The following is a 42,017-nucleotide window of genomic DNA, read 5'->3' as shown; positions in this document are numbered from 1 at the left end:
CATGGATGGTCCCGGTGATGTAGAAGCTGGCTTCTTGGCGCAGGCCCTTGGCTGCTTCAAAAACTTCCTCGCTAACGGCGTTCTTGCGGACAACGCCTTGGAAGAAGGCCGTGCCGTCTCTTAATTGCAGGAAGACGATCTTCCCGCTGGACCGCTTGTCGGTCAGCCAGACATGCATTCTGACTTCTTCGTCAACGTGCTTGGCTGATTCTCTGATTGAAATCAATTCTGTCATTCTTTTAATTCCACCTTATTTTTTATAACTCTATCCATGATAGCAGATTTTTGCCTAATCTTCTATAACTTATCGACCAGAGACAGGAGTTGGCCATCCTTGAACTTGTAGATGGCATAGCAGTAGCTGCCGTCTGCGTTGACTGCCGTGACTTCCCAGACGGCCTGCTTTTGATACCAGCCCAGGTTGACTTCCTTGATGGTCTTTTTTGGGTAAGACTTCTGAAAACTGGATTTAACCGTGCTTTCGCTGACGCCGTCACTAGCTGAATAATAGTAAGCCTTCCGGGAAGCTGGCAGATAGATAAAGTAAGCTGCCTTGCCCTTGCTGGTTTTTCCGCTGGCGGAATATGATTTGACGCCCCTGCTCAGGTGGTAGTACTTGTCGATCTGCTTCATGGAAGTCTGCTTGACCAGCTTGGCGACCTTCTCTTTCTGCTGACTGTACGGCTTAGCTGCCTTAGCAACAACCGCCACTGTTCCCGCGTAAAGCAAAAACAGGAAGAAGACCAGCCAGGCTAGATACTGCAAGACATTTTTGACTCTTTCGTTAAGCATTTTTCCTCTCGAACTTCAACTTCTTTTTTAACTCACTCGCTTTAACCTTTTGCACCGGAGCCGGCAGGCTGGACCTAAAGGCCGGGCCATAGCTCTTGGTCCAGATCCGGGGATCCAGGATCAAAAACTGCCCATGATCATCCTCGCCCCGGATCAAGCGGCCGCATCCCTGCCGCAGGCGGAGAATCGACCGGGGCAAGGAGTCCTCTTGAAAGACGTCCCAGCCTCTTTGGGCCAGGTAATGCTGCCTGAGGCTAACCTCCGGCAGATCCGGGGACTCAAATGGCAGGCGGGTCGCGATAACCAGGTCGATCCCGCAATTGTGGAAGTCCACCCCTTCCCAAAAGCTATCCGCTCCCAGCAAGATTGACCGTTCAGCGATGACAAAGCGGCGGGTGATCCGCTCATTTGACCCCGTCAAGCCCTGGGCCAGGAGCTCATAGTCCTTAACCCGGGGATCATTCAGCAGTTCAAAGTAGAGCTGCTTGATCAAGTCCAGGTTGGTAAACAGGCATAAGACGTGCTTTTGCCCGCTTAGATCCCTGGTCAAGATATTTTTCAATTCTTCCAAAAAACGCGGGCTGTCCGGTTCCGGCTGCCCCTCTTCCATGGCCAAAATCTCCAGATGGTCAGCCATCGGGAAGCTGGCCTTGCCCTTATAGCAGGAAACACCCAAATTCGGCAGGGCCAGGACCTGCTTGGCAAAATCAAAATTGCCGTCATTAGTTATTGTCGCACTGATCATGCTGATATGGTCAAAGCGGTCGTAAATTTTATGCAATTCTTCAGAACTGTCCAGACTGAGCCAGTGGAGGTTGCTGCTGAGGGCATCCTCAGGGTTGGTCACGTTGACCACGAAGCCCAGATGACCTAAGAGCGGCTGGTTCAAGAGGTCAGCCAGCTGGTAGCTCTTTTCCGTGTAGTATTCCAACAAGTCAACCTGGTCGTTCAATTCTTCCAGCAAAGATTCCTCATCCGTTAAAAAGCGGTCTTTTTCCTGCTCCAGCAAGTAGCGGATCTGGTTGGTATGGATCCGGACCTGTTCTAATTGCTGCTGGAACTGTCTAAGCAGGGGCTTAAACTGGGAGTTTTCCGGGAAAAGGTCCTGGCCCTGGATGGTCAGTTGCAGGCTCTTGTTGGGTAAAACGACCTGGCTAATTGCCTGCCCCTTGTGCTGGTAGAGGTACTTTTGCATCCGGTTCAAGCTGTGAATCAAGTCCAGGCTCTCCTGGTCCAAGAGGTCCAGCATGAATTGCAGCTGGACATTTTCCTCGCTTTGCCTGAGCAGGTTGTTGTCCGTAAAGTAGAGCAAGTTGCGCAGGTGACTGATGCTGCCCCAAATCGCTTCCAGACGCAGGGAGTCCGTCCGTGCTGTCTGCAGGTTTTCGCTGAAGCGATGGGCCTCATCAATTACCAGATAAGGGTTCTGCCCCCAGATAGAGTCCATGTAGTGGTTGACCAGGTAGGCGTGGTTGGTTACCAAAATATTGGCCTGCTCCTGCCGGCGGCGGGCCAGGTTCCAGAAGTCAACGCTGGCAAACTGACTGGCCACCCGGGCATCCCCGGGGTGCTTGAGCTGGTTAAAAATCGGCAGCTGCTGGCTAGTCAGCTGCAATTCGTCCAGGTCCCCGGTCGTCGTTTCCGTCAGCCAGACCAGGATCTGCATCTGCAAGAGCAAAGTCGCCTTGTTGGGCGAATTCTGGTAGAGACTCTGGGCAAAACCGTCTAAATCCAGGTAGTGGCTGCTGGACTTGACCATTTCCGCGTTTAATCCTAAGCCAGTAACCCGCAGGAGCTGGGGAATTTCCTGGTCCAGGAGCTGCTGCTGGAGGACCTTGGTCGGCGTGGCAATCACTAATTTTTTGCCAGAGTAGAGCTGGTAGGCATAGGCGAAAAGGTAGGCAAAAGTCTTCCCTGTCCCGTTTGGCGCTTCAGCCAGCATGACCCTTTGCCCGGCATCTTCGACAAAGTCGTGCAGGCGGTCGATTAGGTCCGCTTGGCCTTGCCGGTAATTGATCTTGCCTTTAAAAAGCTTGCGTTTGTCGGCGTCTTTAACTGGGAAATGTCCGTTTTCCCCAAGCTCAACCGCGGGAATCTCCTGCCTCTTTAAGACCAGGTTGCGGACCTGCATCTTGTCTTTGGGCAGCTTGCGCCTGCTTTGCCGGGACTGGTCAGCAATCACCTTGATCACGTCCCCCGTGTCCCGGATAAGGCCACTGGCCAAAGAGCCCAGGACATTCAAAGTTGCCTGGGGCAAGGAGGCCAGCTTGTCAATGATCTTTAAGAGCAAAACAGCTGTCCCATAGGCGTCAGAATCAGCCTTGTGGGGGTTGGCGTGCTTGATCTCCAGACTGGCCGTCAAGTCCCGCAACTTATAAGAAGGTAGGGTCGGAAAGGCAATCTTGGCCAGTTCAACCGTGTCAACCGCCTTGCAGGTCAAGGCCTCAAAGCCGGCATTGGTCAATTCGTAGTTCAAGAAAGGAAAGTCGAAATTGACGTTATGGGCCACGAAAACCGTATCCTGCAGGATCTCGCGGATCTTCGGGGCATAGTGCTTGAAATCAGCCTGGCCGGCCACCATCTTCTGGTCGATCCCGGTCAAATTGGTCACGGCCAGGGGAATTTCCCGGTGGGGGTTCATCATGAAGGAATAAGTTTTAACCACTTCACCATCTTTGACTATGGCGCAGCCAAACTGGATGATCCGGTCCCCCTCTTCCTTGCGCGTCCCGGTCGTTTCCAAGTCAACGACCGCGAAGCTTTCGCCGGCAAAAAAATCCGCCATTTTCCGCTCCTTTCACTCCTAAAAACTTCTAATCAACTTCAACAATTTCCCGGCAGCTCAAAAGTACCAGGTACTTTTTCAAAACGGGCAGCCGGCCAGATTCATTCAAGGCCCGCTCATAAAGGCGCAGCTGGCCCTGGTACTTCTCTTTCAGCTTCTGAATTGCTTCATCCTGCTTACGCGGGTTAACATGGTCCGTCTTGTAGTCAAATAAAATGATACCATTCTCTGCTTCATAATAGCCATCGATTGTCCCGTGAATCAAAATTTCTCCTGGAAAATCGCTGAAATCCTTAAATAAAGTCTTCGGCGACAGGATGGTGGCAAAATTTTCCTCCCGGTGGAGGCGGTCAGGCTGCTGGTAAAAGTCCTGGGCAAAGTCGCTCTTGACAAACCAGGACAAGGCTTCCCGGTCCAGCTTGCTGGCCAAGGTCTGGCTCAGCCGGCCCTTTTCCACCAGGCCGGTAATGCAGCTATCAATGGCATCCTTGTCGCCTTTGGCATAGTCATAATACTGCAAGACAAGGTGGCTGGCCGTCCCCAGTTCAGCTGAGCTGACCGTATTTTGGAAAAGAAAGTCGGGTTCAGTATCGATCGGCTGCAAATACCTGTTGGCTGACTGCAGTTCTGAAATGTGGGCGTCAGCCAGTTCGTCTTCGATCGGGTCACCAAAAGCCTTCTTGATTTCAGAAACCGCCTGGTAAGCCGTGGTCCGGCTGGCATCCAAGTAAGGGTAGCCGCCCTGGCTGAAGGCATAGAGCTTTTCTGCCTGCTTAAAGACGGCTGCTTCATCTTCCGTCAAGTCTGCCCCGCTGGCTGCCACGGCCTCATTGACCGGCAACTGAGCCTGGTCTTTCTTGGGGTCAAAGTGGACAAAGACCAGACTGCCTTCTTGACCTATCGCCAGGTCGCTGACGGCTTTTTCACCCAGCCGCTTCTGCTGCTTGGCGCGGGCTAAAGCCGGGGCCAAAAAGTCCAGGGGCTTGGCTACCTTCATCTTGTCCAAAAGAGGCAGGCGGCCAACGGAAATTTCCTTGGCCCACTTCTCTTCCAGGTCCGCCAGGTCGGTTCTAGCTGGCAGCTTGATATTGGCCGCCAAAATCAGCTTCTGCTTGGCCCGGGTCAAAGCCACGTAAAGCAGGCGGGCTTCTTCTTCCAGCAGCTTCTGCTTTTTGGCAATCTTCAGCCAGGCATTAACCAAAGTATCTGCCCGGTATTCCGCTTCATCAAAGGGATAGGCAAAGGACAAGCCCAGGCCGCTGCCATCTAAGACATAGCTGCCGGAAATGTCTTGCTGGTAATTGTAGCGGTGCTCCAGACCCAAGACAAAGACGACCGGGAATTCCAGCCCCTTTGAGGCATGGATGGTCATCAGCTTGACTGAGTTGCCGGCATTTTCGCTCAGGATCGGCTGGGCCAGGTCCTTCTGGTTCTTCCGCATTCTGGCAATAAAGTTGATGAACTGGTAAAGGTCCTTGAAGCCCGAACTTTCGTAGGCGCTGGCTCTTTCGTACAAGGCTGTCAAGTTGAGCCGGCGCTGCTGGCCGTTGGTCATGGCCGTCACGATTTCCAAAAAGCTGGTCCGCTCGTAAATGGTCCAGAGAAGTTCTGAAATCCGGTGGCTCAAGGAAAAGTCGCGAAGGTCCTGCAATTGGGCCAAAAAGTCCCGGCAGCGGGCAGCCAAATCTGTATCTTTTTTAGCATAAGTTCTTAAAGCCGCGTAGAAGCTGGTGCTCTTGTTAACCAGACGGATTTCCGCCAAATCTGAACTGGAGAAGTTGAAGATAGGAGACCGCAGAACCGCCACCAGGGGGATATCCTGGTCCGGATTGTCGATGATCTTCAAATAGGACATGATAACCGTCAACTCAAAGGTCTGGAAGTAGTTCTGGACATCCATGACAAAGAGCGGGATCCCGTAGCGGTCAAATTCCTGCTTGATGTCCAGGTTGCTGGTCTTGGACCGGGTCAGGATGGCAATATCGCCATAGCTGACCGGCCGGGTCTGCCCAGTCTTTGGGTCAAAAATTGGCGTCTGGTCGGCAAGCAATTTTTGGATCCGGCTGATGACCATGGCTAAATCGCCCTGGTTCAACTCCCCGTCATCTTCTGTTGCCGATGAATCTTCCTGGTAGAGGACTTCTGTTTCAGTCGGCAGGGCCGCCTCTGGGTCATAGCCGGCCGCGAATTTCAGCTGCCCTTCTTTTTGGTAATCAATCCCGCCGAAGTCCTTGGTTAGGAGGCTGTCAAAGATCAAGTTGACGGCCTGGGTGACCGGCTGGCTGGAGCGGAAGTTTTCGGCAAAAATAATCCGCTGCTTGCCCGCCGAATTTTCCTGGCCATATTCGTCATACTTGGCGATAAACAGGCTGGGTTCCGCCTGGCGGAAGCCGTAGATTGACTGCTTGACGTCCCCAACCATGAAGAGGTTGTTCTTCCCGGCTTTTTTCAGCCGCTGGATCAAGCCGTCCTGCAGGGCGTTGGTGTCCTGGTATTCATCGACCATGATTTCCTTGAAGCGGCTTTGGTAGTAGGCCCGGGCCAGGTCAGAATTTGAACTGTCTTGGGTCAGAATTTCATAGGCCAACTGCTCCATGTCGCTAAAGTCCAGGACCCGGTCAGCCCGCTTCAATTCGTTAAAGCGGTCGATAAAGGCAAGTTCGACTTCCGCTGCCGCTGAGGCAATCTCTGCCCCCTTGGCTAAAAGGGCCTGCTGGTCAGCATTGCTGCTTGCGTAAAAACTGGTATAGACATTGAAGACCAGCTGCTTGCCAGCTTCTTTAACCCCCTTTGCCTCCTCGACAAAATCGGCGATCTCCTTGTTAGTCCGCAGGGTCCCGTCAAACTGGCAAGCCGCCAGCAGCTCTCTTTGCCGGTCAAAGGGATCATCTGTGGCCAGGCTCTCCCGGTAGCTGGCCAGACTGGTGGCAAAAGCCGTAAAAGCTGGCTGGTACTTGGCAAACTTTTTATGGTCAAAGTCGGCTTCGGCCATCAAAGCCGTCAGCTTGTCCGCCAGATTAGAAAATTCTTCCTCCAGGTAAGGCTTGACTTTCTCCTGCCAGAGGGTGCTGTCAACGACGTCGCTGGTCTCCAGCTGGTAAGAGGCAGCCAGCTTTTGCAGCCAAGCCCGGTAGTTGGGCCGGGCCATGGCAAATTGGTATAAATCCAAAAGCAAGTCTCTGGCTGAATTGGCGTTGCTGTCTCCGGTAAAGGCATCATAGAGGGCCAGGAAACGGTCTTTTTTCACTTGATCCGTATTTTGCAGGTAGCCGTTTTCGACATCTCTGAGGGCTCTTTCCTTTAAAAGCTCAATCTGGGTGGCGTCAGTCAAAATACTGAAATCCGGGTCGATATCGATCGCGAAGTAAAAGCGGCGGATGACATCCAAACAGAAGGAGTCGATCGTGGAAATAATCGCGGTATCGATCTCAGCCAGCTGCCGGCGCAAAAAGTCGGCCTGGCTGCCGTCTGTTTCTTCTTGCAGCCGCTCTTGCAGGCGCTGCTTGATCCGCTGCTTCATTTCACTGGCCGCCGCCCGGGTAAAGGTGATGACCAGGAGCTGGTTAACCTCCAAGTGGTCGTCCATGATTTCCCGAATGACTCTTTCAACCAAAACGCTGGTTTTGCCTGAGCCGGCAGAGGCTGAAACCAAAAGGTCCTGCCCCCGGCTTTCAATGGCTCTGGCCTGGTCTGGTGTATATTTTACAGCCATGCTATTTCCTTTCTATGTACCATTCCTTATCCCCTCTGCCGCAGCCGCTTTTCTACCAAGGCCAGCAGATCTACCTTTTTAAGGCTTGGCAGGTCCCGGTAAAAGTTAGTTGGCAGCTGCTGGTCAAAGTAGAAGATATCCTTGTAGTCGCTATAAGCCAGGCCGGTATTGTTGCCTTGCCGGAAAGGATTCAAGGCAATCTGCCCGCTCAAAATCTCGCTGGCCGCGTCCTCAATCAAGGCTTCGACGTATTCCAGCAGCTCCCACATTTCATCTTGGCTGAAAAAGTTGTCTTTTTTGCCAAAGCCTCCGCTCTTGTTCAGCTTGAGGCCCCGGTAGACCGGACTGGATGACTTTTTCTCCAGGACTTTGTCGACTTCTTGGTACCAGGCTGGCTCACTGACAAAGACCCCGGACAATTTCAACTTGTCTTCCCCGCCCAAAAGGTTCTCTTTCAGCTGCAGCTTGCTGTCAAATAAGGCCCCTGTTGATGACGAATTGATAGAATTCAGCTTCCGGGTGACATATTGGTAAAAAGCCCCCAGGAGGTCAAACTGCCGCCCGTCGGCCAAGAGCTCCCGGTTCTTTTCCAGAACGTCCAGGTAGGCGATCATCTGCAGGTCCACCCCGCTGGCAAAGCGGGCCAGGTTGAAGCTGTGGTCAGAAGACTTGTAGTCAATCAGCTGACCTAAAACGTGCTGGTCCCCGTTAAAGAGGTCGACCCGGTCGATCTTGCCCCGGAGGCTGATCTTCCGCTGGCCGGCAAACTTCTTCAAAGGCAAGACCAGGCCAGCCAGCTTTTCAGTTGGGCCAAAGGCCAACTCCCCGTAAGTGGCCCGCATCTTGCTTTCCTGCCTCTTGCGCCGGTAGCTTTGGGCCACCTTGCTGGTCGTCTTGTCAAAGGCCTTGAAGAGATATTCATTGAAAGGATCACGCAAGAACTGCTGGTAGAGGGGTTCTTGCAGGATCTCGCTTCTGACCTGCTTGAGCAAAAGTTCCAGGTCCAGCTCGCTGAGCTTGTCAATTTCGATATTTTTCTTCTGCATTTCCTTGAGCAAGAGCTCAAAGGTCCGGTGGAAATAGTTGCCGGACTGGATGGCGTTCAGCTCGTTTTCTGCCCGGGGCCGCAGGCGCAGACCATAGTTAAGGAAATATTCAAAGGAATTCTGGTAGTAGCTTTCCAGCTGGGAGACTGAAGACAACAGGTCTTTGCCGTACAGACGCTCAGCCAGGTCTTCTGAGATGTCTTGCGGATTGTTGTCGTAAGCCATCCCTTCCGCGATTTCTTCTGCCTTTTCTCCCTCATACTGCCGGCTGAGTTTGACCAGCTTGGCCACCAGCGGGCTTTGGGCAGAATTTTCCTCAGCGTAGGCCAGGTAGCCTAAGCTGGCCCTTGGACTGGTCAAGAAAAGCAAAAGCTGGCGGGCAAATTCTGTCCGGTCTTTTTCAGCGTTATCCGGTAGGTCCCTTTGCCGGTATTCCCGGCCGTCGACTATCTTCAGCAGGCGCTTGTAGTAAATGGAAGGATCCAGCAGGTCGTTATTGGAATTGATTACCGGATAGGAAATGTAGACCCGGTCAGAGGCCAGGGCCAGGGCATTGCCGAATTGGTACTCCTGGTCCAGGTTACGCAGCTGCTGGCTGTCTTCCAGGTAGGCCTCCTGGTCAAAAAAGTCTGCCAGGCTTGTCAGGTTTTCCGTGGTCAAAAAGTTAGGCTGATCGCTGATTTGCGGCAGGCTGCCATTAGCGGCCCCGATAATGAAGACCTGCTTGTAGCTGCTGGTCTGCACCATCCCGTATTCTGATAAAGTAACCGCGTCCAGACTGGCTGGAATCGTCGCGAAATTGGCCTGGGAAAAGGCCGCCGTCAGCATTTTAAAGAAGTCAGCCCAGGCAAAGTTTTCCGGGTTGACCAAAAGGTAGTCTTTAAGTAGAGACAAAAGCAGATTCCAGCACTGCTCCGGCTGCTGGGCCTGCTGCAGGTCTCCCTCCTCGCTGGACTTTAAGCGCCAGGCTTCCAGGCGGGCACTGACCCCGTTTTTGACCAAGAAGTCAAAGAAGAGCTTAACAGCGGTCATGCTGTCTTTTTCAGCCTTGAGCTGACTAGAGAGCCGGGAGATCTTGCTGACAAAAAAGTCCCGCAGCTTGTCCAAACGGTCCAGCCGCTTTTGGTACTGTTCTTGGTCCAGGGCGATGACCTGGGCTTTGGTAAAGTCCTTAAGGGGCTTTTGCCAAAGGCTGTACTTGATTCCGTGGGCCAGGGCAAAGTTTTCCAGCTGGTCGACGTCACGTAAATACGCGGCTTCCCCGGCTTCTGCATCCCCATCTAAATACCAGTCAGGAATCAAGAGGCGGGTCTTCATGATGCCCAAAAGAGCCGGCGTGTCTCCTGCCTGCTGGAGAAGCTTGCCCAAATTCTCCAGTAAAATCACCAGGGGGTGGTACTTCATTTGCTGCTGCAGATCGTCAAAGAAGGGAATCTGGTTTTGCCGCAAGATCGGGGCCAGGTAAGTTTCATACTCCTGCAAATTCGGGGCCAGGACCAAAAAGTCCCGGTACTGGCAGCCCTTTAAAGCTACCTGGTCATAGATGGTCCGGGCCACGAAATATGCTTCAGCGTAGCGGGAATCTGCCTTAACCAGCTGGAGGTTGTTTAAATCCGGCTGGCCCTGGCCCTGCCAGGCACGGTTCAAGTCTCTGGCCGGACTGGCTGGACTGGCGATTTTTTCTCTCTCCCAGGCAAAGTCATGGGCAGAGAAATAGCCGGTCAAGTCCTTGATCGTCTTCTGAACCACGTAGTCGTATTCACCTGCCACGGGTTCAAGCAGACTGCCGTCAGCCGTCTTGAAGGCAAAAGTCATGTCACTGGCAAAAGCCGCCAGCAGCTGCATGGTCATTTTTTCCTGAATGGAAAAATGGGAGAAATCAGTCACGTAGAAGCTGGCCTGGCTGACCAGGTCCGGCCGGCTGGCCAAAAGCTGATTCAGCTGGATGTTTAATTCATCCTTGGTGGCAAAGTGCTTTTCACTAACGATTTCTAAAAAGTCCTGGTAGATCAAGTCCAGGTCGTGCAGCTTGTCCCTGGTCTCATTATCCAGGTCCAAGGCCACTGCCGGATCAGCTGCCCGCTCTAAAAGATTGCCCAGGTCTAGCTGGCCAGTATGAACCTGCAGGATCGTGCTGTAGACCTGCTTAATCATGCCGGAATTGGCGTGGGAATTTTTGAAAAGCAGGAGATCATCTCTGCGCTTGTCGATGATCTGCTCCAAAATCATGGTCGCGGCAGCGTCATCCAGGCTTTCAGGCATAAGCAGGTCGGCCTTTTTAAAGAAAAACCAGGCCAGACGGGAAAAGGACAGGACGTGCAGGTTCTTGACGCTGGTCTCTTCCCGCCCTTGAAGTTGGGCGACTTTGCCTATTGCGGCAACTTCTGTGTTAAACTTGATATGGTTTGGAACAATAATAAAGGTATCTTTGCCGGGCTGGGCCAGATAATTGCGGGCAGCCCGGCCGATGATCTCAGTTTGCAGGGGATCGGACTGTCTGCCGGTTATAATTTTGATCATTGCTTCCACTCCTTTGTTGACTAATCGGTCAATCTAAATTTTATCAATCTCTTTCCTTTTTGGAAACTGATTGCCATTGATTCTAAGCAAACGTTAACCGAACTAATAAATTGATTTTTTGAGGTGATTCTTTTTGCAGACTTCATGTACTGCTCATGGAAAAGTAATTTTGATCGGCGAGCATTCCGTTGTTTACGGCTATGACGCCCTGGCCCTGCCAATTCAGGCCCTGCACATCAAGACAACCGTCAGTGATTATGCCGGTCCGGTCTGGATGGACACCAAGCTCTACCAGGGCCCTTTTTTTGACGCGCCGGCTGACTATAACGGCCTTAAGTATGTCGTCAAGGAGCTTTTGGCCAGAAGCGGGAAAAGTCCCCAGATCAAGCTTACCTATACCGGGGAAATTCCCATGGAGCGCGGACTTGGCTCCTCAGCTACCGTCGCTTACGGTACTACCGTGGCCTTAAGCCAATACCTGGGCTTGCAGTTAAGTGCAAGTGAAGTTATGGCCATCACCAACCAGGCAGAAACGATCAACCACGGCAAGGCTTCCGGCCTGGACGCGGCCACGGTCAATTCCGATTACCTGGTCTTTTTTAATAAGCAAAAGGGCGTAAAAAAGCTCTCCTCAAAATTAGGCGCCAGACTTTTGATCATGGACACGGGCGATTTGGGCAATACCAGAGAAGCCGTTACTATGGTCGCCAAGCTTTTAAATGAGTCACCTGACGCGCAAGTTAGAATGCACAAGCTGGGACAACTGGCTGACGAAGTCAAAGCTGCCTGGCTCGAGCAAGACCCGGAGAGCGTTGGTAAATTCTTCAACCAGGCCCAGGAGCTTTTAGCTTCCTTTAACTTGTCGACAAGCAAGATCGACCGGATCTGCCAGATTGCTGATAAAGGCGGGGCTTTAGGCTGCAAGTTGTCCGGCGGCGGCCTGGGCGGAATCATCATCGCCCTTTGCAAGGATGCCGCTTCCTGCGAAGAGATTGCCCAGGCCTGCCAGGCAGAAATCAGTAACTACTGGATTGAAGAGATTTAATTTTTGCCCAAAAATTATTAAAAAACAGAATTACACAGTAAAGGAATGTGAAACAGATGAGTAAAACTGCCCGCGCCCATACCAATATTGCCTTGATCAAGTACTGGGGCAAGAAGGATGCCAAATTGCGCCTGCCGCTCATGTCCAGCCTGTCCATGACCTTGGATGCCTTCTACAGCGACACCAAAATCTCAGACAGTGAGCAAATGTCTTTTAAATTAAACGGCCAAGCCATTTCCGGTCCGGCTGCTGACCGCGTTTTCGCCTACCTCTGGGCCATGCAGGACCGCTTCGGGCTTAAAGGAAATTTGGCGGTTGAATCGGTCAACCAGGTGCCAACCGCGGCTGGCCTGGCCTCTTCCAGTTCAGCCTTCGCCGCCATGGCAGCGGCTTTTGCCGACCACTACCAGTTAGGCGTTGACCGGCGGGAATTGTCCAGAATGGCCCGGATGGGATCGGGCTCAGCTTCAAGATCTGTTTTCGGCGGTTTTTCCGTCTGGAAAAAAGGCGATAGCGACCAGACTTCTTACGCCTACCCGCTGGACGAAAAGCCGGACATGGACCTGCGTCTTTTGGCCGTTGAAATCAACGACCAGGAAAAGAAGATTTCTTCAACCAAGGGGATGGAAATGAGCAAGAGCTCCCCCTTCTACCAGGTCTGGCTGGACAGAAATGACAGTGAGATCAAGGAGATGGAAGAAGCGATTAAGCAGGCTGACTTTAGCAAATTGGGTTCTCTGGCTGAATTAAATGCCAGTGAGATGCATACTTTAACCTTCACCGCTGTCCCCGGCTTTACCTATTTTGAGCCGAATACCATCAAGGCCATCAAGCTGGTCCAGGATCTGCGCCAGCAAGGGCTGGAGTGCTACTACACCATTGACGCCGGCCCGAACGTCAAGGTCCTCTGCCAGGGGAAAAATTCTAAAGATATTATTAATTGCTTTGAGTCCTCCTTTGATCGTGTTAAGATTATTGAGGCAGGTTTTGGTCCAGGAGTCACTCTGTTGGACTAAAGCTTATTTAATTGGCTATAATGTCTGAGGACGTAATATAAAAAGAAAAAATTAAAAGAATAAGAGGAAGAGTTTTTTTGATTACTGAAAAAGCACCAGGCAAGCTTTACATTGCCGGGGAATACGCTGTTTTGGAACAAGATTGTCCAGCCATTCTGGTCGCCCTTGACCAATACGTCAGGGTGTCAATCAAGCCAAGCAGCAGCGATACTGGTTTGATTCACTCCAAGCAATACTCCCAAGATTCCATTCACTGGGTCAGACGGGGGTCAAAGATGGTGATCGACAACCGGGACAATCCTTTTGAATACATCCTGTCCGCAATTTCTTTCACTGAAAGATACTGCCTGGAACAGAAGGTCAAGATGGACGTTTACGACTTGTTTGTCAATTCTGACCTGGATTCAGCAGATGGCAAGAAGTACGGCCTGGGTTCTTCAGCCGCGGTCACGGTCGCGACGGTCAAGGCAATCCTGCGCTTTTATGGTGTCCAGGCAAGCAAGGACCTGATTTACAAGCTCTCCACAATTTCTCACTACTCAGTCCAAGGCAACGGCAGCGCCGGCGATATCGCGGCCAGCGTCTACGGCGGCTGGATCGCCTACCAGACCTTCAATAAGCTCTGGCTGAAAGAAGAACTGGCAAGTAAGTCCCTGTCAGCAGTGGTCGGTGAAGCCTGGCCAGGTTTGAAGATCCAGCAGCTGGTTCCGCCGAAGGGCATGGAGCTCCTGATTGGCTGGAGCCAGCAGCCGGCTTCAACTTCCCGCCTTGTTGACAAGACTAACGCCAATAAGAACAACCTGCGGACTGAATATGCCAAGTTTTTGGCAGACTCACGCAAGTGCGTTTTGCAGATGATCCGCGGTTTTGAAGAAGCCAACATCGCTTTGATTCAAAAGCAGATCGGCATCAACCGCCGCTTGCTGCAGCATTTTGCCGCTATCAACAATATTGCTATCGAAATTCCCCGCTTGACTGAGCTGATCGAAATTGCCAACAAGTTTGGCGGCGCGGCCAAGACCAGCGGCGCGGGCAACGGCGACTGCGGTATCGTCATCGTCAACAAGGACACCGATATTGACCGCCTCCGCAAGGAATGGGTCAAGAACAACATCCTGCCCCTGGAATTTCACATTCACCAATCTGAATTAACCTACTAAGAGCATTGCGATGTCACAAAGATCTATAAGAAAAGAAGAACATCTGGCTTTGACACAGATGTTTTTTAATGCCCAAAAAGCGAATTCCTTTGACCAGATTCACCTGCTCCGCCCGGCCCTGCCAGAAAGCCAAGTTGACCTAGACACGGTCAAGACGACCTGGTTTGGCAAAGAGCTGGCCGCCCCCTTTTTCATCAACGCGATGACTGGCGGGTCGGAAAAATCCAGGCAGATCAACCGGCAGCTGGGTGAAATTGCCAATAAGCAGCAAATTGCCCTGGCCTTGGGTTCAGCCAGCATCTTGACCAAGGAAGAGGACCAGCTGGAGTCTTTTTACGTAGCTAGAGAAGCCAATCCAGACGGCCTCTTGTTTGCTAATGTTAATCCTTTGACTCCAGCTAAGGCGGCTGCCAAGATCGTCAAGGATCTACAAGCAGATGCCCTGCAGATCCACCTTAACGTGGCCCAGGAGATCCCCATGCCTGAAGGCGACCGGGACTTTGTCTGGCTGGACCGGATGCTGGAGATTAAAGAAGCAGCTGGCGTGCCAGTCATCGTCAAGGAAGTCGGCAGCGGCCTGGATCCAGTCTGCCTGCAAAAGCTGCAGGCAGCTGGCTTTAGCTGGTTCGATATCGGGGGAGCTGGCGGCACCAATTTCGCCCAAATCGAAAACTCCCGCAACCCCCACCCTATGGCGTATTTGAACGACTGCGGCCTGCCAACGGCCCTGGCTGCCCTTTTAGCGGCGCCTTTGACCAAGCAGCTAATCGTCTCTGGCGGGGTCAGAAATCCGCTGGACGTCTTCAAGGGCCTGGCCCTGGGCGGAAAATTTGTAGGCGTGGCCAATCACTTCCTCCACACCCTTTTAAATGAGGGCCTGGATGGCCTGGATGAAGAAATCGGCCGCTGGAAGGAAGAACTGGCCTACCTTTTTGCCTTATATGGGCAAGTCTGTCTGCCAGTCAAGCAGCCATATTACTTAGACTTGGAACTGAAGAATCAGTTTGATCAGCTTAAGCAATATGCTGGCAAATAAAGCAAGCGAGTAAAAAATAAAATCAAAAAAATAACTGTTGACAAAATTTCCTGCCGGATTTATTTGTTAACAGTATTTTTTTGGCGCGGCGTAGCCGCGCTTTTTCTTTTTAATAAAAATTGTAGTAACAAGTAGGATGCTTAAAAAGTAGCAAAAAAAGAATCCAGCTTGCCTGGATTCTTTTCCTTTGTTATTTAGCTGATTAAGCTTCAAATGCCCGGGTCAATGGTGGAACGATTTGCTTCTTCCGGGAAACAACGCCTGGCAGGTGGGCTTCTGAGTCAACCAGTTCCTTGCCGAAGGCCTTGCCAAAGACAGACTTGCTTTCGTCGTCCCCGATGAAGAGAACTTCTGAGTCAGAGTCCAAAACGTTGGTAATTACCAACATGAACAAGTCGTAGCCGTTAGCCTTAGCATCCTTTTCCATGGCTGCCAGGAAGGCGTCCTTACGTTCAAGCGCTTCTGGCACGTCAACAACATTGACTTGGGCGATCCGGGCAGTCTTTGAACCCAGTTCGAAGCTCTTGGCGTCCAGGTCAATCAATTCTTCAACTGACTTAGCAGCGATGTTGGTGCCGGCCTTAAGCAGTTCCAAACCGTATTCCTTGTAGTCAACGCCGGCAATCTTAGCCAGGTCTTCAACTGCTTCCTTGTCGATATCAGTAGTAGTTGGTGACTTCAAAAGCAAGGTGTCAGAAATGATGGCACTGAGCATGATACCAGCAATGTTAGCTGGAATTTCCATGTTTTGTTCCTTGAACATTTCCCACAAAACAGTGGAAGTGCAGCCTACTGGTTCAGCCCGGTAGAACAAGGGGTCGATCGTCGCGAAGTTGCTGATCCGGTGGTGGTCAATAACGTGGGTAACCTTGACTTGGTCCCGGTCTTCAACGCTTTGTTGCGGTTCGTTGTGGTCAACCAGCATGATGGCCTTGACTTCATTTGCGACAGTCTTAACCACGCGTGGTGCTTCAAAGCCGAACTTCTTCAAGGCAAAAGAAGTTTCGTCGTTGGCTTCACCCAAAGCAACGGCTTCAGTGTTGTAGCCATGTTGGTTTTGGAAGTATGAGTAGGCAATCGCCGTGCCGATTGCGTCAGTATCTGGGTTTCTGTGACCAAAAATCAGTTCTTTTTCCATCTTGGAATTTTCCCTTCTAGATTTAGCTAAAATTATTCTCTCTAATTAAGTCTACTAGAAAATCAGCGCTTTGTTCAATCTTTTCGCGATCTTTTTGATTTTTTTAGAACAAGCGGCCGACATCCCTGGCCTGGTCCGGCAAAGGCCGGCCCATGAGCAGCTCTTTGGCTTCCCCATCTGTCCTTACATCGATGACGAAGGAACCATTGCTCTGCCGGTCGCCGACTGGGTAGTCGCTGGTCCGGATAACCTGCTTACGCAGGCTGGAAGTGATCAAGATCATCTCATGGTTTTGCCCGTAAGCCTTCAAGGCCACGATCCGGTGTGGCTTGGTCTTCAAGTTCCGCAAAACCAATACTCCCCGCTTGGCCCGGCTGGTCTTGCCGATCAATTTCAGCGGCATCTGCTTGAAGGCCCCTCTTTGGGTTACCAGACCCAGCTTGAGCAGGTCTTCATATTGCGGGTCAGTCACCAGGCAGGCAACGACATAGTCGTCTTCTTTCAAGTTGATTGACTTGACCCCAGCTGCCCGAGCCCCGACTTGCGGAACTTCAGCAATGTCATATTTAAGGGCAAAGGCCTGGTTGGTAAAGAGGGTAATTTCCCGTTTTTCACCAGCCTTGACCAGGTCCACGGTGATGACGCGGGAGTCCTTCCCCTTCATCTTCATGGCCATGATTGCCCGGGACTTGTAAGTTCTGGTTGGCTGCAGGTCGGCCAAGGCCACCTGCTTGATAAAGCCGTCATTTGTGGCCAGCAGGAAGGACAAATCTGGATCATCCAAATTATCTAGGGCAAAGACCTGGATAATGCTTTCGTCAGCTGCCAGGCCCAGTTCCTGGGACAGGTGCTGGCCAACATCCTTCCACTTGCTTTCAACCAGCTCGTGTACCGGCCGGTAGATCAAGTTGCCGTGGTTGGTGAAGAGGTAAAGGTTGGTCAAAGTCGACAGAGTCCCTTCATAAACCACCCGGTCAGTTTCCGGCAGGCCATTGTCACCGGCTTCTGTTGACTGGAAGGACCGCATTGATGACCGCTTGATGTAGCCGTCGCGGCTGATCAAGACCCGGACGGATTCTTCCGTGATCAAGGCCTTTTCATCAACTTCGACTCTAGCCGTTTCATCGCTGATTTCACTCAGCCGGTCTGAGCCAAATTCCTTCTTGACGGCCCGTAGTTCCTTGATAATTTCCTTTTGTAAAACTTTCGGATCCGCCAATATCTTCTCGTAAGCCGCGATCTTGCCCTTCAGTTCCTCTTCTTCAGCCTGCAGGGCCAAAACGTCAGTATTGGTCAAGCGGTAAAGCTGCAAGGAGACGATGGCTTCAGCCTGCCGGTCAGTGAAGGCAAATTCGGCTACCAGGTTCTTCTTGGCATCAGACTTGTTCTTGGAAGCCCGGATAACCTTGATCACCCGGTCCAAGATGCTCATAGCCTTGATCAAGCCCTGGATGATTTCTAGCCGGTCTGAGGCCTTCTTCAAGTCGAACTGGGTCCGCTTGGTGACGACTTCTTCTTCGTGCTCCAGGTAAGCAGCTAAAATCCGCTTAAGGCCCACTTGAACCGGAGTCATGTGGTCAATGGCCACCATGTTGAAATTGTAGGAAACCTGCAGGTCAGTATTCTTTAAAAGGTAGTTGAGGATGTTCTGGGCGTCAGCGTCCTTCTTAAGTTCGATGACGATGGAGAGACCATGGCGGTCAGTTTCATCTCTGACTTCACTGATCCCATCCAGTTCCCGGCTGACCCGGATTTCGTCGATCTTCTTGACCAGCTGGGCCTTGTTGACCAGGTAAGGTATTTCTGTCACCACGATCTGCTGGCGGTGACCCCGGATCTCTTCAATTTGGGTCTTGGCCCGGACTTGAATCCGGCCCTTACCGGTCTTGTAGGCATCCCGCAAGCCCTTTTTGCCCATGACGATCCCGCCAGTTGGGAAGTCTGGCCCTTTAACAAAAGTCATCAGGTCTTCCAGGCTGGCGTCCGGGTGCTTAAGCAGGTGGATAGTGGCGTCCAAAATCTCGCCCAGGTTGTGAGGCGGAATTTCCGTAGCATAACCAGAGGAAATCCCAGTTGACCCATTGACCAGAAGATTAGGGAAGCGGGCCGGCAAAACCGTCGGTTCATAAGCGGTGTCGTCGAAGTTGAGCACCATTGGCACGGTTTCCTTGTCAATGTCTTCCAACAGGACATTGGAAATCTTGGCCAGGCGGGATTCCGTATAACGCATGGCAGCAGGACTGTCACCGTCCATGGACCCGTTGTTGCCGTGCATTTCGATCAATGGCTCTCTCATCTTCCAGTCTTGAGACAGGAAAACCAGGGCCCCGTAAATAGAGCTGTCGCCGTGCGGGTGGTAATTACCCATGATGTTACCGACGGCCTTGGCTGCCTTCTTAAAAGGCTTGTCAGCCGTGTTGCCGTCCCGGTACATGGCGTAAAGAATCCGCCTTTGCACGGGTTTGAGCCCGTCGCGGATGTCCGGCAGGGCCCGTTCTTGAATAATATATTTGGAATAGCGGCCAAAGCGTTCGCCCATGACCTGTTCCAAAGGCATTTCACGAATCCGCTCGTGAGTTTCTGGCATATACTGCTTCCTTCCTAATCATTTACCTTGTCTAAGATCGACTCTTCATCGCCAAGGCGGAACTTGACGTTTTCCTCAATCCACTTTCTTCTGGCGGAAGCCTGGTCCCCCATCAAGGTGGTCACCCGGCGTTCAGCCAACTGGGCATCGTCGATTCTGACCCGGATCAGCATCCGGCTTTCCGGATTCATAGTCGTCTCCCAGAGCTGGTCTGCGTTCATTTCCCCCAGCCCCTTGAAGCGCTGCAGGGCGTATCCCTTGCCGATCTTCTTCTCATCCTCGTCACGCTCTTCATCGGTCCAGGCGTAAAGGTTGGTCTGCTTCTTGCTGATTCTGTAAAGCGGCGGCAGGGCGATGTAAACCTTGCCTGCTTCGATCATCGGCCGCATGTAGCGGTAGAAGAAGGTCAAAAGCAGGATCTGGATGTGGGCTCCGTCGTCGTCGGCGTCAGTCATGATGATGATCTTGTCGTAGTTGGAGTCTTCGATCTTGAATTCTGTCCCGACTCCAGCCCCGATCGTGTGGATCATCGTGTTGATTTCTTCGTTCTTAAAAATATCCGCCAGCTTGGCCCGCTGGGTGTTCAAGACCTTCCCCCGCAAAGGCAGGATGGCCTGGAAGCGGCGGTCCCGGCCTTGCTTGGCACTGCCGCCGGCTGAGTCACCTTCGACTAAGAAAAGCTCGTTTTTCTTGGGGTTTCTGGACTGGGCCGGGGTTAATTTCCCGGACAGGACTTCTTTCTTGTGCCGCTTCTTCCCATTTCTGGACTCATCTCTGGCCTTCTTGGCGGCTTCTCTGGCATCCCGGGCCCTTTGGGCCTTCTTGACCAGGTCCTGGGCCCATTCCCCGTTTTCCAGCAGGTAGTAAGACAATTTCTCGTACACGATGCTGTCGACCGCGCTTCTGGCCTGGGGGGTCCCCAGCTTGCCCTTGGTCTGCCCTTCAAATTCCAGCATTTCTTCCGGGATCTTGACGCTTAAAACGGCACTGAGCCCTTCCCGGTAGTCGGACCCTTCCAGGTTCTTGTCCTTCTTGCCCAAAAGCCCCTGCTTCTTGGCATAGTCATTAAAGGCCCGGGTAAAGCCGCTTCTGGCCCCGACCTCATGGGAGCCGCCGTCAGCAGTCCGGACATTATTGACGAAGGAAACAAAGTTCTCTGAGTATGAATCGCTGTACTGGCCAGCAAATTCGATTTCCATCCCGTCCTGGCTGCCCTCAAAGTAAAAGACCTTGCCGATCGTCCCCTTGCCTTCGTTGAGGTAGGCAACGAAACTTTCAATCCCGTCGTCATACTGGAAGACGTCGTGGTGGTTTGGCGTCCGTTCGTCCGTTAAAGTAAACTTGACTCCTTTAAGCAGGAAGGCCGATTCCCGGATTCTTTCCTGAATGGTCTCGTAGTTGTACTTAGTCGTTGAAAAAATCATCGGGTCTGGCTTGAAAGTGATCGTGGTCCCGGTCTTTTCCTTGGTCGCCCCCAGGCAGCGGAGGGTGCCGATTGGGTGACCGCCATTTTGGAATTCTTCCTCGTAGGCCTTGCCATCACGCACCACGTGCACCTTCATGTAGCTGGACAGGGCGTTGACCACGGAAGAGCCGACCCCGTGCAGACCGCCAGAAGTCTTGTAGTTCTGCTCCGTGAACTTGCCGCCGGCATGCAGGACAGTAAGGATGACTTCAATGGTTGGCCGGCCTGAGGCATGCATCCCTGTCGGCATCCCCCGGCCGAAGTCCTGCACAGTCACGGAATTGTCCTCGTGGATAGTCACGTTGATTTCCTGGCCAAAACCAGCCATGGCTTCGTCGACGGAGTTGTCGACGATTTCATAGACCAACTGGTTCAAGCCGTGGATGTCGGTTGACCCGATATACATCCCCGGCCGCTTGCGGACTGCCTCCAGCCCGTGCAGAATTTGAATTGAAGAATCATCATAGGTGTTCTTTGGCAAAATAAAACATCTCCAAGCTTTAGATTATAAACTTCGTATCAATTCAATCCGTTATTTGTTAAAATAGCAGGTACAAGATAAACGGAGTTGATTTGATGTTTGCAATAAAATTTGCATTACTTTTAATTTTAGCATACTTAATTGGTTCTTTTCCGACCGGTGTTTTAGTTGGCAAGCTCTTCTACCACAAGGATATCCGGGATTACGGGTCGCACAATATCGGGACCACCAATACCTTTCGGGTCCTGGGCCCCAAGGCCGGCACCCTGGTCTTCCTGGTTGACTTCTTCAAGGGGACCCTGGCCACCTCCCTGCCGCGGATTTTCCACTTGGGTGACCACCACTTGTGCCTGATTTTCGGGGCAGCGGCTATTTTCGGCCACGCCTTCTCAATCTTCCTCAAGTTCAAGGGCGGCAAGGCCGTGGCCACTACGGCGGGCTTTCTTCTGGGCTATAATGTCCAGTTCTTCGGCCTCTGCGCCTGCTTCTTCATCCCCCTGCTCTTAATCACCAGCATGGTGTCCTTGAGCAGCTTGATTTCAGTCATCTTGATTTTTATTTCCAGCTTCTTCTTCCATGACACTTTCCTAACCATCATGTCAGGGATCCTGGTTGTCCTCATCTGGTGGAGCCACCGGGCCAACATCAAGCGGATTATCGCTGGAAATGAGAACTTGGTCCCCTTCGGCCTTTACTATCATATTAAGCAAAAGCAAGACAAGGACAAAAAGGAGCAGTAATTTTTGAACCAATCCTATTATACGGAACACATGTTCAAAATGCAAAGGGCTATTTTTTAAATATTGCTAAAGCAAAAGCCATGATTCTCGAGAATCATGGCTTTTTCAGATATTGGCAGAAATGTGCTGTACTTGGCCATAAACCAAATTCAGTCGGCTAAGAAAGCTGGAAACCCTTGTCATATTGCGGATTATTACGAGAAACGAAAACGGTCTTCTGAGACTGTAAGTCACAAGAAGGCCGCTATCGCATCGATCCATAAATTATTGAGGATGGCCTCACTCTGGCAAAGCGGGCCAGTTGCCGCTGCAAACGCATGCTCCGGTGAAACATTTCTTCATTGAGTTCTTCTTCTGCCATCCTGCTTGTCCTTTCTGCAAAAAATAATCAAGAAATTAATATTCGGCACCTAACTATCAAGTATATCTGGATCATTCATAATCTAAAGCAAAACAGCCGCCAAAAGGCAGCTGTCGCTAATTAATCAAACAATTTTCGCAGAATTTGCATTACTCCTTCATCGTTGTTGCTTGGAGCAATGTGGTCAGCAATCTTCTTAAGGTCCGGGTGGCCGTTGACCATGGCGTAACTGGTCCCGGCCGCTTCTAACATGGTCAGGTCATTTAAGTAGTCGCCAAAAGCCAGGGTCTCTTCCTTCTTGATTCCCTTTAAGTCGGCAATCTTCTTCATCGCTGCCCCCTTATTGGCGTCCTTGTTAACGATGTCGATCCATTCCGGACCAGCTAAGACCGCGCTCAAGTTGCCCGGCATTTCCGGCAATTGCCGGTAGATGCTTTCAGCTTCTCCGCCTTCAATATAAGCAGTGAATTTGATGATTTCATCGCTATTTACTTCTGCTTCAAGGTCGTCGACATAGCGGCGCTTAATGTAGTAAGTGTCCAGCTGCTTTAAAAAGTTCCGGTCACCTTTAGGGTCGTGGCAGATTGCCTGGCTGGCCCCACAGAGAATTGGATTGGCCAGGGGCTCATCTTTAAAGAGATCCAGGCAGAATTTTGCTTCTTCCGCTGTAATGCCGGCCTTGGCCAAGACTTGCCCCTGCTGGTAGATCAAGCCACCATTGTCGCCGATAAAGATCAAGCGGTCTTTGATCTCCTTGAAAAGCTCTTCATTGGTGTAATATGGCCGGCCGCTGGCGATCACCATCTGCTGGTCCGGGTGGCTCAAGACCCAGGGAGCAAATGAAGCTGGCACCTCTTTAGCGTCATTGACCAAGGTGCCATCCATGTCAGTCGCGATTAATTTGATTTTTTTCTTTTCTTCCATCTTTTTCTCCAAACTCATTTTTGCTAGCTTCTTAGACCATTATTTCATTTTTTGTAAGAGATTTCAAAGCTTTCTGCATAAAAAAAGCAGGCAAATGCCTGCTTTGCTTCACACTTCTTAACCGTAGATCTGGTTGACCGCCTGCCGGTAGAGGTCGACTGACAGACCAGCCGGATCCGCATTTTTCAAGCGGAGATATTCCTCACGCAAGTCTTCCCACTGGTCCCAGTCCTTAATCGTTTCTTCCTGGATGGTCAAAAAGCGGGTATTGAAGGCTGCACTCCACTTGCCCCCGTCAGTTTTGACCAGGCGGTATTCATCCCCGTCTTCTTCCTTGATGATGGTCAAGTCTAACTTAAAGTTGACCTTGCCGCTCTTCTTAGCCCGGTGCAGGAAGGTTAAAGCCTGGCTGTTTTCCCGGCCGCCTTCAAACTTGCTGGCCAAACCAGTCTTTAAGCCTTCACTGATTTTGTTAAGCAGGGCTGCCGGATCTTCTTCAACCGTCTTAACCAGCTTTAACTGGTAGTCCAGGTCCACCACCCCGTCGTTTTGGGTCACGAAGTTGCCGGCTGTCCCGACCGTGCTTTCTAGTTCCAGGCTGATGCCCTTTTGCCGCAAGTCCGCCAAAGCGGAGTTGACCGCGTCAACCGTCAAGTAGCGGTAGATCTTGATTTGTTCTTTCGGGATATAGCTGTACATAATGCCTCATTTCTGCTCTTTGCCAATAATCCGGTCCTTGCCCTGCTTTTTAGCCTGGTAAAGATAGTTGTCAGCCTGCTGGATCAGCTGCCGCAGCTCTTCTTCATCGGCAACCGTGCCGGTGGCATAGCCGATGCTCAAGGTGGCTGGCTCTTTTAATTGCTGATTTAGTTTAGCATATTCGCTTTGAAAAATCTGCAGTTTTTTGGCAAAATCGCTATCTTCCAGGCCAGAAGCAATAATCAGAATTCCATCGCCGCCATAGCGGTAGCTGCGTAAGTGCTCACTCATCCAGTCTTTTTGCAGGTAGCGGCCCAATCTGGTCTAGACTAAGTCCCCGTACGCATATCCGTAATTATCGTTAAAACGCTTGAAATTGTCTAAATCGATCATGGCTGCGCCAACTTCTTGATTAAGGTAATTGGGGAAGCACTCCCGCAGGGCCAGACGGTTGTAAATACCAGTCAGCTCGTCTGTCCGGCTGCTGACAAAAAGGGGCCCGGTGGCCCGGTGCAAGATACTGCTTTTTTTCATTGGCCAAGTGCCAGCTGAGGCCATGAACTTTTTTCCTTTTTCCTGTTTCCTTTCTCTTTCATCATCACATCATATTTTTATTCCAACACTGTCTAAGAAATTATATGCTGGTTTTCATCCAACTTAACTGGCTTGCTGAATAAAAAGACCTGCAGCAAGTCGCAGCCAGCTTCTTGCAGGAAGTCTCTCTGTTCTTCGGTTTCAACCCCTTCTGCCAAGACCGTCAGCCCCAGTTTATGGGCTACTTTAGCGATTTCCGGAATCAAAAGCTGGTTTAAAGGCCCGTCATCCAGGTGGCGGACAAAGACCATGTCAATTTTGACCAGGTCAAAGTTATAGTCGTTTAAAGCGTTGAGAGAGGAATAGCCGCTGCCTGGTCACCCAGCTTCTACAAAAACAGGTCGCCCGGGACAAAACCGTGATCATGATCACCCACGACATGGACTGGCTGGCCGAAAATTGCCAGGAGATTTATGCCATGAGCCAGGGCCAGCTAGTCTACCACGGCCCGGTTCACCAGCTCTTTAGTGACCAGGAGCTTTTAGACCGCCTGGGCCTTTTGCCGGCCAAGAGCTGGCAGCTCAGCCAGCTGCTCGGGCTAAAGCCGGAAATCCTTACGTTAAAATAAACCGATGCAGCGGCAAAAATATCGTAAATATTTTGTATGCGCTTCATCTTGTTCTCATCAGTCACGCTAGCTTTTTAGCCCGCTACTATAACTTTTAGTTTACTTTGCCTGCTTTTTTACCTAAAAGTCCTCTTAAAGGCAGGTAAAAGCTAGCTTAGTTTTATACGAAAGCGTTTGCAAAACTATCCCAGTTTTCTTACAATTAATGTGTAAGAAATGCAAAAGCAAGCAAGGAGGATGATTTTGATGCTTTTTCATCACAGTGGGAGCAAGAAACGCAAGCATGAATTCCCGACCGCTTATTCGGTCATCATTATCGTTTTGGTGCTCGTCCAGCTTTTAACCTTTTTCATCCCGGCCGGCAACTATGCCACGGTCTCTTATGACCAGTCGGCCAAGGATTTTACCATCACCATGCCGTCCGGCAAGGTCAAACATGAACCAGCAACCCAGAAGACCCTTGACCGCTACAAGGTCAAGATCGATGCCAAGAAATTAATTGACGGCACTATCTACAAACCAGTGGCTATTCCAGATTCTTACCAAAGAGTTAATGTCAAGAAGTCTAATTTCCGGGAAGCTGTCGTCCAGTTTTTGACTTCCCAGGTGCAAGGGATCGCCGATTCAATCGACATTATCACCTTTATCTTGATCCTCGGGGGGATCATCGGGGTTGTTTACGCCAACGGGGCCATCAACTCGGGGATGCAGGCCCTGTCTGAACATATCAAGGGCAAGCAGATTCTCTTGATCGTCATCGTTATGGGCCTGATCGCCCTGGGCGGGACCACTTTTGGCCTGGCTGAAGAAACCATGGCCTTCTACCCGATGCTGATCCCGGTCTTCTTGGAGGCCGGCTATGACACGATGACCGTGGTCGCCACCATCTTCCTGGGCACGTCTTTGGGGACTTTGGGTTCAACCATTAATCCCTTCTCAACGGTTATTGCTTCAAACACGGCCGGGGTCAACTTCGCCCGGGCCGAATCATCATGCTCCTGGTTTCCTTAGGTGCCGGGATGCTCTACACCATCATCTATGCTGAAAAAGTCCGCAAGGATCCAAGCAAGTCCTTGGTCTACGACCAATATGAGGAAAACAAGAAGAAGTATCTTGCTTTTGACTCACAGGCTGACAAGGGCGACTTCACCTGGCGGCAAAAACTGACTCTGCTCACCTTCGTGGCTGGCTTTTTGGTCATGATCTGGGGCGTCCAGAGCCAGGGCTGGTACTTCACGGAAATCGCAGTTGTCTTCCTGGCCGTATCCTACCTCCTCTTCCTGGTTTCCGGCTTGAGTGAACACCGCTTTATGGAAAGTTTCGTCAATGGCGCGGCTGACCTTTTAGGGGTTGCCTTGACGGTCGGCCTGGCCCGGGCGGTCTCCATCGTGATGGATGAAAGCCACACCAGCGACACGATCATGTACTTCTTCAGTAAGCAGATCACCGGCATGAACAAGCTGGCTTTCGCCTGGGTCCTCTTCTTGATCTACATCGTCCTCGGCTTCTTTATCCAGTCATCATCTGGTCTGGCCGTCCTGTCCATGCCGATCATGGCGCCGCTGGCCAATATCGTCGGCGTCGACCGGGCCAGCGTGATCGATGCCTACAACTGGGGGCAGGGCTACATCAGCTTAATCGCCCCAGTCGGATTGATTTTGATGTCCCTGGCCATGGTCAACATCAGTTTTGACCGCTGGTTTAAGTTCATCTGGAAGCAGCTGGTCATCCAGTTTGTGATCTGTCTGATCTTCCTGGGAATCGGCCTCCTGGTCTACTAAACACATTTATCGCTCCGTAAAGAAGCAAGGTAAAGGAAATTCCCTTTACCTTGCTTTTTTACTTAATATTTGTCTTTTCCCACTTTTATCGTTTCACGCTGTCACGTTTTTTTGGACTTTCTTTTTTAAAGTCCATAAAGAGCTTGATATGACTAGCTTTTCCATTAAATTTTACTGTTTAACAGCCTTGGTGCACAAATGAATTTTGCCTAGCTTTTAAGAGAAAAAGCTTGTTATTACGCGATTCCGCCTCTGCTCCTTGTAACCGGTTAAAGGGCAATTTTAGTTTCACAAGGCAATGACAAAGAGAATTTTTGCTGGTAAAATCGCCCTAAAAGCGTAGAAAATTCGAGGTAAATTATGGAAATTCTTGATATTGTGGATAAAGAGGGCCGGCCAACCGGGCAGACCATTGAGCGCAGTGAAGCCCACCGGATTGGAGCCTGGCACCGCTGCGCCTCAGTTTGGATCATCCGGCAAAAAGCCGGCAAGTGGCAGGTCCTCCTGCAGAAAAGATCAGCCAATAAGGACTCCTATCCTGGCTGCTTTGACAGCTCTTCAGCTGGCCATATTGATGCCGGAGACGAGCCCCTGGAAACGATCATCAGAGAGCTTGAAGAAGAACTGGGTATCAAAAGCCAGGCGGCCGACTTTACCTTTATCGGCACCTTCCACAACTGCTATGATGAAGTCTTCCACCAAGCTGAATTCAAAAACCGGGAAGTCTCCTTTGTTCACGTTTACTCTAAACCCGTTGATGAAAATAAATTAGTCTTGCAGGAAGAAGAAATTTCAGCTGCTTCTTGGTTTGACCTTGATGAAGTCTGGGAGAAAGCGCTGGCCAAAGACCCGGCCTTCTGCACCCCGGTGGGCGGATTAAAGCTTTTGCGGGAATACCTGCAAAAATTATAGACGATAGAAAAGAAGAAAGAAAAAAAGAAGAAGAAAAACTAGCTGATTTTTCAGCTAGTTTTTCCTTGCTATCTTAGTTTATTCCATCCGCCAAATGCTGATGCCAACCTTTTTCCCGCTGGCCTTGTCCAGGGTCTTGGCCCAGAGCTGCAGGGTCGTTTGGTCAGCGTACCAGACGGTGTGGCTGCCATATTTAAAGTAAAGAGCGCCACTCTTTTTGTCACGGACGGCCATGGCCTTGTATTTCTTCTTAATTTTCAGAGCTTCGAGGCCCGTCACGGAAGTCACATCATCCCCGTTAAAGTCAAAGCCTCCGTTTGATAAGGCATAAGATACATTGCCTAAGCTGGAGAAGTCCTTGACCGTCTTCTTCAAGAACTTGTAGTCAGCTTTGGGGCCAGGATTCGTCCCATAGCCATAAAGGTTATAGCACATCACGACATATTCCGGTCCCTTAGGGAAGTTGATTTTGCTTACTGGCGTTGACGGCTCAAGCACGATTCGTAAATCCAGACCTGCCTTCTTAGTGCGGGCGTAGAGGGCTTTTTCAAAGACTAAAAACTTCTTCCAAAGGCTGAGATTGTCCCGGATCTGCTCATAGTCGATTTCCACCCCGGTAAAATTATACTTCTTGGCCAGAGCTGCGACTTCCTTAGCATGCTTGTCCGCGTTTGCCTTGCTGGACAGGAGGGTCTCCAAAAGGTCGGTGCTCTTGTCTGACGTCCGGGTGTCGTTGACCACGGTCATGTAGCGCTTGATCTTGCTGGTCTTGGCCGTAGTCCGCATTTCCTTGTCCAGCTTCTTGCTGCCGTCAGCTAAAAAAAGCTCGTAGTTCTTGTTTTCATCGTAAAAAGCCGCGAAAGTCCCGACCGCGTCGATATTCTGGCTTTCTTTTTGAATGGTCAGCCAGGGCTTGTCCACGTCCCAGTAGACCGTCCAGGCAAACAAATCCCGGCCCTGGTTGAGTTGAGAAAAATCCCCGGTCGCCTTCTGGCTGGTCTTGGTTTCAGTTTTCGACTCAGTCTGCTTGGCCTTTTGCCCCTGGCTGCATCCCCCGACTAACAGGCCCAGGGCTACAATACTCAAAAATTTGCTTATTTTCCTCATGACTGCTCCATTCTTATCGTACAATAAAGGTGATACAAGGAGGACTGACACTTTATGCAAGAACCTAAAATTTCACTTGACCAGAGCAAAACTCTGGCTGCTACCAAATACGTCAAGCTCTATGACCTGGCTTATGAAAACGGGGTCCACTACTATGATGCTTCAAGGCGGGACAAAGACCAGCTCTTTGCCTTCAAGCAGGACCCAGAGCTTGGAAGCGCCCTGCCCGACGCCGCCTGCGCGTACATAATCATTAAAGAAACCGGCCAGGAAGACAAGCTCCTGCTCTTTTATGAGTACCGGTATCCAGCTGGCAGCTACCTGCTCGGCGTGCCGGCTGGCTTAATTGACCCGGCCGACTTGGCCAGCCCGGATCCAATTAAAACGGCCATGATCCGTGAAATCAAGGAAGAAACTGGCTTAAGCATCGGCGAAAAAGACACGGTTGAAGTTATCAACCCCCTGGTCTTCACGGCATCAGGCTTTAGCGATGAGAGCAACGCCATCGTCAAGGCCGTCATCCATGTCGACGACTTATCTGCTCTTAACCACAATGGAGCTGAAGGCACCGAAGTCTTTGGCGACTTCAAATTAGTTGACAAGGAAGAGGCCCGCCGCCTGCTCAAAAAAGGCAGAGACGACTATTGCCACTATCTGCCCCTGGTTGCCTGGGCAGCCCTGTGCTACTTTGTCAGTGACCTCTGGAAATAATTGTAGCAATCCTTTGTTACATAGATATTACAAGACAAAAGCCGCAGCAGAAAATGCCGTGGCTTTTTAGCGCAGTTGTATTTTTGAAGAAGAGTTTATCAATAAGTAAGCTATGCCTTCAGCCCCAAGTATGCCGTGGCGATGATCCCCAACACAATAAAAGCAATAATGCTCCAGTAGGTCAATTTGGGCTTGTCCGGCTTGCAAAAGACGTAGCGTGCCATTCTTTTCCGCCCCCTTTAGTTAACAGATTAAACTAAGGAAGTAAAATCGAGTAAAAGGCTATCATTAATTTTACGTAAATTTTAGAGCGGGATGGCTATTTTTGCAAACTGACTCTTTCTTTGGCGACCGCATTAATAAAGGCCTGGTCGTGGTCAACCAGGAGCATAGCCGGCTGCTCTTTTTTCAGCAGCTTGATCAGCTGGTCCTGGTTGAAAAGGTCCAGGTAGTTGGCCGGTTCATCCCAAAGGTAGAGGCTGGCTTCCTCAGTCAGCGACTTGGCCAGGGCCACCCGCTTCTTTTGCCCCTGGCTCATCTCCTCGATCTTTTGCTTAAAGGCTGCTCGCTCCAGGCCTAATTTTTTCAGCTGATTTAAAAAGCTCTCATAGTTCAAGCCATGTTCTTTGGCAAAAGCATCCAGCCGCCCCCGGTAAGCCGACAAATCTTGAGGCAGGTAGCTGATTTTAAGCTCTGTCTGCAAGTCCCAGTCCCCCTGGCAGGTAAAATTGTTATTGCCCAAGAGCCAGGCCAAAAAGCTGCTCTTGCCGCTGCCATTTGGCCCGGTCAAAGCCACAATGCCGCGGCTGGCGATTGCTAAATTTAGCCCTTGAAACAAGGTCCTGCCGGCAATCTCTAAGCTGAGATTCCGGCCGGTAAAAAGGGTCTGGTGGTAATCGGCTTTAAAATTCAAGTTTAATGCCGGAGCCTCTTCAATATTGGACAAAAGGCCCTGCTTGGCTGCCTCTTCTTTTTCCTGCTGGCGGGCCACATTTTTGGATCGCTTCATTACTTTAGCCGCCCGTTTGCTCAAAAAGCCCTTGTCCCTCAGTTCCGCCTTCCGGTCTGGCTTGATTTTCCCCTTAGCATGGACACTGCTCTCTGCCTTCTGGGCATTAGCTGCCAGCTGCTTTTGACTTTTTTCCAGGCTCTTGATCTCCCGGCGCAGCTGCTGGTCTTTCTCTTGATTAGTTTGGTCTCGCTGCTTTTTGGTCGCCTGATAACCGGTAAAATCATCCCGGTATAGGTGAATTTCCCCGTTCTCCAAGGCCAAGACATGATCGCTGACTTCTTCTAAAAAAGTCCGGTCGTGGCTGACCACGATGTAGCCGGACTTGGATTTTTTCAGATACTCAGCTACTTCCTGGCGGCTGGCGCCGTCTAGGTGGTTGGTCGGTTCATCCAGCAAGGGAAAGACGCCATCTTGGCTGAAGGCCAGGGCCAAGAGCAGCTTGCTCTGCTCTCCCCCGCTGAGCTGGCCAAAGGGCTGGTAGAGCAAGTCCGGACTCAAGTTCAACCGGTTCATTTCTTTTTCCAGGCGCCAGAGTTCAAAAGTTGCTTCATCCTGCAGGCTGAAGTAAGCCGCCTCATCTTTTGGCAAAAAGCGGGGGTAGTAGGTAAAAGTCAAAGGAGACTTGACTGCTCGCTGGTCTCCTAGTTGCCCGGACAAAAGGCGGAGAAAGGTCGTCTTGCCCCGGCCATTTCGGCCAACCAGGGCCAGCTTCCAGCTGGAATCCAGGTCCAAAGAGAGGTCGGTAAAAATTGCTTCTGCCTGGCTGGGGTAAGTGTAGGAAAGATGCGTAATCTGAATTGCTGTCATAATTTATACCTCGAAAAGAAAAAAGAGAGTCTGCACCCCTGCAATGGACAGACTCTCCGCGGCAAAAGCAGCGTCAATCTTGCAAAAGTGCATAGTAACCCCCTTGACCGCGCGGCAAATAAAGCTGCTTGAATCATGATGGTTGCCTATGAAAAATGCAAGATTACAGACGCACCGCTTTCGCCTCCCTTTTCGCTCAATTATTTGCCTTGTATACTAGCATAATTTCCAGAAGAAGAGCAAGCACTTTTTTCTAGAAGTTTTGCTAATATTCTAATTCTAAGGTTTCTTATTTCATTTTTTATTCGTTTTATTATGTTTCTCTCTATTAAAATTTAAGTAATTTTTCTTTCCTTTTTTCGGAAAAGTTCTACAATGACCTTAACAGGAGGTATTTAAATCATGTGTACAGCAATTACTTTTGCAACTGGCAACCACTACTTTGGCCGTAATTTGGATCTGGACTTTTCTTACAATGAAACAGTCACTATCACTCCAAGAAACCATGTTTTCCCAATGCGGAAAGTGCCGGACTTAAACAGTCACTACGCCATCATCGGCATAGCAACGGTTGTCGGCGATTATCCGCTTTACTATGATGCCGTTAACGAAAAGGGCCTGGGTATGGCCGGTTTGAACTTCCCGGGCAATGCCCACTACTTCCCAGACCAGGAAGGCAAGGACAACATCACTTCCTTTGAATTTATCCCATACATCCTGGGAACTTGCAAGAGCGTGGTTGAAGCCAAGGAAGCCTTGAAGAACATCAGCATCTCAGCTGAAGACTTTTCAAAGGACTTCCCAAATAGCACCCTGCACTGGATGATTGCCGACAAAGACTCCAGCATCGTGGTTGAATCAATGGAAGACGGTCTGCACGTTTACGACAACCCAGTCGGCGTCATGACCAACAACCCGCCATTCCCGATTATGAAGTTTGCTTTGAACGACTACTACGCCCTGTCAGCTCACCGCTTGGACCACAAGTTTGCTGACGGTGTTGAATTGACTGAATATTCCCGCGGCATGAGCAGCTTAGGCCTGCCAGGCGACTTGTCCAGCAAGTCCCGCTTCGTCCGCTGCGTCTTCACCAAGTACAACAGCCTCTGCGACAAGGATGAAGCCAGCTCAGTCAACCAGTTCTTCAAGATCCTGGGCTCAGTTGAACAAGTCAAGGGCCTGTGTGAAGTTACCCCGGGTGAATACGAGTATACCATCTACTCATCCTGCATGAACCAGGAAAAGGGGATCTACTACTACACCACTTACGGCAACCCGGAGGTTCACGCCGTTGACATGCACAAGATTGACCTGGACGGCAAGGAACTGACCAGCTACAAGCTGCAAAAGGACCTGCAATTCCACTTCGACAACTAGTGCAAAAAACAGAAATTAGCCAATATACAGCAAAACCAGTCCACTGTTTAAAGTGAACTGGTTTTCATTTGTCATTTTTACTTTATTTGCTATTATCATCTGCTCCTGCTGGCAGGGCCGGGAAAATAACCGTGAAGGTTGACCCCTTGCCTAATTCGCTTTCCAGGCGGATAGTCCCGTGGCACTGCTGAACAGCATGCTTGACAATGGACAGGCCCAGGCCAGTGCCTCCTGTCTTGCGGCTGTGGCTCTTGTCCACCCGGTAGAAGCGTTCAAAAATCCGGTTCTGGTCTTCCTGGGGAATCCCGATGCCAGTATCCGCCACCTGCAGGATCGCCTGGCCCCGATGCTCTTTGACCGTAATCTTGGTCTTACCCTTTTCCTTGTTGTAACGTATGCTGTTATCAATCAAGTTGTAGGTAATTTCGTAAACCAGGCGGAAGTTGGCCAGGATCATGGTGTCTGATAAATTAGTTTCCAGCTTGATTCCATGCCGGTCAGCCGAACTCTGCAGAGCTTCCAAAGCCTCGGTCACCGGACTCTTCAAGTTCAGCTTGATTTCTTCAAAGCGCTGTTTTTCATCCAGGTGGGACAAACGGATGATGTCGTCAATCAAGGTCAAAAGCTGGGCAGAAGATTCGCGGATCTTATTGTAAAAGCTGTCCCGGTCCTCTTCTTTAACCAGGTGGTTTTCCAAAAGTTCAGCTGACCCCATGATGGACTGCAAGGGCGTCTTAAGCTCATGCGACACATTGGCCGTGAATTCCCGCCGGACCTGCTCTTCATGGTATTCTTCCGTCACGTCAACCACCAGGATCGAAGTCCCCTTCAGAATCTTGCGGCTGGTAATCGGGCTGGCACTGATTTGAATATTGCGGCCGTTTCTTTCCACAATCCCCTCAGCATGGGCCAAGCGGCTGTTCTTATCGATGATTTCCTTAACGTCATCTGGCAAGGGGGCAGTATCATGCAAGCCTAAAAGTGAAACTACAGCCGGGTTAGACAAAAGAATCCGGTCATCCAGATCAATCAAGATCAAGCCTTCTTGCATGGCATCTGTTACCGTCTTTAATTCCTTTTCCCGGTGGTGCAGCTGCTCCATTTGGTCAGCGATCTGCTTGTTCTGGCTGTCCAGTCTGGTCAAAAGCGGCTTGATTTCGTCATAGGCATTGCTTTCCAGGGGTTTGTCCAAGTCCATTTCATTCAGCGGCTTGACGATCGTTTGCGAGATTGTCTTGGCCAGGAACCAGGACACCAGGACCGATAAAAGCATGATTAACAAAAGCGGCGACAAAAGTCTGACCAGCATCCGCCAAAAGGAGTTCCTGGTGATCGCGATGCGGATGACCCCGCCGTCATTGAGCCGCTCGGCATAATACATGGTTACGGTCGACAAGGTCGTGCTGTAGCGCTCGCTGGTCCCTGTCCCCTTTTTCATGGCTTTGGCGACTTCCTCGCGGCGGGAGTGGTTGCCCATCTTTTTGGGATTCTCTTCATTGTCGTAGAGAACCTTGCCCTTGGAATTGATCCAAGTAATCCGGTAGTTCTCCCCTTTTAAGTTCTTGAGGTACTTCTTGCCGCTGGTATTTACCCCGCTGGCTGCCAGGTCAGCCTGGGAAGCCAGGGCGGACATTTCTGTATGGTCGAAGTCAATGCTCAAGACAACCGCGCTTAAGAGTACGGCAAAGAAGAGAACCAAAGAAGTCAGTAAAAAACTTGCCCGAAATATCTTCTTAAACATTAGTCTGCTTCATGGTAGCGATAACCGACCCCGCGCACCGTTTCGATATGCTTACCAGCCTCACCCAACTTCTGTCTCAAGGTTCTCACGTGAACGTCTACCGTGCGCGTTTCCCCGTAAAAACCAGTCTCCCAGATCTGATCCATGATTTCTTCCCGGGAAAAGACAGTTCCCGGATGAGTAATCAAGAGCTTCAGGAGTCCGTATTCTTTCAAAGTCAAATCGACTTGATGGCCGTTTTCGAAAACTTCATGCCGCTTCAAGAGGATCTTGATCCCATCTTTCTCGATCTTGTCCTCCTTCTTGCGGTTGGTCCGCCGCAAAACAGCCTTGACCCGGGAAACCATTTCCATCATCCCAAATGGCTTGGTTAAGTAGTCATCCGCCCCGGAATCCAGGTTCTTGACCTTGTCATATTCTGCCGTCTTAGCACTGGCGATAATCACCGGCAAGTCCTCGGTCGCGGAAGTAGACCTAAGCCGGTGGAGAATTTCGCTGCCGTCTTCATCAGGCAGCATCAAGTCCAAAATCACTAAATCCGGCCGGCTATTGTCCAGGGCTTTGAAAAAAGATTGTCCGTCTTCAAAGCCGCGGACCTTGAAGTTCATCGATTCCAGCGTGTACATTTCGATTTCGCGGATGCTTTCGTCGTCTTCCACGCACCAAATTTCAGTCATAAAAAATCCCCTTAACCTTTCTTAAACTTAATTATAGTTTACGACCATAATCATTCACAAGAGTGGTAAGGGGAATTTTATGGACTTATCTGCCAGTCTTGCCGGTAGTTACAAATAAGGACCATTTAGCAATATTGACGGCGTGATCACCGATTTTTTCAAAGTACTTCGCGACCATCATCAAATTGATCAAATATTCCAGATTACCATCCTTGTTAAAGTTATCGATCAAAAATGCCTTCGCTTTGTCAAAGCCTTCGTCGACCTGGTCATCGCGGCCGATTACGGCCTTGGCCAGTTCCACATTCTGGTTGGCCAAAGCCGTTACCGCGTCGTTGACCATGCCAGTAGCAATTTGGGACATGCTCTTCAAGTTCAGCATGTCATTTGCGACTGAGAGGTGTTCGTTAAGGACCAGGTCGGCAATGTCCGCGCCAATTTCACCGATTCTTTCAAGGTCGTAGACCGCCTTCAAAGATGCACTGATTATCCGCAGGTCAGTGGCAACCGGCTGCTGCTCCATCAAAAGGCGCAGGCAGGTTTCTTCAATGTCACGCTCAGCCTTGTGAATCCGGTGGTGCAGGTTAATCGTGTCCTCTGCTTCATGGTAGTTGCCCGTAAACAGGGTGTCGGTTGATTCGGAAATGCTTTCCTTGCACAGCTGGCCGATTTCTTCCATTGCTTCATGCAAGTGATCCAGTTCCTTGTCAAATCTTCTTCTCATTTTTGGCCTCCTCTAGCCTTAACCGAACCGGCCGGTGATGTATTTTTCAGTTCTTTCATCCTTCGGCATGGAGAAGAGCTGGTCAGTTTCACCGAATTCAACCAGGTCACCCAAGAGGAAGAAGCCAGTCTTGTCAGAAATCCGCACGGCTTGCTGCATGTTGTGCGTAACGATGACGATCGTGTAGTTCTTCTTCAGTTCCAAGGCCAATTCTTCAATTTTAGAAGTTGAAATCGGGTCCAGGGCACTGGTCGGTTCGTCCATCAACAATACTTCCGGCTTGACAGCCAGGGCCCGGGCGATGCAGAGCCTTTGCTGCTGACCGCCGGACAGGCCCAGGGCTGATTTCTTCAGCCGGTCCTTCAAATCGTCCCAGATAGCTGCCTGCTTGAGGGAAGTTTCCACGATTTCGTCCAGTTCCTTCTTGTCAGTAATCCCGTGAATCCGCGGGCCGTAGGCAACATTGTCGTAAACGCTCATCGGAAACGGGTTTGGCCTTTGAAAGACCATACCGACTCTTTGCCGCAGAACGGTCACATCCAGGTCACCGTTATAGATGTCAGTACCGTCCAGCTTGATCGAGCCATCAATCCGGCAGCCTTCAACCAGGTCGTTCATTCTGTTAAGTGACCGCAAAAGGGTTGATTTCCCGCAGCCTGACGGGCCGATGAAGGCAGTGATTTCGTTCTTTTGGATGTGCATATTGATGTCATGCAAGGCATGAAAATCACTGTAGTACAGGTTCAGCTTTTCAATTGTAATTTTGTCTTCCATCATTAATTTCCTCCGTTATTGCGCTTGCGCATTCTGTCAGAGATACGGCGCGTAATCAAAGTGAAGAGCAGGGCCAAAACGACCAGGACTGCTGAAGTAAAGTTGGCGATCTGAGTGGCTGACGGGTTCAAGACCCCTTCAGTTCTCATGACCCAGATGTGCAGAGACAGGGTTTCACCGCTTCGGAACGGGTTCAGCGGTGAAGTTGGCGAGGTAACCTTCCAGAAGTTCTGCCAGTTGATGTAAGTTGACTGGCCGGAAGTGTACAAAAGCGCAGCGGCTTCACCAAAACCGCGCCCGGCAGCCATGATTACCCCAGTCAAGATCTGCGGCATGGCCGCCGGAATCAAGACCTTGCGGATGGTTTCTGACTTGGTCGCGCCCAGGCCCAGGGAACCTTCCTTGTATTCCACCGGCAAGGCCCGGATGGCGTTGTTGGTTTCAGTAGTGATCAGAGGAATAGAAAGAATTGAAATCGTCAAGGCACCGGCCAGGATATTCCAGGACATCCCGGTCCACATGATGAAGGCCAAGTAGCCAAACAAGCCGATAACGATAGATGGCAGGGATGACAAGGATTCGATACTGATTTCAAAGATTGTCAGGAACTTGCCTTCCTTGGCGTATTCAGCCAGGTAAACCCCGGCCCCGATGCCGATTGGCACTGAGACCAGCAGTGAGAGGAAAACTAAGTAAATAGTGTTGAAAAACTGGTTGAAAATCCCGTTGCCGGCTGCTCTCAAGAAGTCCCACTGGAAGCCTTTCAAGCCGTCAAAGATGATGGTCAGCATTAAGTAGAGCAGGAAGGCCAGCATAATCCAGCCGATGGCGTAGAAGATTCCCGTCATCAGCCGGTCTTTTCTTTTAGCACGGCTCATATTTATTTTTCCTTCTTTCCATTGCCAAGCTTGTGAATCAAGACGATCAAAACGATTGAGATGATGAAGAGTAAGAGTGCCATTGACCACAAAGCCAGGTTGTATTCCCCGCCCTGGGCCGTGTTACCCATGTCAGCAGCAATTGCGCTGGTCAGGTTGCTGGTTGGTGACAAGAGACTGGTCGCGAAGGACCGAGTCTTACCGATAACCATGGCTACGGCTAAAGCTTCACCGATGGCCCGGGCCAGACCCAAGACCACCCCGGTCAAGATACCGCCGGAAGCGGCTGGCAAAACAACCTTGCCGATGACTTGCCAGCGGGTCGCCCCTAAACCGTAAGCCCCTTCTCTGTAGCTATTCGGGACTGACTTGATGGCGTCGGCAGCGACAGTAGTGATCGTTGGGAAAATCATGATGGCCAGAACGATTGATGCGGCCAGGACTGAGAAACCGCCCATCTTTGGATGGAAGGTGTTTCTGATTATAGGAACCAGCTTGGTCAAGCCAAACCAGCCGTAAACAACGGATGGTATGCTGACGTAGATTTCAGTTGCCGGCCGGAAGAACTTTTCACCGATTTTTGGTGAAATTTCCGTCATGAAAACGGCTGAGCCGATCGCGAACGGCAGGCAGATGAGCAAACCCAGTAAGCAGGTTTCCAGGGAACCAACGATGTAAATGGCAGCCCCGACTTTTCCCCCGAACATGCCGGTCTTGTCAAGCGGTGCCCAGTCACTGGTAAACAGGAACTCCCAAACGCTGTGGTGCGCCTTAAGGAAGGTCTGGCTGCCTTGGTAGAGCAGGAAGGCCCCCATCAAAAGGGTCAAAGCAACGATCAAGAGGCCGCAGACGATGTAGACCGCGCGCCAGCGCTTGTCTTTGGCAATTGCTTTTTGAACTACTTTGTCCATAATGCCTTATTTCTCCTTATTACTTAGTATGGGTGGCTTTAGCGGCAGTCGTCAGCTTGGAGGCTACGCCGTAGCCCATGGCTTCGATCTTCTTGCCGTATTCCTCGCTGAGCATCTGCTGCAAGAACGCCTTGGCCGCACCCTTTGGCTGGCCTTTAGTGTACATGTGCTCATAGTTCCAAACCGTAAACTTGCCATTATAGACATTCTTCAAGGTTGGCTTAACACCGTTGATTGACACGATGCCGACTTGCGGGTCACCAGTCAAGTAGGACAGGGAAACGTAGCCGATTGAGCCGGAAACACTTTGGATCATTTGGATCAAAGTACCTGAGTCGTCAGTTTCCAAAGACTGGTTGGACTGGCTGGCATGCTTCTTTAAAGCGTATTGCTCAAAAGTTGCCCGGGTACCTGATGAAGATGGTCTGGAAACCAGGACGATCTGGCAGTCATTGCCACCGACTTGCTTCCAGTTGGTTACCTTACCAGTGAAGACCTTGATCAACTGTTCAGTGGTCAGGCTCTTGACCCCAGCATCCTTGTTGATGATCGGAGCGATGGCGGTAATTGCCACTTGGTGGTCAACCAGCTTGCTGGCTGACTTCTTGTCCAGCTTTTCTTCCGCAAGCAAGTCTGAGTTCCCGATGTCGATGGTGCCGTCAGAAACCTGCTGCAGGCCTTGGCCTGACCCACCCCCATTAGTGTTGATGACACTGTCCGGGTTCTTGTCCATGAAAGTCTTGGCCGCGGTCTGCGCTAAAGGCAGAAGGGCAGATGACCCGGCGATGTTAACTGTCCCGGAAACTCCCTTGGTATCGGCTTCGGAGCTGCCGATGACACAGCCGGTGACGATTGCCAGCAAAACAAGCGCAACGATGGCGACTTTGTTTTTTTCGCGTGACATATTAATTCCTCCTTGAATTCTTACTGATTCAATCTTAATGGAGGCAAGTTAAATGCATTCAGTGATGATTGTTAAATCAATGTAAAATGCTTAATTTACCTATTTTTTACATTAAAAAAATAGAGAGCTTTCACAATTTGACCGGTCTGCTTTACGCTAATTTCACCTTACTGGAAAATGCCAATTTAGATTACGGAAAGTGCGCTTAATGACAGCAGCCAGGCCATGGTGGAAGCCGTTCAGCATTTCCATGACCTGGGCCATTAGGTCTGGATGGACGACTTTGGCAGTGACTATTCCAGCTTGAATGTCTTGAAGGACTACCATTTTGACGTCATCAAGATCGACATGGGCTTCCTCTTCAGCCCGCCCGTTCCTTTAACTGACCTTTACAAGAAAATGGCGCCTTATTTATAGTCAGAAGAAAACCGCTAGTCGCGTGACTAGCGGTTTTAGTTTAACTATTTTTACTTGCCAGCCGAGCCAGCAATCGCTACAAAGCAGACCAGGGCAATGATCATCAAGAGCCAGAGCACGATCTGCCAGATCAAGGCCAGGGTAATCCAGCCCTGCATCTTCTCTAGCGGTTCATCCTTCCGCTTGATGAAGAGGTAAATTGCTGGCGCAATACCAAAGATCGGCCAGATGTAGGCGGCAACTAGCAGAATGATCAGCCAAACATTGCAGAATGATCAGCCAAACATTATAGACAAAAGAATTTGAGTCCTTCATTTTTTGCTCCCCCCTATTTGCAAAAATCTCTTAAATCTGCCTTCAGTTTAGCAAAACTATCCCATTTTTGACAATCATTCTACTTACCCTTTTACCGCAGATAGGCGTATTCAAAGCAGTAGCTGCCGTTGTAGATTAGGCCCTTGACCTTGCTGCTGAGCATCCAAGCACTGCCGGACTGAACCAACGGCGTTACCCCCTGGTCGGTCATCAAGATGTTTTCTGCCTTGGCCAAAAGCTGCATCCGCTGCTTAGCTGAAGAAACTGTCTTGGATTTGGCGATCAGCTGGTCATACTGCTTGTTTGACCACTTGCCTGAGTTGTAGCCGTTAGTTGAGGTCATGCAGTCTAGGAATGAAATCGGGTCAGCGAAGTCAGCATTCCAGCCGCTGACGCAGGCTTCAAAATTGCCGCTGTCCATCTTGGCAAACTGGGACTTGGTCGGCAGGCTCTGCACCTTGACGGAGATCTGCTTGCCAAAAGCCGTTTCCAAGGCACTCTGGATGTATTCACCAATCGCCTTTGAGCTGTCGTCATCAGCCGTCAGCAAAGTAAAGGATAATTTCTTCAGCTGCAAGTCCTTGAGAGCCGCTTTAAAGGCCGTCTGAGCTGCTGCTTTATGGTAGCTGGTGATTTGCTCGGTCGTCTTGTTTTGGGCCAGCTGGGTGAAGTCCTGGCCGCCCACCTTGGTCATATCAGCCGCGGTAAAGGTCGTCGCGCCGGTAAAACCGCCGCCCAGAGTCTTGGCCAGGGCCTTCCGGTCCAAAGCCATGGAAACTGCTTGACGGAGCTTAGTGCTCTTAAATTTAGCCAGCTTGGTGTTGAACTGCATGTAGGTCGTGCCATTGTTCTTTCTGATCACGTAGCCGGCCTGCTTTTGCAGGTTCTTGGCTGCCTGGGCGCTCAAAATTGCCGTATCCAGCTTGCCGTCCTGGTAAAGGTTGTAGGCCGTTGACGGTGACTTTTCAACCATGAAGTTAATCTGGGCCAGTTTGACGGCTGACTTGTTCCAGTAGTTCTTGTTCTTGACCATCTTCCAGGACAGGTTGGCTCCGGTCCAGCCTTTTTGGACAAAGGGGCCGTTAAAGGCCGTGGTCTTGGAAGAAGTACCGTACTTGCTGCCATATTTTTCAACTGCAGTTTGGTTTTCCGGGAAAAAGACCGGGAAGGCCAGCAAGAGCTTGAAATAAGGCAGCTTGTGGTCTAATTTAACCTGCAGCTTGTACTTGCCAAGAGCTTTGACGCCCAGACTGGACGGGGCTTTTTTGCCTGCCACGATCGCGTCAGCATTCTTAATGCCGGAGAAGATATAGCTGTATTGAGACGCGGTCTTGGGATTAACCGTCCGCTGCCAGGAGTAGACAAAGTCTTTAGCGGTAACCGCCTGCCCGTTTGACCACTTACCGTCTTTGCGTAAATCAAAAGTCCAGGTCAGCCCGTCCTTGCTTTCGGCCGCCTTAGTCACCAGGGCATTCTTGACCTGGTTGTTCTTGCCTAATTGATACAGGCCCTCCATGGTGTTTTCCATCTGGGTGAAAGAAGTCACGTCCGTTGCCTTCGGACGGATCCATAGTGATGATTTCTGCTGAAGTCATCCAGTTCAATACCTGCTTCTCACTTGCCCCCTTGCTTTGCCCGCAAGCCGTCAAAAGTGCCCCAGAAAACAAAACAGCAGCACCAGCCAATAAAGATTTTCCCTTGTTCAATTCCAATACCTCGCATCAACAATTAACAGTTTCCAGTTAACGATGCCATTGGCGCGAACAGAAAAATCTTACAGCCGTGCTGCTTACAGATCATTCAAGAATTTTGCTTAAGAGCAAAAGCATGACAAATATCGGCTCGCCTTACCAACGACACCGCCAAGCCTGCAAGTATTTACTCTAGCTTGAATCATGCTCTTTGCTCCTTTCTAATTAAATCGTTCTTCCTAATATGCTTACTATACTAGCACACTTTCACCTTTATGCAAGCCCTTTGGGCAAAAAGAGGATAAAAAGCAGCTTTTTTCATTACTTTTCTACAAATGAAAACAAAAAAGAGCGACTCCTCAGAGTCGCTCTAAATTATAGCGGTGATCGGGGTCGAACCGATACGTCCGTAATGGACACCAGATTTTGAGTCTGACGCGTCTGCCAATTCCGCCACACCGCCATGCTATTCTACTTGGCCACTAAGCCTAAGGCGGGGATCGGAGTCGAACCGACGATTAAGGTTTTGCAGACCTCTGCCTTACCACTTGGCTACACCGCCACGATTATTCTTTTCTGCCCTTCGGCTAGGGCGGTATGTGGGAATCG

Annotated in this window: 31 protein-coding genes, 2 tRNA genes and 5 pseudogenes; 13 read left to right on the top strand and 25 right to left on the bottom strand. The window is 50.6% G+C overall.

Annotation, left to right across the window (positions count from 1 at the left end; all coding sequences use genetic code 11):
• From Q0J41_RS06735 to Q0J41_RS06715, 5 genes are all read right to left on the bottom strand, one after another.
• Positions 1–235: OB-fold nucleic acid binding domain-containing protein (locus Q0J41_RS06735; protein WP_296226934.1), on the bottom strand; the 235-nt coding region annotated here is incomplete at its 3' end.
• A gap of 62 nt (positions 236–297) precedes the next feature.
• On the bottom strand, positions 298–792 hold the full coding sequence (locus Q0J41_RS06730) for a hypothetical protein (protein WP_296227621.1): 495 nt from the start codon (positions 790–792) through the stop codon (positions 298–300).
• The gene (locus Q0J41_RS06725; protein ID WP_296227618.1) at positions 785–3,577 is read right to left on the bottom strand and encodes a helicase C-terminal domain-containing protein; all 2,793 of its coding nucleotides are present in this window, start codon (positions 3,575–3,577) and stop codon (positions 785–787) included. The genes Q0J41_RS06730 and Q0J41_RS06725 overlap by 8 nt, the downstream gene beginning before the upstream one ends.
• A gap of 28 nt (positions 3,578–3,605) precedes the next feature.
• Positions 3,606–7,289, bottom strand: coding sequence for a helicase-exonuclease AddAB subunit AddA (addA, locus tag Q0J41_RS06720; RefSeq protein ID WP_296227617.1), 3,684 nt, complete (start codon positions 7,287–7,289; stop codon positions 3,606–3,608).
• Positions 7,290–7,315: 26 nt separating this feature from the next.
• Positions 7,316–10,855 carry a PD-(D/E)XK nuclease family protein gene (locus tag Q0J41_RS06715; protein WP_296227615.1) on the bottom strand — a complete coding sequence of 1,180 codons (3,540 nt, stop codon included), beginning with the start codon at positions 10,853–10,855 and terminating at the stop codon, positions 7,316–7,318.
• 133 nt (positions 10,856–10,988) lie between these two features.
• Here Q0J41_RS06715 and mvk point away from each other — a divergent pair, with 133 nt between their 5' ends.
• The 4 genes from mvk (at position 10,989) to fni (ending at position 15,112) form a co-directional block, all read left to right on the top strand.
• The gene (mvk, locus tag Q0J41_RS06710; protein ID WP_296227612.1) at positions 10,989–11,900 is read left to right on the top strand and encodes a mevalonate kinase; all 912 of its coding nucleotides are present in this window, start codon (positions 10,989–10,991) and stop codon (positions 11,898–11,900) included.
• Between the two features lie 56 nt (positions 11,901–11,956).
• On the top strand, positions 11,957–12,916 hold the full coding sequence (mvaD, locus tag Q0J41_RS06705) for a diphosphomevalonate decarboxylase (RefSeq protein WP_296227611.1): 960 nt from the start codon (positions 11,957–11,959) through the stop codon (positions 12,914–12,916).
• A gap of 77 nt (positions 12,917–12,993) precedes the next feature.
• Positions 12,994–14,076 (top strand): phosphomevalonate kinase, encoded by a 1,083-nt coding sequence (locus Q0J41_RS06700; RefSeq protein ID WP_296227609.1) that lies wholly within the window; start codon positions 12,994–12,996, stop codon positions 14,074–14,076.
• Between the two features lie 10 nt (positions 14,077–14,086).
• Positions 14,087–15,112 (top strand): type 2 isopentenyl-diphosphate Delta-isomerase, encoded by a 1,026-nt coding sequence (fni, locus tag Q0J41_RS06695; protein ID WP_296227608.1) that lies wholly within the window; start codon positions 14,087–14,089, stop codon positions 15,110–15,112.
• A 202-nt stretch (positions 15,113–15,314) separates the two neighbouring features.
• Here the strand turns inward: fni and Q0J41_RS06690 are convergent, their stop codons facing one another.
• From Q0J41_RS06690 to parE, 3 genes are all read right to left on the bottom strand, one after another.
• Positions 15,315–16,250, bottom strand: a complete 936-nt coding sequence (locus Q0J41_RS06690; RefSeq protein WP_296227607.1) for a manganese-dependent inorganic pyrophosphatase — start codon at positions 16,248–16,250, stop codon at positions 15,315–15,317.
• A gap of 103 nt (positions 16,251–16,353) precedes the next feature.
• The gene (gene parC / locus Q0J41_RS06685; protein ID WP_296227606.1) at positions 16,354–18,837 is read right to left on the bottom strand and encodes a DNA topoisomerase IV subunit A; all 2,484 of its coding nucleotides are present in this window, start codon (positions 18,835–18,837) and stop codon (positions 16,354–16,356) included.
• A gap of 14 nt (positions 18,838–18,851) precedes the next feature.
• On the bottom strand, positions 18,852–20,786 hold the full coding sequence (parE, locus tag Q0J41_RS06680; RefSeq protein ID WP_296227624.1) for a DNA topoisomerase IV subunit B: 1,935 nt from the start codon (positions 20,784–20,786) through the stop codon (positions 18,852–18,854).
• Between the two features lie 92 nt (positions 20,787–20,878).
• On the opposite strand from parE, the gene plsY reads away from it, so the two are divergent.
• Positions 20,879–21,523 (top strand): glycerol-3-phosphate 1-O-acyltransferase PlsY, encoded by a 645-nt coding sequence (plsY, locus tag Q0J41_RS06675; protein ID WP_296227605.1) that lies wholly within the window; start codon positions 20,879–20,881, stop codon positions 21,521–21,523.
• Between the two features lie 111 nt (positions 21,524–21,634).
• Positions 21,635–21,796 (top strand): annotated as a pseudogene (locus Q0J41_RS06670) (IS110 family transposase); the annotation flags it as partial.
• Positions 21,797–22,004: 208 nt separating this feature from the next.
• Here the strand turns inward: Q0J41_RS06670 and Q0J41_RS06665 are convergent.
• From Q0J41_RS06665 to Q0J41_RS06650, 4 genes and pseudogenes are all read right to left on the bottom strand, one after another.
• Positions 22,005–22,826: an HAD family hydrolase gene (locus Q0J41_RS06665; protein WP_366937246.1), complete on the bottom strand. Its 822-nt coding sequence runs from the start codon at positions 22,824–22,826 to the stop codon at positions 22,005–22,007.
• Positions 22,827–22,925: 99 nt separating this feature from the next.
• A complete protein-coding gene (locus Q0J41_RS06660) occupies positions 22,926–23,507 on the bottom strand; it encodes a hypothetical protein (RefSeq protein ID WP_296227603.1) in 582 nt (193 codons plus the stop codon).
• 6 nt (positions 23,508–23,513) lie between these two features.
• Positions 23,514–24,041: pseudogene (locus Q0J41_RS06655) on the bottom strand (GGDEF domain-containing protein).
• A 92-nt stretch (positions 24,042–24,133) separates the two neighbouring features.
• The gene (locus tag Q0J41_RS06650; protein WP_296227623.1) at positions 24,134–24,358 is read right to left on the bottom strand and encodes an EAL domain-containing protein; all 225 of its coding nucleotides are present in this window, start codon (positions 24,356–24,358) and stop codon (positions 24,134–24,136) included.
• A gap of 107 nt (positions 24,359–24,465) precedes the next feature.
• On the opposite strand from Q0J41_RS06650, the gene Q0J41_RS06645 reads away from it, so the two are divergent.
• From Q0J41_RS06645 to Q0J41_RS06635, 3 genes and pseudogenes are all read left to right on the top strand, one after another.
• The gene (locus Q0J41_RS06645; RefSeq protein WP_296227602.1) at positions 24,466–24,669 is read left to right on the top strand and encodes a hypothetical protein; all 204 of its coding nucleotides are present in this window, start codon (positions 24,466–24,468) and stop codon (positions 24,667–24,669) included.
• Between the two features lie 246 nt (positions 24,670–24,915).
• Positions 24,916–26,450: pseudogene (locus Q0J41_RS06640) on the top strand (YfcC family protein).
• 360 nt (positions 26,451–26,810) lie between these two features.
• Entirely contained in the window at positions 26,811–27,362 is a 552-nt protein-coding gene (locus Q0J41_RS06635) for an NUDIX domain-containing protein (RefSeq protein ID WP_296227601.1), read from the top strand.
• A 78-nt stretch (positions 27,363–27,440) separates the two neighbouring features.
• Here the strand turns inward: Q0J41_RS06635 and Q0J41_RS06630 are convergent, their stop codons facing one another.
• A complete protein-coding gene (locus Q0J41_RS06630) occupies positions 27,441–28,448 on the bottom strand; it encodes a glycosyl hydrolase family 18 protein (RefSeq protein ID WP_296227600.1) in 1,008 nt (335 codons plus the stop codon).
• A 75-nt stretch (positions 28,449–28,523) separates the two neighbouring features.
• Between Q0J41_RS06630 and Q0J41_RS06625 the strand changes: the two genes are divergently transcribed.
• Positions 28,524–29,180 carry an NUDIX hydrolase gene (locus Q0J41_RS06625; RefSeq protein ID WP_296227599.1) on the top strand — a complete coding sequence of 219 codons (657 nt, stop codon included), beginning with the start codon at positions 28,524–28,526 and terminating at the stop codon, positions 29,178–29,180.
• Between the two features lie 319 nt (positions 29,181–29,499).
• On the opposite strand, the gene abc-f is transcribed toward Q0J41_RS06625, so the two are convergent.
• Entirely contained in the window at positions 29,500–30,999 is a 1,500-nt protein-coding gene (abc-f, locus tag Q0J41_RS06620; RefSeq protein ID WP_296227598.1) for a ribosomal protection-like ABC-F family protein, read from the bottom strand.
• A gap of 402 nt (positions 31,000–31,401) precedes the next feature.
• Here abc-f and bsh point away from each other — a divergent pair, with 402 nt between their 5' ends.
• Positions 31,402–32,376, top strand: coding sequence for a choloylglycine hydrolase (gene bsh, locus Q0J41_RS06615; protein ID WP_296227597.1), 975 nt, complete (start codon positions 31,402–31,404; stop codon positions 32,374–32,376).
• A gap of 82 nt (positions 32,377–32,458) precedes the next feature.
• Here bsh and Q0J41_RS06610 read toward each other — a convergent pair whose 3' ends face one another.
• The 7 genes from Q0J41_RS06610 to Q0J41_RS06580 all read right to left on the bottom strand — a co-directional run bounded on the left by Q0J41_RS06610 (position 32,459) and on the right by Q0J41_RS06580 (position 38,985).
• A complete protein-coding gene (locus tag Q0J41_RS06610; protein ID WP_296227596.1) occupies positions 32,459–34,117 on the bottom strand; it encodes an ATP-binding protein in 1,659 nt (552 codons plus the stop codon).
• A complete protein-coding gene (locus Q0J41_RS06605) occupies positions 34,117–34,794 on the bottom strand; it encodes a response regulator transcription factor (protein WP_003620064.1) in 678 nt (225 codons plus the stop codon). Before Q0J41_RS06605 ends, Q0J41_RS06610 begins: the two co-directional genes overlap by 1 nt.
• Before the next feature lie 85 nt (positions 34,795–34,879).
• Positions 34,880–35,518 (bottom strand): phosphate signaling complex protein PhoU, encoded by a 639-nt coding sequence (phoU, locus tag Q0J41_RS06600; RefSeq protein ID WP_296227595.1) that lies wholly within the window; start codon positions 35,516–35,518, stop codon positions 34,880–34,882.
• An 18-nt stretch (positions 35,519–35,536) separates the two neighbouring features.
• Positions 35,537–36,295 (bottom strand): phosphate ABC transporter ATP-binding protein PstB, encoded by a 759-nt coding sequence (pstB, locus tag Q0J41_RS06595; protein WP_003622174.1) that lies wholly within the window; start codon positions 36,293–36,295, stop codon positions 35,537–35,539.
• Positions 36,295–37,170, bottom strand: coding sequence for a phosphate ABC transporter permease PstA (pstA, locus tag Q0J41_RS06590; RefSeq protein WP_296227594.1), 876 nt, complete (start codon positions 37,168–37,170; stop codon positions 36,295–36,297). Before pstA ends, pstB begins: the two co-directional genes overlap by 1 nt.
• 2 nt (positions 37,171–37,172) lie before the next feature.
• Positions 37,173–38,081: a phosphate ABC transporter permease subunit PstC gene (gene pstC, locus Q0J41_RS06585; protein ID WP_296227593.1), complete on the bottom strand. Its 909-nt coding sequence runs from the start codon at positions 38,079–38,081 to the stop codon at positions 37,173–37,175.
• Positions 38,082–38,100: 19 nt separating this feature from the next.
• Positions 38,101–38,985 carry a phosphate ABC transporter substrate-binding protein gene (locus tag Q0J41_RS06580; protein WP_296227592.1) on the bottom strand — a complete coding sequence of 295 codons (885 nt, stop codon included), beginning with the start codon at positions 38,983–38,985 and terminating at the stop codon, positions 38,101–38,103.
• Positions 38,986–39,258: 273 nt separating this feature from the next.
• Here Q0J41_RS06580 and Q0J41_RS06575 point away from each other — a divergent pair, with 273 nt between their 5' ends.
• Positions 39,259–39,402, top strand: coding sequence for a hypothetical protein (locus tag Q0J41_RS06575; protein ID WP_296227591.1), 144 nt, complete (start codon positions 39,259–39,261; stop codon positions 39,400–39,402).
• Positions 39,403–39,452: 50 nt separating this feature from the next.
• On the opposite strand, the pseudogene Q0J41_RS08570 reads toward Q0J41_RS06575, so the two are convergent.
• Both Q0J41_RS08570 and Q0J41_RS06570 read right to left on the bottom strand, forming a co-directional pair.
• A pseudogene (locus Q0J41_RS08570) lies at positions 39,453–39,717 on the bottom strand (hypothetical protein).
• A 91-nt stretch (positions 39,718–39,808) separates the two neighbouring features.
• A pseudogene (locus Q0J41_RS06570) lies at positions 39,809–41,366 on the bottom strand (peptide ABC transporter substrate-binding protein).
• Here Q0J41_RS06570 and Q0J41_RS06565 point away from each other — a divergent pair.
• Complete coding sequence (locus Q0J41_RS06565; protein ID WP_296227626.1) at positions 41,290–41,463, top strand: hypothetical protein; 174 nt, start codon at positions 41,290–41,292, stop codon at positions 41,461–41,463. The pseudogene Q0J41_RS06570 and the gene Q0J41_RS06565 sit on opposite strands and share 77 nt — an antisense overlap.
• A 323-nt stretch (positions 41,464–41,786) precedes the next feature.
• On the opposite strand, the gene Q0J41_RS06560 is transcribed toward Q0J41_RS06565, so the two are convergent.
• Positions 41,787–41,871 (bottom strand) — tRNA-Leu (locus tag Q0J41_RS06560).
• Between the two features lie 28 nt (positions 41,872–41,899).
• Positions 41,900–41,970 (bottom strand) — tRNA-Cys (locus Q0J41_RS06555).
• Positions 41,971–42,017: the final 47 nt, after the last annotated feature.

Origin of the sequence: uncultured Lactobacillus sp. (genome assembly GCF_944327175.1) — a bacterium.
GTDB lineage: Bacteria > Bacillota > Bacilli > Lactobacillales > Lactobacillaceae > Lactobacillus.
The sequence above is the reverse complement of the archived record's forward strand: the minus strand, read 5'-3'. Positions and strand labels throughout refer to the sequence as shown.

What these genes read in the sequence shown, in the direction of transcription:
- Q0J41_RS06610 (WP_296227596.1), bottom strand. Translation starts at nt 34,117, where the DNA reads ATGTTTAAGAAGATATTTCGGGCAAGTTTTTTACTGACTTCTTTGGTT.
- Q0J41_RS06690 (WP_296227607.1), bottom strand. Translation starts at nt 16,250, where the DNA reads ATGGAAAAAGAACTGATTTTTGGTCACAGAAACCCAGATACTGACGCA.
- Q0J41_RS06605 (WP_003620064.1), bottom strand. Translation starts at nt 34,794, where the DNA reads ATGACTGAAATTTGGTGCGTGGAAGACGACGAAAGCATCCGCGAAATC.
- Q0J41_RS06660 (WP_296227603.1), bottom strand. Translation starts at nt 23,507, where the DNA reads ATGTACAGCTATATCCCGAAAGAACAAATCAAGATCTACCGCTACTTG.
- Q0J41_RS06730 (WP_296227621.1), bottom strand. Translation starts at nt 792, where the DNA reads ATGCTTAACGAAAGAGTCAAAAATGTCTTGCAGTATCTAGCCTGGCTG.
- Q0J41_RS06635 (WP_296227601.1), top strand. Translation starts at nt 26,811, where the DNA reads ATGGAAATTCTTGATATTGTGGATAAAGAGGGCCGGCCAACCGGGCAG.
- abc-f (WP_296227598.1), bottom strand. Translation starts at nt 30,999, where the DNA reads ATGACAGCAATTCAGATTACGCATCTTTCCTACACTTACCCCAGCCAG.
- plsY (WP_296227605.1), top strand. Translation starts at nt 20,879, where the DNA reads ATGTTTGCAATAAAATTTGCATTACTTTTAATTTTAGCATACTTAATT.
- mvaD (WP_296227611.1), top strand. Translation starts at nt 11,957, where the DNA reads ATGAGTAAAACTGCCCGCGCCCATACCAATATTGCCTTGATCAAGTAC.
- Q0J41_RS06715 (WP_296227615.1), bottom strand. Translation starts at nt 10,855, where the DNA reads ATGATCAAAATTATAACCGGCAGACAGTCCGATCCCCTGCAAACTGAG.
- addA (WP_296227617.1), bottom strand. Translation starts at nt 7,289, where the DNA reads ATGGCTGTAAAATATACACCAGACCAGGCCAGAGCCATTGAAAGCCGG.
- pstB (WP_003622174.1), bottom strand. Translation starts at nt 36,295, where the DNA reads ATGATGGAAGACAAAATTACAATTGAAAAGCTGAACCTGTACTACAGT.
- Q0J41_RS06575 (WP_296227591.1), top strand. Translation starts at nt 39,259, where the DNA reads ATGGACGACTTTGGCAGTGACTATTCCAGCTTGAATGTCTTGAAGGAC.
- Q0J41_RS06580 (WP_296227592.1), bottom strand. Translation starts at nt 38,985, where the DNA reads ATGTCACGCGAAAAAAACAAAGTCGCCATCGTTGCGCTTGTTTTGCTG.
- Q0J41_RS06625 (WP_296227599.1), top strand. Translation starts at nt 28,524, where the DNA reads ATGCAAGAACCTAAAATTTCACTTGACCAGAGCAAAACTCTGGCTGCT.
- Q0J41_RS06645 (WP_296227602.1), top strand. Translation starts at nt 24,466, where the DNA reads ATGATCACCCACGACATGGACTGGCTGGCCGAAAATTGCCAGGAGATT.
- bsh (WP_296227597.1), top strand. Translation starts at nt 31,402, where the DNA reads ATGTGTACAGCAATTACTTTTGCAACTGGCAACCACTACTTTGGCCGT.
- pstC (WP_296227593.1), bottom strand. Translation starts at nt 38,081, where the DNA reads ATGGACAAAGTAGTTCAAAAAGCAATTGCCAAAGACAAGCGCTGGCGC.
- phoU (WP_296227595.1), bottom strand. Translation starts at nt 35,518, where the DNA reads ATGAGAAGAAGATTTGACAAGGAACTGGATCACTTGCATGAAGCAATG.
- pstA (WP_296227594.1), bottom strand. Translation starts at nt 37,170, where the DNA reads ATGAGCCGTGCTAAAAGAAAAGACCGGCTGATGACGGGAATCTTCTAC.
- Q0J41_RS06665 (WP_366937246.1), bottom strand. Translation starts at nt 22,826, where the DNA reads ATGAGTTTGGAGAAAAAGATGGAAGAAAAGAAAAAAATCAAATTAATC.
- fni (WP_296227608.1), top strand. Translation starts at nt 14,087, where the DNA reads ATGTCACAAAGATCTATAAGAAAAGAAGAACATCTGGCTTTGACACAG.
- parC (WP_296227606.1), bottom strand. Translation starts at nt 18,837, where the DNA reads ATGCCAGAAACTCACGAGCGGATTCGTGAAATGCCTTTGGAACAGGTC.
- Q0J41_RS06725 (WP_296227618.1), bottom strand. Translation starts at nt 3,577, where the DNA reads ATGGCGGATTTTTTTGCCGGCGAAAGCTTCGCGGTCGTTGACTTGGAA.